This is a genomic window from Bacteroides sp. AM41-16, assembly GCF_003603495.1.
GTDB classification, from domain to species: Bacteria; Bacteroidota; Bacteroidia; order Bacteroidales; family Bacteroidaceae; genus Bacteroides; species Bacteroides uniformis.
Genome location: NZ_QTNE01000014.1, coordinates 1 through 57,671 on the forward strand (window position 1 = coordinate 1; position 57,671 = coordinate 57,671).

47 protein-coding genes are annotated in these 57,671 nt (G+C 45.6%); 32 read left to right on the plus strand and 15 right to left on the minus strand.

From position 1 onward, the window contains the following. Window positions 1–241 precede the first annotated feature (241 nt). From DW896_RS12870 to DW896_RS12920, 11 genes are all read left to right on the plus strand, one after another. A complete protein-coding gene (locus DW896_RS12870; protein WP_151877010.1) occupies window positions 242–643 on the plus strand; it encodes a DUF3244 domain-containing protein in 402 nt (133 codons plus the stop codon). An 18-nt stretch (window positions 644–661) separates the two neighbouring features. Continuing rightward, window positions 662–1,741 carry a glycosyltransferase family 2 protein gene (locus DW896_RS12875; RefSeq protein ID WP_005835286.1) on the plus strand — a complete coding sequence of 360 codons (1,080 nt, stop codon included), beginning with the start codon at window positions 662–664 and terminating at the stop codon, window positions 1,739–1,741. A gap of 1 nt (window position 1,742) precedes the next feature. Then, window positions 1,743–2,756, plus strand: coding sequence for a hypothetical protein (locus DW896_RS12880; protein WP_034528836.1), 1,014 nt, complete (start codon window positions 1,743–1,745; stop codon window positions 2,754–2,756). Window positions 2,757–2,812: 56 nt separating this feature from the next. Then, a complete protein-coding gene (locus tag DW896_RS12885; protein ID WP_005835287.1) occupies window positions 2,813–3,022 on the plus strand; it encodes a TIGR04149 family rSAM-modified RiPP in 210 nt (69 codons plus the stop codon). A 190-nt stretch (window positions 3,023–3,212) separates the two neighbouring features. After that, window positions 3,213–4,529, plus strand: a complete 1,317-nt coding sequence (locus DW896_RS12890; protein ID WP_009037127.1) for a 6-bladed beta-propeller — start codon at window positions 3,213–3,215, stop codon at window positions 4,527–4,529. Window positions 4,530–4,532: 3 nt separating this feature from the next. Then, complete coding sequence (locus DW896_RS12895; RefSeq protein ID WP_009037126.1) at window positions 4,533–5,984, plus strand: radical SAM peptide maturase; 1,452 nt, start codon at window positions 4,533–4,535, stop codon at window positions 5,982–5,984. 20 nt (window positions 5,985–6,004) lie between these two features. Then, on the plus strand, window positions 6,005–7,240 hold the full coding sequence (locus DW896_RS12900) for a TIGR04150 pseudo-rSAM protein (RefSeq protein WP_117713603.1): 1,236 nt from the start codon (window positions 6,005–6,007) through the stop codon (window positions 7,238–7,240). Beyond that, entirely contained in the window at window positions 7,241–9,445 is a 2,205-nt protein-coding gene (locus tag DW896_RS12905) for a peptidase domain-containing ABC transporter (RefSeq protein WP_119993336.1), read from the plus strand. 3 nt (window positions 9,446–9,448) lie between these two features. Continuing rightward, window positions 9,449–10,759 (plus strand): HlyD family secretion protein, encoded by a 1,311-nt coding sequence (locus tag DW896_RS12910; RefSeq protein ID WP_005835293.1) that lies wholly within the window; start codon window positions 9,449–9,451, stop codon window positions 10,757–10,759. A gap of 98 nt (window positions 10,760–10,857) precedes the next feature. Continuing rightward, window positions 10,858–11,706, plus strand: coding sequence for a formylglycine-generating enzyme family protein (locus DW896_RS12915; protein ID WP_117588954.1), 849 nt, complete (start codon window positions 10,858–10,860; stop codon window positions 11,704–11,706). Window positions 11,707–11,764: 58 nt separating this feature from the next. After that, a complete protein-coding gene (locus DW896_RS12920; protein WP_034525324.1) occupies window positions 11,765–12,970 on the plus strand; it encodes a 6-bladed beta-propeller in 1,206 nt (401 codons plus the stop codon). A 4-nt stretch (window positions 12,971–12,974) separates the two neighbouring features. Here the strand turns inward: DW896_RS12920 and DW896_RS12925 are convergent, their stop codons facing one another. From DW896_RS12925 to DW896_RS12940, 4 genes are all read right to left on the minus strand, one after another. Beyond that, window positions 12,975–13,997, minus strand: coding sequence for an AI-2E family transporter (locus DW896_RS12925; RefSeq protein ID WP_005823830.1), 1,023 nt, complete (start codon window positions 13,995–13,997; stop codon window positions 12,975–12,977). A 76-nt stretch (window positions 13,998–14,073) separates the two neighbouring features. Further along, window positions 14,074–14,688, minus strand: coding sequence for an L-threonylcarbamoyladenylate synthase (locus tag DW896_RS12930; protein WP_005835297.1), 615 nt, complete (start codon window positions 14,686–14,688; stop codon window positions 14,074–14,076). 68 nt (window positions 14,689–14,756) lie between these two features. After that, window positions 14,757–16,499, minus strand: a complete 1,743-nt coding sequence (locus DW896_RS12935) for an ATP-dependent RecD-like DNA helicase (RefSeq protein ID WP_005835299.1) — start codon at window positions 16,497–16,499, stop codon at window positions 14,757–14,759. Window positions 16,500–16,511: 12 nt separating this feature from the next. Further along, window positions 16,512–17,312 carry a Cof-type HAD-IIB family hydrolase gene (locus DW896_RS12940; RefSeq protein ID WP_016272569.1) on the minus strand — a complete coding sequence of 267 codons (801 nt, stop codon included), beginning with the start codon at window positions 17,310–17,312 and terminating at the stop codon, window positions 16,512–16,514. Between the two features lie 87 nt (window positions 17,313–17,399). Between DW896_RS12940 and DW896_RS12945 the strand changes: the two genes are divergently transcribed. From DW896_RS12945 to ccsA, 16 genes are all read left to right on the plus strand, one after another. Next, complete coding sequence (locus DW896_RS12945) at window positions 17,400–18,293, plus strand: prenyltransferase (RefSeq protein ID WP_035450026.1); 894 nt, start codon at window positions 17,400–17,402, stop codon at window positions 18,291–18,293. Beyond that, window positions 18,290–18,904, plus strand: a complete 615-nt coding sequence (locus DW896_RS12950) for a CPBP family intramembrane glutamic endopeptidase (protein ID WP_009037118.1) — start codon at window positions 18,290–18,292, stop codon at window positions 18,902–18,904. Before DW896_RS12945 ends, DW896_RS12950 begins: the two co-directional genes overlap by 4 nt. Window positions 18,905–19,133: 229 nt before the next feature. Then, a complete protein-coding gene (locus tag DW896_RS12955; RefSeq protein ID WP_005835307.1) occupies window positions 19,134–20,303 on the plus strand; it encodes a MalY/PatB family protein in 1,170 nt (389 codons plus the stop codon). 25 nt (window positions 20,304–20,328) lie between these two features. Beyond that, window positions 20,329–21,963 (plus strand): hypothetical protein, encoded by a 1,635-nt coding sequence (locus DW896_RS12960; protein WP_119993338.1) that lies wholly within the window; start codon window positions 20,329–20,331, stop codon window positions 21,961–21,963. Between the two features lie 172 nt (window positions 21,964–22,135). Further along, window positions 22,136–24,541 (plus strand): TonB-dependent receptor domain-containing protein, encoded by a 2,406-nt coding sequence (locus DW896_RS12965; RefSeq protein WP_119993346.1) that lies wholly within the window; start codon window positions 22,136–22,138, stop codon window positions 24,539–24,541. An 88-nt stretch (window positions 24,542–24,629) separates the two neighbouring features. Continuing rightward, the gene (xyl3A, locus tag DW896_RS12970; protein WP_119993348.1) at window positions 24,630–27,224 is read left to right on the plus strand and encodes a xylan 1,4-beta-xylosidase; all 2,595 of its coding nucleotides are present in this window, start codon (window positions 24,630–24,632) and stop codon (window positions 27,222–27,224) included. 198 nt (window positions 27,225–27,422) lie between these two features. Then, window positions 27,423–28,379, plus strand: coding sequence for an SPFH domain-containing protein (locus DW896_RS12975; protein ID WP_117588956.1), 957 nt, complete (start codon window positions 27,423–27,425; stop codon window positions 28,377–28,379). A 12-nt stretch (window positions 28,380–28,391) separates the two neighbouring features. Next, window positions 28,392–29,750, plus strand: coding sequence for an alpha/beta fold hydrolase (locus DW896_RS12980; RefSeq protein ID WP_117588957.1), 1,359 nt, complete (start codon window positions 28,392–28,394; stop codon window positions 29,748–29,750). A 66-nt stretch (window positions 29,751–29,816) separates the two neighbouring features. After that, window positions 29,817–30,023 carry a hypothetical protein gene (locus tag DW896_RS12985; protein WP_005823802.1) on the plus strand — a complete coding sequence of 69 codons (207 nt, stop codon included), beginning with the start codon at window positions 29,817–29,819 and terminating at the stop codon, window positions 30,021–30,023. 317 nt (window positions 30,024–30,340) lie between these two features. After that, window positions 30,341–31,723, plus strand: a complete 1,383-nt coding sequence (locus DW896_RS12990) for a hypothetical protein (protein WP_005823799.1) — start codon at window positions 30,341–30,343, stop codon at window positions 31,721–31,723. A 29-nt stretch (window positions 31,724–31,752) separates the two neighbouring features. Beyond that, window positions 31,753–32,904: an imelysin family protein gene (locus tag DW896_RS12995; RefSeq protein ID WP_117599408.1), complete on the plus strand. Its 1,152-nt coding sequence runs from the start codon at window positions 31,753–31,755 to the stop codon at window positions 32,902–32,904. Between the two features lie 109 nt (window positions 32,905–33,013). Beyond that, the gene (locus DW896_RS13000; RefSeq protein WP_085931069.1) at window positions 33,014–34,447 is read left to right on the plus strand and encodes a di-heme oxidoredictase family protein; all 1,434 of its coding nucleotides are present in this window, start codon (window positions 33,014–33,016) and stop codon (window positions 34,445–34,447) included. 29 nt (window positions 34,448–34,476) lie between these two features. Beyond that, complete coding sequence (locus tag DW896_RS13005) at window positions 34,477–35,688, plus strand: porin (protein ID WP_005823796.1); 1,212 nt, start codon at window positions 34,477–34,479, stop codon at window positions 35,686–35,688. Between the two features lie 24 nt (window positions 35,689–35,712). After that, window positions 35,713–36,429: a hypothetical protein gene (locus tag DW896_RS13010; protein ID WP_009037108.1), complete on the plus strand. Its 717-nt coding sequence runs from the start codon at window positions 35,713–35,715 to the stop codon at window positions 36,427–36,429. A 65-nt stretch (window positions 36,430–36,494) separates the two neighbouring features. Then, a complete protein-coding gene (locus DW896_RS13015) occupies window positions 36,495–37,649 on the plus strand; it encodes a Rid family hydrolase (protein WP_119993340.1) in 1,155 nt (384 codons plus the stop codon). A gap of 28 nt (window positions 37,650–37,677) precedes the next feature. Beyond that, window positions 37,678–39,729 carry a cytochrome c biogenesis protein CcsA gene (ccsA, locus tag DW896_RS13020; RefSeq protein WP_005823791.1) on the plus strand — a complete coding sequence of 684 codons (2,052 nt, stop codon included), beginning with the start codon at window positions 37,678–37,680 and terminating at the stop codon, window positions 39,727–39,729. A 431-nt stretch (window positions 39,730–40,160) separates the two neighbouring features. Here the strand turns inward: ccsA and DW896_RS13025 are convergent, their stop codons facing one another. Both DW896_RS13025 and DW896_RS13030 read right to left on the minus strand, forming a co-directional pair. Beyond that, window positions 40,161–40,775, minus strand: coding sequence for a response regulator transcription factor (locus DW896_RS13025; RefSeq protein ID WP_005823789.1), 615 nt, complete (start codon window positions 40,773–40,775; stop codon window positions 40,161–40,163). Further along, window positions 40,765–41,469, minus strand: a complete 705-nt coding sequence (locus DW896_RS13030) for a hemerythrin domain-containing protein (RefSeq protein WP_008665531.1) — start codon at window positions 41,467–41,469, stop codon at window positions 40,765–40,767. Before DW896_RS13030 ends, DW896_RS13025 begins: the two co-directional genes overlap by 11 nt. A 210-nt stretch (window positions 41,470–41,679) precedes the next feature. On the opposite strand from DW896_RS13030, the gene DW896_RS13035 reads away from it, so the two are divergent. From DW896_RS13035 to DW896_RS13055, 5 genes are all read left to right on the plus strand, one after another. Continuing rightward, entirely contained in the window at window positions 41,680–42,042 is a 363-nt protein-coding gene (locus DW896_RS13035; RefSeq protein ID WP_005823785.1) for a BlaI/MecI/CopY family transcriptional regulator, read from the plus strand. 29 nt (window positions 42,043–42,071) lie between these two features. Then, window positions 42,072–43,937 (plus strand): TlpA disulfide reductase family protein, encoded by a 1,866-nt coding sequence (locus tag DW896_RS13040; RefSeq protein ID WP_005823784.1) that lies wholly within the window; start codon window positions 42,072–42,074, stop codon window positions 43,935–43,937. A 50-nt stretch (window positions 43,938–43,987) separates the two neighbouring features. Further along, window positions 43,988–46,069 (plus strand): M56 family metallopeptidase, encoded by a 2,082-nt coding sequence (locus tag DW896_RS13045; protein ID WP_034528826.1) that lies wholly within the window; start codon window positions 43,988–43,990, stop codon window positions 46,067–46,069. Between the two features lie 12 nt (window positions 46,070–46,081). Beyond that, window positions 46,082–46,852, plus strand: a complete 771-nt coding sequence (locus DW896_RS13050) for a TlpA disulfide reductase family protein (protein ID WP_005823782.1) — start codon at window positions 46,082–46,084, stop codon at window positions 46,850–46,852. Window positions 46,853–46,953: 101 nt separating this feature from the next. Beyond that, window positions 46,954–48,192: a carcinine hydrolase/isopenicillin-N N-acyltransferase family protein gene (locus tag DW896_RS13055; protein WP_005835346.1), complete on the plus strand. Its 1,239-nt coding sequence runs from the start codon at window positions 46,954–46,956 to the stop codon at window positions 48,190–48,192. Here DW896_RS13055 and miaA read toward each other — a convergent pair. From miaA to DW896_RS13100, 9 genes are all read right to left on the minus strand, one after another. Then, window positions 48,168–49,073 carry a tRNA (adenosine(37)-N6)-dimethylallyltransferase MiaA gene (gene miaA, locus DW896_RS13060; protein WP_005823716.1) on the minus strand — a complete coding sequence of 302 codons (906 nt, stop codon included), beginning with the start codon at window positions 49,071–49,073 and terminating at the stop codon, window positions 48,168–48,170. The two genes, DW896_RS13055 and miaA, sit on opposite strands and share 25 nt — an antisense overlap. 108 nt (window positions 49,074–49,181) lie before the next feature. Further along, entirely contained in the window at window positions 49,182–49,736 is a 555-nt protein-coding gene (locus DW896_RS13065; RefSeq protein ID WP_005823714.1) for a hypothetical protein, read from the minus strand. Window positions 49,737–49,784: 48 nt separating this feature from the next. After that, window positions 49,785–50,561 (minus strand): acyl-ACP--UDP-N-acetylglucosamine O-acyltransferase, encoded by a 777-nt coding sequence (lpxA, locus tag DW896_RS13070; protein ID WP_005823711.1) that lies wholly within the window; start codon window positions 50,559–50,561, stop codon window positions 49,785–49,787. Window positions 50,562–50,698: 137 nt separating this feature from the next. Continuing rightward, entirely contained in the window at window positions 50,699–52,084 is a 1,386-nt protein-coding gene (locus DW896_RS13075; protein WP_005823709.1) for a bifunctional UDP-3-O-[3-hydroxymyristoyl] N-acetylglucosamine deacetylase/3-hydroxyacyl-ACP dehydratase, read from the minus strand. 3 nt (window positions 52,085–52,087) lie between these two features. Continuing rightward, the gene (gene lpxD, locus DW896_RS13080) at window positions 52,088–53,128 is read right to left on the minus strand and encodes a UDP-3-O-(3-hydroxymyristoyl)glucosamine N-acyltransferase (RefSeq protein ID WP_005823705.1); all 1,041 of its coding nucleotides are present in this window, start codon (window positions 53,126–53,128) and stop codon (window positions 52,088–52,090) included. An 84-nt stretch (window positions 53,129–53,212) separates the two neighbouring features. Next, window positions 53,213–54,439, minus strand: coding sequence for an HD domain-containing protein (locus DW896_RS13085; RefSeq protein ID WP_005835351.1), 1,227 nt, complete (start codon window positions 54,437–54,439; stop codon window positions 53,213–53,215). Window positions 54,440–54,445: 6 nt separating this feature from the next. Next, window positions 54,446–55,276 carry an orotidine-5'-phosphate decarboxylase gene (gene pyrF, locus DW896_RS13090; RefSeq protein WP_005823701.1) on the minus strand — a complete coding sequence of 277 codons (831 nt, stop codon included), beginning with the start codon at window positions 55,274–55,276 and terminating at the stop codon, window positions 54,446–54,448. A gap of 34 nt (window positions 55,277–55,310) precedes the next feature. Continuing rightward, the gene (gene prfA / locus DW896_RS13095) at window positions 55,311–56,423 is read right to left on the minus strand and encodes a peptide chain release factor 1 (protein ID WP_005823698.1); all 1,113 of its coding nucleotides are present in this window, start codon (window positions 56,421–56,423) and stop codon (window positions 55,311–55,313) included. 4 nt (window positions 56,424–56,427) lie between these two features. Next, window positions 56,428–57,597 (minus strand): AIR synthase-related protein, encoded by a 1,170-nt coding sequence (locus DW896_RS13100; RefSeq protein WP_005835357.1) that lies wholly within the window; start codon window positions 57,595–57,597, stop codon window positions 56,428–56,430. Window positions 57,598–57,671 lie beyond the last annotated feature (74 nt).

A 57,671-nucleotide genomic window follows, 5' to 3' on the forward strand; every position in this document is an offset into this window, starting at 1 on the left:
TTTCTAGAGATAAATAATGCGTGACACAGTTTATTTTACACTACCGATACTACTGATAAATTGGAAGAATTTATAACTCTTTATTAGAAGAACTTCTTGCTTTTCGTCCATTAACTTAGTAGCTTTTTTTTTAGTATTTTCTTGATATATAGTTTGTTATTCTCTTTTGTGTTGTCCACTTGTACTTTCCCTAAGAAGTGATTAAATGGCTATCTTTGTTACATTCAAAACTAAAGATACTATGAAATCATTTTTTATTTTGTTAAGTTTATACTGCTTCTTTGTGGTAAATGTAGTGAATGGAAAGTCAGTAACTTTTCCTTCAAGAGTAGAAATCATCATGGATGAGGATTTTGATTTACCGGATGGTCCGGGGAATGGTCACCGTTCTATTCCTCCAGTGACTCCTTTTTTAGCATTTTTGAATGATGACCACTCCATTGACTTGGAGTTCTATCAATCTATAGGTGAGATTGAAATTGTAATTTCTCAGAATGGGGATGTTGTTTACTCTTCTACTGAGAATATTGACTCTCCAATATTGAGAAAAGTACAATTACAGAAAGGCTTAGTTGGTGATTTTTTACTTGAGATAAAAGGTTTGGATGGAGCTTATGCATTCGGTAGATTTACTATTCATTAATAATGGCTATATAGCACTATGAAACAAATCTCATTTTGCATCACTTGTATGAATCGGCTTAAACATTTACAAGAAACTTTGGAGAAGAATATTCTTGATAATTTCTTAGTAGATGAGGTAGAGTTTGTTGTGCTGGATTATAATTCGCAAGATGGATTAGAAGAATGGATTGCTCAATCTATGATGAAATATATTGAGATGGGTATTCTTGTCTATTATAGGACTACTGAACCAGCTTATTATCGACGCAGCCATAGCAGGAATATGGTTTTCAGATTGGCAGAAGGAGAAGTAGTATGCAATTTGGATGCAGATAATTACTTAGGTAGAGGGTTTGCAGAGTTTATGTTAAAAGAATTTAACAATAAAGAGCGTCTATTTTATACGAGTAATCTTTGTTATCGTGATGTTTTCGGAAGGGTCTGCTTGGAAAGAAAGGAGTTCGTTGAGGCGAGAGGATACAATGAAGTGTTTGTAGGATATGGTTTGGAAGATGTTGAATTTTTCAATCGTTTGTTGTGTAGAGGGCTTGTGCAGGAAATTTTTAATCAGAAGGAATTTTATAATGTTTTGATGCATGCAGATGAAGAGCGGATAGCACAAGAGTTTTTGTTGAAGAAGTTGCAGAGTGTCTATCTGGATTATATAAATCCCTACTCTACGAGAGTATTGATGTTGTATAAAGGACAACGTTTTGGCATAGGAGTGATACAGAACAATATTGCAATGAATTATAATCATCCGGATGAATCAGACATGCTAAAACAATGTATAGGGGATAAATATCGACTTGTGATAAAAGGAGAATGGAAAGAAGGAATATGGGATGAGATGGAGAACGGAATTCGACTGAATTTTAAAGATGAGGAAATGATACTTAGAAACAAATCTAATTGTTTGTATGATTTTAATCATCAATATTATAAAGTTAAAGATGCGAATCTGATAGTGGTAATTGTCATGGGTGTAACAGAGGCTATAAACTATCTGAAGATGAAAAAAATGGATAATGATTGTAAAACGGTAAATCCGAATGGGTTCGGACAAGGGATTGTATATCGGAATTTTGATTATACTAATAAAATACTCTTGGCATAATATGAAACAGAATTATACGTTGATGGGAGGAAAAGCGTGGTGTTGTTTTTCTGTTTTTTATTCTCGAAAAGCGTGGGGAAGCCTCTTGACTGAGGTTGTCTCATTCTATCGTGAGTTCCAAAGTTTGTTTCATTATTTTGTGGCTTATTTCTCTGAACAACAAGGAGAACATATCAAAGTCACTTTTTCGTTTGATATTGAGAATATGGTTGAAATACAGGAAAGGGTCGATACTCATTTTTTACTTTTCTTGAATCAAAATCCGTCAGTCCATCCTAAACAGTTCCCTTTCGGAGAAGATTTGTGGTGCTTTTATCCTAACAATTCTTTGGTCTGGAATCAGTATAAGATACAATATCCGGATTTAGATTTATTGCTGGATAAACAATTTACACTTTGCCTTTCCGGATTTTTGAGTGATACTTATGTGGGAGGCAAAAAGCAAATGGAGGGAGAGAACTTTAATTTGCTGGAGCAAATACAACAAAAAGTGTTTACAGAACAAAATGGGATTAGGCTTGCCAAATGGGGATGTTTGATAGAATGTTTAGCTCAAAAGTCTTTGATAGAGATGGATGTGGATGAACAACTTACAGATGTGGATGAATTCTTGATAGCTTTGTGGCAAGAGATGAAAGTGCCTTATATGGGTACATTTCAGTTCTTATTGTGGGTAGGAGATTATTTTCTATTTCGTTTCTATGACGAGAATTCTTTGTTTCGCTCTCGGACTTCTTGGATGTTGGAGCAAATAGTATTAGGTGTTGAACGGTTTTTCTGTCAGTTTGAGTATAGAGTGAGGTATGTTGAACCATTGTTTTTATTTCCAGTTGATGTTTGGCGAGATTTAGGTGAATGGTTACTGTGTGTGGAGAAAGTTTGTATATGTGAGTCGGTAAAAAATGTATTAGCTAAGTTATATGCTTTACCTGAAATGGAGTTTTTGTTACATTGTAATTTCCCAAAGAATACTTTGCGTTGGAAATATCGTGAAATAATATTTGTGGATAAATAATAGAGATAGTTTTATGCTATACATAAATTGAATGTTTAATTAAAATTTTGATGACAATGAAAAAGTTAGGTAAGATTAAATTGGATCAGCTTAATAAAGCTGAACTCAGTGAAAAGGAGTTGAATCGCCTTTTGGGAGGAGAAAACTGTTGTTTGTGTGCTTGCGCTGGACCGTCTGGACCGGTTGACAACTTTAATGCAAATGTTGCAGGTAGTCTGTACTCTCCATCGTGGACTGGCGGTACTCATGGATCACATAGCATGTAGGAATAGTAGTAAATAATACAAGTTTGATGTTTTTTATTCTTGCCTTGTTTATAGGAGAATAAAAATTGTATTTTGCAACTGTTTGAATTGTGAAGTAAGTAATTTGTACCGTTATTTTGGAAGTAGTGGAAGTGCATGATATGTGTGTTTTCTACTACTTTCAGAATGAGGTATATTGATGATTGTATTTATGAAAAATTGTTTTTTACTGATAGCTATTGCTTCATTCTTATTAGGATGTAGTGGCAATAAAAAGGAGAATACTTTGCAAGATGAAGAGGGTACTCCAGTTATTAATCTATCATCAGACAATGTGTCTAAGGTTGCTTTACTACCATTGAGCGAAGCTGCTGCGAAAGTGGAGATTGTTTCGTTGGAGGTGACGGACGAATCTCTAATAGGAGAAATTACTAAAATGAAGGTGACTGATTCTGACATCTGGGTGAAACATTATAAAGACAATCATGTCCTCCGATTTTCACGTTCCGGAAAGTTCTTGAATAAGGTAGGCAAAGTTGGACAAGGACCGGAAGAATATATCAGAATGGCTGATTTCTTCGTGGACGAGAACACCAAAGAAGTATATATCCAGACGACAATAGTTGGAGTTAAAGTCTATGATTATGAAGGCAATTATAAGCGGACAGCTGCAAAAACATCTCCGGATGATGTATTTATGACAATGTATTTCCAATTTGCATTGTATGATAACAAGTTCTTTATAGCTCAAAATCTGGCATTTATCAATAAACCGACACCAAAAGATTCGGTATGGTCTTTTGCATGGGTTGATAGTACTTACCAGAAAAAAAAGATATTCAAAAATCCGGCACATATCGGGCGTGAAGAGGAAATTATGAAGAACGGAATTAATTTCCAGCAGTTTGTTAACTATTGGTTAGAACCTTTTACCAGTATAGATACCTATGGCAATCAGTTGACCTTGAAATATCCGGATACCGATACGATTTATCGTTATGACAGCCCTGCGAATGAGTTGGTACCTCAATATATCATTTCAACCCATGAAGAAAAAGGTGATTATGGGGCGACTCATGTTTGGTTTAGGGAAAGAAGCGCTTTCGATTATTTTTCCATATATTCTTATTATCCGAGTAAGGATAATATCTATCTGTTGTGCAGTAAGGGGGAAACCATTTATACTTATTGTTATGGCAAACAGACTGGAAAAGTGAAAGTAAAAGAGCGAAAATCCGAGATTACGGAACGAATGCTGGGTAATCACACCCTTCGTAGGCTGGAAGGTGCTAAGTACTTTATCTTGGATAATGATTTGTGTGGAGGGTCGTTCCATGTAGATTATCGTTCACAAGGAAAGTATTGGATAGATGTACTTATTCCGAACAGTGAAGACAACTGGATAGATATAGACGAGATGAGAACTTCTGACGTAAAGGATGAATCTCTAAAAGCAAAATTCATCCATACTTTGGAGAATGTAGAGGAAGAGAGTAATCCGATATTGGTAATTGCTACATTAAAATAGTAAATGATGGATAAGTCTTTTTTGATAACTACTGGGAATCAGCATCAATATGTATATTCGGATGCTTTGTGCTATTTTCTTTATGTGCCGGAAGAAATGGCAACTGTAATGGAACATATGGATGCATCACTTGTTGATAGAACAAATTATTACGAACGTAAACTGAAATTTCTGAAAGAACATTGTTTTTTTGAAAAGAGAGGGGTAACATTTCAAACAGATTATAGTGAAGAATTGGTAAAACGAAACCTTGCAGGGTTGCGGCAATTATTGATTGAAGTAACTGATAGGTGTAATTTGGAATGTAAGTATTGTGGTTATGGTGAATTTTATTCTAATTATGACCGGCGAGAAACAGGTGACCAGGCTTTTGAAAACGTAAAACTATTGGTAGATTATTTGACTAAACTATGGTGTTCTGATTATAATGTTTCTCATAAAAATGAGATTACAATTGGATTTTATGGCGGAGAACCTCTGCTGAATATGAAACTGGTGAAGGAAACAATTGCCTATATTGAGAGTTTGAATTTGCCTTCTTTGATTTTTAATTACAATACAACCACGAATGCTATGCTACTGGACCGGTATATGGACTATTTGGTGGAAAAGAATTTTAGTATTCTGATTAGTTTGGACGGGAATGAGGTGCAATCTGCTTATCGGGTAGATAAGCATGGAAATTCGTCTTTCTCACGTGTAGTCAGAAACGTAAAGAAACTGCAAGAAACCTATCCGGATTATTTTGAAAAGAAAGTAAATTTCAACTCTGTATTGCATAACTTGAATTCTGTTGCAGAATGTTATTATTCCATCAAAGAACTGTTTGGGAAGAATCCTCGTATGGCGCAGCTAAATACTACTGGGCTTATTCCGGAACGTGTTGAAGAGTTTTCTAAAATGTTTAATGATAGAGTGAGGAGCTTTGATGAAGCAGTGCAACACGAGGATTTGAAGTATACTTTCATTAAGGATGGCAGCCGTTCCGTGAGCTATCATTCGATGTTGATGCGATATGGTGGTAATCGTTATGCTACTTATTTGGATTTGTTTGATACGGGGTGGGAAGACCGATACATTCCCACAGGCACTTGTCGCCCTTTTGAACGCAAATTATTTTTGACAGTTCGTGGAAAAATTCTTCCATGCGAAAAGATTGGACAAGAACATGCTATTGGATATCTGAAGGATGGAAAACTGAATTTGGACTGTGCAGCTGTAGCTAAATATTATAGTTCGATGTACGAAAAGGTAGTAAAAAGCTGTCGACACTGTTATTTAAAAAGGAGCTGCGGTCAGTGCTTGTTTTTGTTGAAGGAAAAGAATGGGCAATTGATATGTCCCGGCATACAAACGGATGCTAAGTTGAAAGAGGAGTTTGGGATTTTTTTAACGTATGCTGAGAATTATCCGAATCATTATGAGGAGTTGTTATCTTCTATTGTAGTCGATTAATTGAAAAAGGAGTAAATGCAATGAATTATTTATTTTATTTGGAGCCTTATGCGTTTTTGTTGCGTAGTAATGACAAAACAGTAGTTTATAATACTCTGAATGCAACTTATTTGATTTGTCCTGATTATCCGATTGTACAGTTGATTATTGAACAGTGGCAAAATCCGACGAATGGGTATAGTGTTTTGTTGGATAAGGAAATGATGGAAAACGAAGTTGTAAGACATTTTGTTGAGGCTGTAAGAGAATTGTTTTCGGGTGATTGTATAGAATATGACGGGAAATTTCCTAAGCCTTATATCTTTCAGCCAACTTTGTTCTTGAATTCAGATATACGTGTCAAAGATGAGGAAAAAAAAGCCTCTTTGGGAAATCGTGTTATGGAAAACCTTAATGAAGTAAATCTGTATTTACCGGCAACGTGTGAGTTGGAGTGTCCGGCTTGTACTTCTTACTTCCATCAAATAAATCACTGTACTGTTCACTCCGGTGATGGACTGAAAACAGACGATTATCGTCGATTAATACGCCAATTCTTGATGAATGGCATTAAACGGATTAATATATTTGCAGGAGGAAATCCGAATAAAAATAGCTATGTTAGGCAATTGCTTCCTGACATGGAAAAATCAAAGGTAGATGTGCATTTGTATTTGGATAATACATTCTTGTGTAGTGAATATGAAGAATTGGTGCAACAGACCAAATGTGTTTTAGAAGTTTTAGTCCATGCTGAAGGTTTTGGTAATCAGCTGACTGAAGATATGCAGAAGTTCCCGTACGATAGAGTGAAGTGGAATTTGATAGTATCCAATGAATCTGATATGGAACGTATAGAAAAAATGGAGATACCTGCAGAAACGGTAGTTCAAATAAAACCTTTTTATACAGCGGAAAATAAAGATTTCTTTAGAGAGTATGTCTACTTGGAAATGCAAGATATATTGGCTGCCCCTATTGATAGAAAAACGATATTTAGGCATCGGACTTTGAATGATAATTTTTTCGGTAAGTTAACAATTTATCCTTCGGGAGAAGTCTATGCCAATGTGAATTGCAGTGTATTAGGAAATATACAAGATTCATCTTTAAAGGAACTTCTCTATAAAGAAATAACAGAAGGAAATGCTTGGCTTAGAATTAGAGGCAATGAAAAACCTTGTAACCAATGTGTTAATAGGGATTTATGTCCCTCTATCTCTAATTATGAGCTGGTGATAGGAAAAAACAATTTATGTAATATACCAATTGAATAAGTGGACGTATTCCCATATTATCGTCAGCTTGATGCCATGGATTGTGGTCCTACTTGCCTACGTATGATAGCTAAGTTTTATGGTAAGAGCTATTCTTTGCAGACTTTGCGTGCCCGTTCTTTTATTTCTCGCAATGGTGTTTCCATGTTAGGCATCAGCGATGCCGCTGAGTCTATTGGTTTCAGAACGTCCGGAGTTCGTGTCTCTTTTGAACAATTGGCGGAAGATGTTCCTCTGCCTTGCATTTTGCATTGGAATCAGAGTCATTTTGTGGTTTGCTATGATGTTAAGAAAAAGAAAGGGCAATACACGTTTAGGATAGCAGACCCTGCAACTCAGTTGGTTACGTATAATGAACTGGAATTGAAGCGATGCTGGTTAGCTACCAAATCGGACGGAGAAGAGAAGGGGACTGCGCTTGCACTGGAACCCACTCCTGACTTTTATAATGGTGAGGGAGAACCGGAACTGAAAGAAAGAGGGTTGCGTTTTTTCTTCCGTTATCTGACTCCCTATAGGAAAGAGTTGTTTCAGCTGATATTGGGCATGTTGGTGGTGAGCTTACTTCAGCTTATCCTACCTTTTCTTACGCAAGCCTTGGTGGATGTGGGTATCAGTGACGGAAATTTGAGCTTTATTACCTTAGTGCTGGTTGCGCAGATTATAATCTCGGTATCACAACTATCGGTAGAGTTTATCCGTAGCTGGATATTGTTGCATGTGAATACGCGTATATCCATCTCCCTTATTTCGGACTTTTTGGCAAAGTTGATGAAGTTGCCGCTTCATTTTTTTGATACGAAGATGGTGGGAGACATTATACAGCGCATTGGTGACCATGACCGTATAAAGAATTTTCTGACAGGTTCTTCTATTAGTACGCTCTTTTCCTTTGTCAGTTTTTTCATCTTTGCTATTGTACTTGCTTACTACAATTTGGTGGTATTGGGAATCTTTCTTTTAGGTAACAGCTTGTATATTGCCTGGATACTTGCTTTTATGAAATATCGCCGTGAATTGGATATCCGTCGGTTTGCACAAGCAGCCGGAGAGCAGAGTAACCTTGTGCAGATGGTGACCGCTATGCAGGAAATAAAGTTGAATAACTGCGAGACACAGAAGCGCTGGCAGTGGGAGCGTATTCAGGTGAAACTGTTTAAAATCAGCGTAAAAGGGTTGACGCTAGGGCAGGTACAGCAAGTAGGTTCTGTGTTTTTCAATCAGACCACGAATATTATAATCTCGTTTATTGCGGCAAAGGCGGTGGTGGAAGGGGAGATGACACTGGGTATGATGATGTCTCTGACTTATATCATCGGTCAGCTCAGTGCGCCGGTCTCTTCTTTTATAGGATTTGCGCAGCAGTTTCAGGACGCCAAGATAAGTCTGGAACGGCTGAATGAGGTACATGGGAAGCCGGACGAGGAGCAGGATATTGCTTCAAAATTGTCTGTTTTGCCTAAGAAGCGGGAGCTGAGAATGGAAAATGTGTGCTTCAGTTACGATGGAGCGGATAGAGACTATGTGCTGGATAATGTCTCTTTGGTGATTCCCGAACATAAAGTGACAGCTATTGTAGGTGCGAGCGGGAGTGGAAAGACTACTCTGGTGAAACTGATGCTTGGTTTCTATTCGCCCAATAAGGGGGCTGTGAAGGTGGGTGATGCTTCGTTGGAGAACATAAATCCTCATTTGTGGCGTGCCAAGACGGGAGCCGTGATGCAGGACGGCTTTATCTTTTCGGAAACCATTGCGCAGAATATTGCTGTGGGAGAGGAGCAGATTGATGTGGAGCGGCTGCGCCATGCCGTGGCGGTAGCCAATATCCGTGATTTCATAGACTCGCTTCCATTGGGGTATAACACCAAAATCGGTATGGAGGGAAACGGTATCAGTCAGGGGCAGAAACAACGTTTGCTGATAGCGCGTGCCGTGTATAAAAATCCGGAATTTCTTTTCTTCGACGAAGCCACCAATGCCTTGGATGCGAATAATGAAAAGGAGATTATGGAACATCTGCATGAATTCTATAAAGGGAAAACCGTAGTGGTAGTGGCGCATAGGCTCAGTACGGTGAAGGATGCCGACAAGATTGTGGTGCTGGATAGGGGATGCATTGCGGAGGAAGGTACCCATCGGGAACTGACGGAGCGGAAAGGAATGTATTATCGGCTGGTTAAGAATCAGCTGGAATTGGGTAGCTAATGAATGGAGGAAGAGAAGATATATAAGGATATAGAACTTCGCAGTGAAGAAGTGCAGGAGGTGATGAACCACATTTCTCCTTGGGTGGTGAGGTGTGGGATTACTGTCTTGGCAGTGATTCTGTTGATGGTACTGGTTGGTTGTTGGATATTCAGGTATCCGGACACCTTGGCGGCAGAGGTGACTCTGGCCACGGAGGAACCTCCCGCCTTTGTGCTGTCACATGCTACTGGGAAACTCGATACGCTTTATGTGAAGAACGGGAGTTCGGTGGAGGCAGATACGGATTTGGGTGTGATTGGTAATGCGGCATGTTCTGAAGATGTACGTCTCCTTAAGAAATGGATGAAGGCATGGGAAACGCAGGATTATGATTGGCAGAAAGGAGTGGAGCTTTTTATCGGTAGGCGCTGGCAGTTGGGGGAACTGCAATCGGCTTTTGCAGCTTTCATTACTTCACTTACAGAATATGCACGTTTTATGGAGTTGGACTATTACGCTCGGAAACTTCGTTTTCAGGAAAAACAACTGGGTGGACAACGCTCCTATCTTCGGTTGGCAGAGCGGGAGTATGAGTTGATTGATAAGGATATAAAGCTTGCCGAGAGTATGTATATCCGTGATTCTATTTTATATGTGCGCAAGGCGATGATTGCTGCGGAATTTGAGGAGTCTGGAAGCAGATATTTGCAAAGTTTGCGTTCTAAAGAAGAGGTACGTATGAGTTTGCTTCAGGCAGAAATGCAGTTGGTGCAACATGAGGAGAATATGTTGGATATACGTAAGCAAGCATACGATGAGGAACAGAGTCGTCGGACTGATTTAAAGAATGCCATAGGGCAGTTAGCCGCGCAATTGAGTGCATGGGAGCACTCTTATTTATTGAAAAGTCCGGTCAGGGGGAAGGTTACTTTTATGACGGTTTGGAGTCGTAACCAGAATGTGAAAGCCGGTGAGACGGTTTTCACGATTCAGCCATCCGACAGTTCAAGGGTGTTAGGTAAGGCTCTACTTCCTTTGCAGGGTTCGGGTAAGGTACATGTGGGACAGCGGGTGCATATACGTCTGAATAATTATCCCGACCAGGAGTTTGGCTATGTAAAAGGGCAGGTTGCAAGTATCTCTCCTGCTCCAACGGAAGAGGGAATGTATATAGTAGAAATAACTTTGCCTGACGGCATGCAGACCAACTACGGCAAACAGCTGCCTGTTTCGCGTGAGTTGAAAGGTACGGCAGACATTATCCTTGCTGACAAGAATGTATTGGAAAGGTTGTTGGCTCCGTTGAGGAAAGTGGTGGAATATGAAAAATAGTTCTATGTAAATTTCGTAATTCATTTGTTTTTAGTATGTTTGTGCTATTCGTATATATAGTATGAAATACTAAGGAAGAGAATGTTCTTAATGAAAGTATGAAAAGAAGAGTTAAAGCATTGACTGTTGTTTTGGCAATATGTCTTATAACTGTTTTTATTCGATGTCAGTCGAATGAAACTCCTATTCAGCAACTTATAGTTGTTGTGAATGGGGATTCTATTGAGATGGTTTTTGTGAAAGGAGGTACATTTATGATGGGATGTACAGATGAGCAGGGATGTGACTGTGAGGATAACGAGAAACCAGCACGTAAGGAGTCGGTATCTGATTTTTACATAGGAAAATATGAAGTTACTCAAAGGCTGTGGAGGGCGGTTATGGATACTGATTCCATTTTGCCGTTTAATGGGGGATGCGAAGATTGCCCGATGGAAAATGTAAGCTGGAAAAATGCGCAGGAGTTTATCGGTAGATTAAATGCTATGACCGGTAAAACATTTCGTCTTCCGACTGAGGCCGAATGGGAATACGCAGCGCGTGGTGGACACAAAAGTAAGCACTATAAATACAGTGGCAGCAATCAGGTAAGTGAGGTGGCTTGGTATGTTGGGAATTCCTCTGGCGGACAATATGGAGAAGCTGGAACTACCCGTCCGGTAGGTCTGAAAAAAAGCAATGAATTGGGATTGTATGATATGAGTGGCAATGTTTGGGAGTGGTGCGGTGATTTGTACACTAAAGAATACAAGCAAGGTGGTAAGTCTATCCATCCGGGATGGCCTTTTGAGGGTACTTATCTTTTTTTCCGCCGAATATTGCGAGGTGGAAGTTGGGGAGGAACAGCAGAGGGGTGTCGGGTGTCGTACATTGATTACGACATTGAGAATTATAGTGACGAGTATGGAGGTTTTCGCCTTGTGATGGAGCCGGAATCGATTAAATAATGTAATTAATGATGATAAGTGATATTTTACTACTTTCAGAGTAATGAATAGAAATGGTATGAGATATATGTGGAAATTCTTTTTATTATTGATGTTGGTTGTAACTTCGTGTTCCGAAAAGCAGATTGATGGCAATGTAATTAATGTTGCGGAAGCAATGAGTAGATTGTCAGAAGGACAATCTGTACAAAATTTGTTTTCCAGCATAAGTTATATTCCTTTGGAGACTAATGAGCAGGCTATTATAGGAAAATATCCGGAGTGCATAATTATGGATAGTGCGATATTGGTATCTTCTGTCCATCAGAATCTGAAGCTTTTTGACCGTACTAACGGGAAGTATATTCGGGATATTGGACACGTAGGTGCTGATCCGGAAGGATATGCAAAGGATTCATGGGGGAAAGTGAGCTTTTGGGCTGATGCGGTTCGGAGAACCGTTTATCTATTGGGATGGAATAATGATTTCCTACTATATGGATTTGATGGGAAATATAAGGATAGAATTCGATTGCAAGATACAGTCAATTGTATTCTGTCCCAAAATTACTATTTGATGGATGCGGACAGAATTTGGGGACATAATAAAATGAAACTCTCTCCGGAGACGCCATCAGTCTTTTATATGGATAGAAATACGATGTCATTGACCGGTATTGCTACATGGAATTCAGCCCTGCTTCCCATGGATGAGGTTTTGTCGGTTTCAAATTTGTTGGGGGGCAATGTTGCTTATGGAGGTGACTTGGCAATGGCAGAATTTGTTGGTGACCGGAAATATTATACGGCAATCAATAGCCCTTCGTTATGGAAATCTAAGGATGCCATCCGAGTGAAACAAGCTTTTAATGATACTATCTATACTATTTCAGAGCAGGGACTTACTCCATATCTGGTTTTTGAACTGGGTGAGTGGCACTGGAATGAGCAGCAGCAATTGGATGTAGAAGGATGTGATAAAAAAATAGCCATAGACTATATTCTGGAGAATGCAGAGTACATCTATTTCCATTTTCATACAAGCTTATATTTAGAAGAAAGTCAGTCATATTGTGGATTTTACCATAAGGAAAAGAAAACTGTTGTTTGCCAAAAGGGTGATAGCTTATTTGATAAAATGAATAATCAGCATATCCAAATCAGGGGAGTCACTTCGGATGGACATTTTTTTGCTTTGTTACAACCGGATGAACTCAGTGATGATAATCAACGGAGAATGGGAATAGAAGAGGAAGGTAACCCTATTATGGTCATGCTTTATTAAGTACTTATTCCGTCGTCTTCCCCCTTGCATCCAAATACCCTCTTTTAAACATATCCACGAACAGAAAGAATAGTGACAAGAGCAGTGGCCCGAAGATGACACCCATGAATCCGAAAAGGGACAAGCCGATTACAACTCCGAAGACAGTGATAAGCGGATGAATGTCTGCCATTTTCTTCTGGATGATGAAGCGTATCAGGTTGTCGAGCTGTGAAATGACTGCACCGCCATAGATGGCCAGGCCGATAGCTTGAACCCAGTTGCCTATCAATGCCATGTAGACAGCTATCGGAAACCATACCAGCGCTGTTCCTACCATTGGGATGATGCTGGCGAAGCAGGTCAGGAAACCGGCGAACAAGATGTTGGGAGCACCGAAAATCCAGTAGCCTATCATGGCTACTCCTCCTTGTATGACGGCGAGTAAGGGGATGCCGATGGCATTGGAGCGGACAATCATGTTGATTTCGTGGATGACGTTTTGTGTATTGTCATCGTTGAACGGCAGTAGGTCGTTGACGTACTGTTCCATCTTTTTGCCCCCTATCAGCATGAAGTAGAGTACAAAGACCAGTACGAAGATGTTGACGGCAAAACTGCTGATACCTCCCATGATGGCTTGCCCGATGCGGGGAAGAATTGAAATGACGTATGCCACCGTGTCTTTCCCCAAGATATAGTAGCCGGTTTTGGCTTTAATGATGTTGGCCGCTTCTTCGAAAGGAGCTATAATGGCTTGCGGGTCCAGATTGATGTTTTGAAGATTGACCACAGCCAGCCATACCACCAGCCCAAGTGGAACCAAAAAGCAGAGAATTGCCTCTGCCGTAATGAGGGTGGCAGCTATGCTGCGCTTCATTTTCCGCTTGTCGGAAAGGTACATCATCTGCTTTCTCACCAGGATATAGATAGTCAAGGCTCCCAGCAGACCGCCCATGAATGGGGCTATTTGTCTGAAAAGAATGATTCCCAGCCCGATAATGATGGCTATCAATGAATATTTCCAGTATTGTTCTTTTGTGCTCATAAAGTTCCTGTATTTCTTAGTAAAGAAACATAAAAGAAGTTGAAAAGGTTTGGAAATTGTGGCCGGAATTCAATATTTATCCTTCGTCCAGCCAGCCTAACCCCTGGCGTATGATTTCCGGCTCCCCATTGGTGCAATCCACTACGGTAGAGCCTTCCGTACCGCCGATACCGCCGTCTATTACCAAATCGACAATATCACCGAATTTCTCGTCAATCAGTTCCGGGTCTGTGCAGTATTCAATGTCCTCATTGTCCTCATGCGGCAATGTAGTTGTCATGATGGGAGCATCCAGCAGGCGGGCTATTTCTTGAATGATGGAATTGTCCGGCATACGGATGCCGACCTCCTTACGGTTACGGAATATCTTGGGCAGGCGGGTGGTGCCGTTCAGAATGAAGGTGAAAGCTCCGGGCAGATTACGCTTCATCAACTTGAAGGTGCTGTTGTCCACTTTGGCGTATTCGCTGACCTTGCTCAAGTCGTAGCAGATGATGGAAAGATTGTTCTTCTTGGGGTCGATATTTTTAAGACGGCAGATACGTTCGATGGCTCGTTCCTTCAGTCCGTGGCAGCCGATGGCATACATGGTGTCGGTAGGGTAGATAAGGATACCTCCGTCATTCAGTAGGTCGACCACCTGCTGCAGGTCGGCGGGATTGTTATTTTTTTCATAAAGTTTCAGAAGCATGGCAGAAATGGATTTGAGTTTTATATTACATGCAAAAATAGATAATAATCGGCTTATAAACAAGCAATTCACCTTTTTAGCATCTCTTTCTCCAGTTTCTTTATCTTCTTCCAGGCCTCTTTGAATTTGGGACAGAGGGTGACGGCTTTCTCATAGTTTTTCATGGCCGCCTCCTTCATGTCATGCTTCAGGCATTCGTCACCCATAAGGATGTATTCGCGGGCATACTTCACGAGGGCTTTCTCTTTCTCCAATGCTGCTTGCTTCAGTGCACGGTTTTCCTCTTTCAGACGGTTGATGATGTTCAGCTTCCGGCGGATGAGGCGCTGCACGTTGGGCTTCTCGATGTCGTAGCGGGAATGGATGGCTTTGAAAAACTCATCCAGGAAAGTGCCGAAGTCCCCTTTGTCGAAGGCTTTGGCGGCGGCAACGTATTGAACGTCTGCCTGTGCTTGCTTCAAGGCACGGTCGATGGCGGTGCGGTTGTTGAAGCGTTCGGAGAAGCTGACAATCTCCGGACGCACGAATACATCGGCACGGCTGATGGGCTTTTTCAGCTGGATGCCTTCCAGCGAGGTGCAGCGGCTGAGGGCTACGTATGCCTGCCCACCGGCAAACACGCCGCCGGTAAAGTCGATGACTACCCGGCTGAAGGTCAGCCCTTGGCTCTTGTGGACGGTGATGGCCCATGCCAGGCGCACGGGATATTGTGTAAAGGTTCCCAGTTCTTCCTCTTCAATCTGTTTCTTTTCTTCGTTGTATTTGTAGCGGATGTTTCGCCACGACTCTCGTTTGACGTCACATTCCTTGCCGTCGTCGGTGATGACGTAGAGGGTCTCTTCAATAGGGTCGAAGCCGCTGATGACGCCGATGGTGCCGTTCACCCAGCGGCGGTCGAAGTCATTCTTGATGAAGATGATTTGTGCGCCCGGTTTCAGTACCAGTTCCTGCGAGGTGGGGAGGCTGCTTTCGGGAAAGTCTCCCATGATTTCGCCGTAGAAGGTGACCGGGTCACCGGGAAGTTCCGCCAGTTTTTTGTCGTTGATGTAGTCCACATTGTCACGGCGGGTGGCGAGGGTGATGTACATGTCGGCTTCCGATTGCTCTATTTGGGTGCCATAGCGGGTGTTGAGCAGCTGAAGTTCGGCAGAGCCGACGGTATTGTTGCGGATGTGGTCCAGCACATGGATGAACTTGCTGTCTGTTTGCCGGTATACTTTCTGCAGTTCGATGGAGACAAGGTCTATCTGGCCGAATACCCTGGCAGAGAAGAAATAAGGGGTAGGGTAGAATCGGTTCAGTATCTCCCGTTCATCTCCTTTGACGACGGGTTCCAACTGGAACACATCGCCCACCAATAATATCTGTTTGCCGCCGAAGGGTTCGCGCAGGTTGCGGGAATAGACGCGCAGGATGCGGTCTACGGCGTCGATGATGTCGGCGCGTACCATGGAAATCTCGTCGATGATGACCAGTTCCAGTTCTTCCAGTAGTTTGCGGTGGGGTTTGGTGTATTTGAAAAATTCGTGGATGCGTCCCCGTTGCAGACTGAAGTTCGGGTCATCGGGCAGCAGGGGGTAGAAGGGCAGTTTGAAGAAGCTGTGCAGGGTACTGCCTCCGGCATTGATGGCGGCTATGCCGGTAGGGGCAAGCACTACATGCTTTTTCTTCGTATTCGCGCAGATATATTTCAGGAAGGTCGATTTGCCCGTACCTGCCTTGCCCGTCAGGAATACGGACTGACGGGTATACTGGATGAGGTTCAAGGCATCTTGAAACTCTTTGTTTTGTGTATCGGGAACGAAGCTCAAAAGATTTCAGATTTATGATGGATTCCCGACTATGCCGAAATATTTCAGGGCGTTGGCGATGCCGTCTTCATCAACAGAAGTGGTTGTGTAGTTACTGGCAGCTTTTACGTCGTCATTGGCATTGCCCATGGCTACACCGATACCGGCATGGCGCAACATGCTGATGTCATTTCCTCCGTCGCCGAAGGCCATGGTCTCTTCCAGCTTGATGCCGAAGTGGCGGATAATCTGGTCGATACCGTTCTGCTTGGTGTTTCCTTTGGCTGTCACGTCAACGAAGGCAGGATGCCAGCGGCCCATCTCGCAGTGGGGGACGGCGGGCAGGATGATTGCTTCTTCCTCGGCGTTGATAAAAGGAGTCAGCTGGAAGAAGGCTTTGTCGGCATGGCTGTCGGTATAGGGCTTTGCTTCGATGGGGTCCACTTTGAGTTGGCGGTGGAAGATTTCCTCCACTACTTCGCCGGGCTGGTTCACGCAGATGTCGTGCTCTCCCACCAGGATGCAGGGGATGTTGCGTTCGTGGCAGAAAGCTGTCAAGGCATCCACTTCCGCTGTCGGTATGGGGCTTTTGTAGATAACGGTGTCTTCTACAAAGCAATAGGCGCCGTTCATCGTGATGTAGCCGTCTATCAGATTCCGTTCCTGCAAGGCTGACAAGTTGTTGATGATGACGCGCGGACGTCCGGTAGAAATGAAGATATGTATGCCTTTGGCCTTGGCGGCAGTCAACGCTTCAATAGTGGAAACGGGAATTTCGTGGGTCTTGAAGCTGACCAAGGTTCCGTCGATGTCAAAAAACAGAGCTTTTATCATAAGGGGTTCTTTTATCTTGTGCGCGAAATTACTTAAAAAAGCGAAGATATTTCGTACTTTTGCGCACAAATAAATGATAAATAACAAATGAAGAAACATTCTTTGAAAGATTGGATGATAGCGGTGCGTCCGTGGTCATTCCCCGCCTCTTCGATGCCGGTGGTGGTGACGTTGGCATATCTGTATTGGATGCGGCAGGACATAAACTGGGTGAACGGCATCTGGGCATTGCTGAACATCGTCGTGTTTCACGCTGCCGGGAATACCTGGAGTGATTATTTTGACTACAAACATAAGGTCGATGCAAGGGATACCTTTGGCGCCAAGACCTTGACCGACGGGATGTTTGCTCCGCGCGAGATATATGGCTTGTCGATGGCATTGCTGGCAGTTGCCCTTGTTGCGGGTGTCGGCCTGCTGTGGCGTACGGGGTTGCCGTTGCTGTACATCGGTATAGGCGGCGCGGCTTGCTCGTTGCTTTATCCGCCGCTCAAGTATCGTGCGTTGGGCGATGTCGTCATCTTTTTGGCGTATGCCTTGCTGCCGACGTTGGGTACCTGCTATGTGGCTACGGGAGTAGTTGACTGGAATGTCTTGTGGATAGCTCTGCCGGTGGGACTGATTACGGTGGCCATTCTGCATGCCAATAATACACGGGATATGCGTACCGATGCCCGTGCAGAGATTCAGACACTGGCCATGAAGCTGGGAGGAAAGGCGTCGATGTACGTTTATTGTGCCGAAGTCCTTTTTCCTTTTGGCTGGATAGCCGGCTTGATAGCTGCGGGAACTCTTCCTTTATGGACCCTGCTGGTGATGCCGGCACTGGTTCCTGCCATAGGCAATGTACGGGTGGTGTCCCGTTTTCCCGGAAAGGGAGAAAGTGCCATAGCCGGTCTGGATGAGATGACTGCAAAACTCCAGTTGTTGTTCAGTCTGCTGTTCACGTTGTCGTTCGTTGTAGCCGGTCTGCTGTCATGAAGAAGCTGATTTTTACCATTCTGCTGGCTGCCGTGCTGTGGACGGTCATGTTTTCGCCTTGGACGGCTCCTTTCGTGAATTTCTGGTGGATGATGACCGGTTCTGCGCTCACACTGTCCGTGTTTGCCACCTTGTTCAATCCCGGCTGGTGGCGGGAGGTGAAGTGGAGCTTGCCGAATGTCTTGCTGGGACTTGGCATTGCTGTTGCTTTGTGGGGCGTTTTCTGGTTGGGAGACAAGGTGTCATCTTGGATGTTCGATTTTGCCCGTCCGCAGGTGGACTCCATTTATGGGATGAAAGAGGGAGAGTCTCCTTGGCTGCTGGCAGCATTGCTGCTGTTGCTGATAGGGCCGGCGGAAGAGATTTTCTGGCGCGGCTATGTGCAACGCACGCTTTCCAAACGCTGGAATCCGAATGCGGGTTTTGTGGTGGCTACTTTGATTTATGCACTGGTGCATGCCGGTTCCTGCAACTTCATGCTGGTCATGGCGGCTTTGGTGGTGGGGGCGGCATGGGGGGCGCTTTACCGTTTCTTTCCGAACCGCTTTGCCGCTATTATCTTGTCTCATGCAGTGTGGGATGTGGCGGTATTTATATTTTTCCCGATATGATTATTGTTTACAAAAATAAGGTGGCGGTAATGGATTGTATACTGAGCCCTATTCAGTCGTATACTGAACCTATTTCAGTATACGACTGAATAGGGCTCAGTATACGATAGAAATAGGATGTATTTATACATGTTGATAATCAGATAGTTGTAAATTCTCTTTCGGGCGGTATAAAAACAAGACAAATTGATGCGTTGAATTAGTGAAACTACAATAAAAAGACAAGCAAATGACTTACAATTTTGATGAAGTAATAGAGCGCCGTGGTACCGACTCCGTGAAATGGGACGGTGTGAAGAGTGTATGGGGACGCGATGACCTCCTCCCCATGTGGGTGGCGGATATGGATTTCCGCACGCCCCCGTTTGTGATGGAAGCCTTGCGGAAGCGTCTTGAACATGAAGTGCTGGGCTATACGTCTGCGTGTGAGGAATGGTATACTTCCATTTGTAGCTGGCTCAGTCGTCGCCACGGTTGGGACGTCACTCGCGAGATGCTGACTTTTGTACCCGGCATTGTCCGCGGTCAAGCCTTCGCATTGCAATGCTTCACCAATCCCGGCGACCGGGTAATGGTGATGACTCCCGTTTATCATCCCTTCTTCCTGGTGACGCAACGCATGAAGCGCGAAGTGGTTTACTCTCCGCTCGACCTGAAAGACGGACAGTATCAGATTGACTTTGAGCGTTTCCGTAAGGATATACAAGGATGCAAAGTATTGATTCTCTGCAATCCCCATAACCCGGGCGGGCGTGTATGGACGGTGGACGAATTACGCCGGATTGCTGATATTTGTACGGAAAGCCATACGTTTGTCATCTCCGATGAAATTCATGCCGACTTGACTCTGCCACCTTACAAACACCATCCTTTTGCTACTGTTTCGGGGGCTGCCGCGCAGAATTCCCTCACCTTCATGGCACCCAGCAAAACATTCAATATGCCGGGATTGGGAAGTTCGTACGCCATTATCCTCAATGAGGACATCCGCCACCGTTTTCAGGAGTTCATGGAAGCGGGCGAGTTCAGCGAAGGGCACATGTTGGCCTATATCGGTGCGGCTGCTGCCTATATGCATGGTGAGGAATGGTTGGAACAGCTGCTGGACTATATAAAGGGCAATATCGATTTCACGGAGAACTACCTGCGCGAGCATATTCCGGGCATCGGCATGATACGTCCGCAGGCTTCTTACCTGATTTATCTGGACTGCCGGGGATTGGGGCTGACTCAGGAGGAACTGGTGAGACTATTTGTGGACAAGGCACACCTGGCACTGAATGACGGCACCATGTTCGGTGAACCGGGTAAGGGATTTATGCGGCTGAATATCGGCTGCCCGCGTTCGGTGTTGGAGCAGGCGCTGAAGCAACTGGAAACTGCGGTTGCAGACAAATGATAGAAAAAACTATATCTCCTATATTATGAATAGATTACCTTTCCTTGGACTATTGTTTGCGTTGCTGTGCCTTGTTGCCTGCCGGCAGATGAATGAGGCACATCTGTTACATCTGGCAGAAAAACAGGTGAATATGAATGTGGACAGCGTGTATGCCTTGCTGGTACAGATAGAGAGGCCATCGCAACTTTCGGATGAGGAGAGGCTGTTGTATGGATGGCTGAATGCTTATGTGCACTATAAGCGGCACAACTCGATGGCGGAAGATTCCTTGATATTGCCTGCTTCCGATTATTACGTCTTCCGCAACGACACGGCGAAGAATCTGTTTTCCTATCAGTTGAAAGCCTGGTACTGGTATTGGCTGAAAGAGCACGAACGGTGTATAGCTGCCATTGACAGCGGCGTAGCTTTGGCCAAGGCGCTGCAGGACACGGGAAGAATGGCTGATATGCTGATTGATAAGGCATACTGGTATGTGTATGTCTGGAAAGATTATGAGAAAGCGATAGAAACTTTCCGTATCGCCATAGCTTTGGACGCAAGAGCCGGAAGCTTCTTCTCTATGGGAATTGCCATGGGGCTGAACAAGAATGATTCTGCATCCTATTACATGGAGCGCAGCATAGAACTGGCAGTGGAGGCAGAAGATACCAGTAAGATAGTGCATTATTTGCGTAACTATGCCCAGATGCAGGCTTACTCTTTTGATGAACCTTCCGGTGCAATAGCTACTATTCGTCGTATGGAGCAGTATGTCATCGACCCGGTGCAGTTGCGTATGGGAGATCTGGTGAAAGTGGAAGTGTTCTTGAAAGAAGGGCTGCTTGATTCGGCGGAATACTATTTGAATAAGGAGAGGAAACGTGGCGAGGGCCGGAACCGGTTTTTGACGGAAGAGAATATGGTGGCGGTATATAGGGCATTGATAGATTATACACGTCACCGTACGTTTGATGTGCTGGACGTGGCGCGCTATAATGATTCTGTAGCCAATGCTCTTACTGCGTTGCAGAGTACTGTCCGGCGTAAGGACGAGTCGAAGGAGACGCTTTCGCAAGCCAACTTGATTCTGACGGTGGAACGGAAGCAGGCACAACTGAATTTGTTGCTGGCACTGTTGGTACTGGTGCTTGCAGGTGGTGGTGTGTCCCTTTATATCCGTAACCGGCGCAACCGGCTGATTGAAGCGGAAGAACGGGCGGAAACACTGACCCGGTTGCTGGAAGATGCGACCAGGAACCAGTCGAAAGGGGAAGACGGGCAGTTTTTTCGGAAAATACTGTTGCAGCAATTAGGCATGATACGGCTGGTGGCTAAACAACCTACCTCACAGAATCAGGAGCTGCTTCGCCGCATTTCGGGTATTACCAGCCATGAACTGCCGGTAGAGAGTTTGCTGGTATGGGAGGACTTGTATCCTATCATAGACCGGATTTATGATAACTTCTACACAAAGATGGACAGCTGTTTTGGCGATGTGCTCATTGACAAAGAAAAGCAGCTTTGCTGCCTGCTCTGTGCGGACTTCTCGACGAAGGAGATTAGTGTGGTGACACAACAGAGCATTCCTACCATTTACCAGCGAAAGACGAATATCCGCAAGAAACTGGGGATGGGGGAGAAGGAAGGCATCGTAGAGTTTATAGGCAGCATATAGACCGGAAAAGGCATAATATAGACTTTTGTAAAATTAAAGTGTTGATATGTAGTGATTTGTAGTTTTGGGATATAGACTTTTTATTCCTCGATATAGACCGTTTGAGGCATGTTTTACCCCTACCTTTGTATCAGCGAAATACAAGGTGTGAAATATTGAAATCAAACGCATGATGAAAGAAAAACTACTGAACAACGTTAGAAAAAGAGTGATGGTATGGGTGGCCTTGGCAAGTATGGCAACTCTGCTTCCTGCTCAGACTTACCGGCTTTCCGGTTGTGTGCAGGACGAGAACCGCCAACCGGTAGAGGTGGCGAATGTGCTGCTGAAGCAGGCAAAAGACAGTACCTATATTACCGGTATGCTGACCGACACACAAGGTTGTTTTTCCTTTGACCAGCCACTGGGAGAATACTTGTTGCATATTACCCTTATCGGCAGCGAAGACCTCTACGTTCCCGTTGTGCTGCAAGGAAACAAAAACGTTGGCGAATTGACATTGAAATCTTCTTCCGCCTTGCTGGACGAAGTGACCGTTACGGCCGCGCGTCCCGTTATCAAGCGTCTGGTGGATAGGGTAGTGTTCGATGCACATAATACCATAGCCTCTGCCGGAGGCAGTGCACTCGACCTTCTGCGTGAAGTGCCCGGTCTGCAGGTTGGACAAAACAGTATTGGTATTATAGGTAAAGGGGGTATCAAGGTTTATATCAACGACCGTGAGACGAAGCTGTCGGGAGATGAACTGATAGATTACCTCCGTTCCTATGACGCCTCCCAGATACTGAAGGTGGAGGTGATTACCACGCCTCCGTCCAAATATGATGCCGCCGGAAATGCAGGCATCATCAATATTCGCTTGAAGTCACGTCCCAAAGATTACGTGGGTGGTACGGCTTCCGCTTCCTACAGCGCTGGTGAAAAGGACAATTACGGATATGGCGGGGTAAGCCTGAACCTCAGCAAGGGGCGCGTGTCATCCTTCCTCAACGGGGGTACTACGCAGGGCAACTATGAGACGCGTGAGAAGAATTACCGCTATTTTCCGCAGAACACCTGGAACAGCCGTGCCGACTACACCAATTACATGAATAGCTTCTACCTTCAGGGAGGTGTGGACGTATCGTTGGAACGGGACTGGACTGTAGGTATGCAGGCCATCTATAATCACAGTGCTCCCAAACCGGGCAACGCCCTTTCATGGACGGAAGTTTACGATGCCTCTACCGCCGTATTGGATTCTTTGCTGTACTCCAACAGTGACAAGGATACCAGTTCCGACCGCCTCAATCTGAATTTTCATACCGATAAGGTCTGGGATGACAAAGGCAAGAAAATGACTTGGGATGTGGATTACCTGCGTGACAACCGGGACGAAAATATGGGCTTTCTCTCGAAAACCCTCCTGCCTGACGGTACGGAGATTCCGGGCACAAACTTCGATTACAACTATCTGCAACATCGCAAGGTAGATGTAGTCTCCTCCGCTCTTGATTTCATCCTTCCTTTTGAAAAGTACAAGATAACGGCAGGTGCCAAGGTCTCCTTTACCAACACTCGCAACGGTATCAATTACGATACATCGGACCCTACGCTGGTGCAGGATGATTATTTCCGTTACAAGGAGCAAATCTATGCCTTATATGCTGATTATAGCCGTGAATATTCCGAACGTTTTTCCATGCAGTTGGGCTTGCGTATGGAGCACACCCGCACTACCGGTATTTCCGAAGCGAAGGATACGGAGGACAAGCACGACTATACGCGCTTGTTCCCTACTGTCTATCTGCTTTATTCGCCTACAGACGGGCATGCGCTGAACTTCAGTTTCTCCAACCGCATCTCCCGTCCGTCGCAGAATATGGTCAATCCTTTTCCGTTCTATCAGAACAAATATACGTATGCCTGCGGACGTGAGGACTTGAAACCCAGCTACACTTACAATGCAGAACTGGGATATACGTTGAAGAACAACTTCAATGTTTCCGCTTATTATTCTTATTCGGACGATGTATTCTTCCAGGTTGTGGACTTGGATGCCGAAACGAATGTGACTTCTTTCCTTTGGGAGAATTTCATGAAGACGCATGCTTTCGGGCTTAACAATTCGTACACTTTCCGTACCAAATGGCTGCAAGCTTACGCCCAGCATGGAGTGAGCTATCGCCGGACTACCTCCAGCGCTGTCACCACCTCTTCCGAGGAGAAAGGATGGGCTTATGACGCCAGTCTGCGCAACACTTTCTTCTTCAATGAAAAGAAGACTCTTCTGGCCACGTTGTCCGGTTCCTATTCTTCCCGTCAGTATCAGGGCATCTATCTGATGAGTCCCACTTACAGCGTCAGTGCAGGTATGCTTTACCGGTTGTTGGACAATAAGCTCAACCTCAGCCTGAATGTCAACAATCTGTTTGTCAGCCATTCCAAATTGGAAACCATGTCCAACGGGCTGAAGATAATTGCAGATAACCAGTTCTCCTTTACCAGTTTCCGTATCGGTGTATCCTATACTTTCGGTGGAGATATACGTAGCAAGGGGCAGCGGAACAGTAACGAGGATATTCAGAGAAGATTATAATAAGAAGTTTATTGCGTGTTGGCAATTGGGAGAAAATATTTATCTTTGTGATACAAGCGATTGTAACAACGATTAATATAAAACCATGATGACACAGAAACTTCTTTACCTATTGCCACTCTTCCTATTGTCGGGATGCGGGCAGGCTACTTACAAGAATGCATCTCTGCCGGCAGAAGAGCGTGCCGGACTTTTGCTGAAGGAACTGACGCTCGAAGAGAAGGTGTCCTTGATGATGGACAGCTCCAAACCAGTGGAACGCCTGGGCATCAAGCCCTATAACTGGTGGAATGAAGCGTTGCATGGAGTGGCGCGTGCCGGGCTGGCCACAGTGTTTCCCCAACCGATTGGTATGGCGGCATCTTTCTCGCCGGAGACTGTATACGAGGTATTTACTGCTGTTTCTGATGAGGCCCGTGCCAAGAATGCCTACTATACATCCCAGGAAAGCCATGAACGCTATCAAGGATTGACGATGTGGACGCCTACAGTGAATATCTATCGCGACCCCCGCTGGGGAAGGGGTATAGAGACTTATGGGGAAGACCCTTATCTGACCAGCCGTATGGGTGTGATGGTTGTAAAAGGTTTGCAGGGTACGAACGATGGAAAATATGACAAGCTGCATGCTTGTGCCAAGCACTTTGCCGTACACTCCGGTCCGGAATGGAACCGCCATGAGTTTAATGCGGAAAATATCAAGCCCCGTGATTTGTATGAAACTTATCTTCCTCCTTTCGAGGCTTTGGTGAAAGAAGGAAAAGTGAAGGAGGTGATGTGTGCCTACAACCGTTTTGAGGGCGATCCTTGCTGCGGTAGCGACCGCCTACTGATGCAGATTTTGCGCGATGAGTGGGGATTTGACGGTATTGTCCTTTCGGACTGTGGAGCTATTGCCGATTTTTACAGAGACTATGGTCATAAGACGCATCCTGATGCAGAGTCCGCTTCGGCGGCTGCGGTGCTGAGTGGAACTGACTTGGAGTGCGGTTCGAGTTACGAGGCCCTGGTAGAAGCGGTGAAGCAGGGAAAGATTGATGAAAAAGCAGTGGATGTAGCAGTCAAGCGTCTTTTGACGGCTCGCTTTGCCTTGGGTGAAATGGACGAGCCGGAGAAGGTGTCCTGGACCGGCATTCCTTTTTCTGTGGTGGCTTCTGCCGGACACGACTCTCTGGCGCTCGACATGGCTCGCAAGTCAATGACACTGCTTATGAACAAGGATAATACCTTGCCGTTGAAGCGTGGAGGGCTGACTATAGCCGTGATGGGTCCGAACGCCAATGATTCTGTGATGCAGTGGGGAAATTATAACGGTATGCCTCCGCACACAGTTACCATTCTGGACGGAATTAGAAAAGCTTTGGGGAGTGATGATCGGCTTATTTATGAACAAGGCTGCGGATGGGTGGAGAGAGCTCAGATACAGAGCGTCTTCAACCGTTGCAAGACTGCCGACGGGAAACCCGGATTTACTGCACGCTACTGGAATAACGTGACTCGTGACGGTGAGCCAGTCACTACTGCCCAAGTGACCACTCCTTTCCATTTCTGTACATCCGGTGCCACGGTTTTTGCTCCGGGTGTGAACCTTACCGACTTCTCGGCTACCTACAACAGCGTATTCACTCCCGACCAGTCGGGAGAGGTGGTCTTTGACATCTATGCTTATGGCTCAGGGAGATTGCGGATAAATGGGGAGGAAGTGAGAGGATTCTCCAATCAGCACGGTGGGCAGAAGAGTGCTTATACTTTGCAGGTACAAGCAGGAAAAACGTATGACGTTGAATTGGATTTTGAATATTTCCGTAGCGATGCACAGCTGAACTTTGACCTTGGATTTAAGAATGAAGTGGATGTGAGGAAATCTGTGGAGCGTGTAAAGGATGCTGATGTCGTGGTCTTTGTGGGAGGAGTCTCTCCGAACCTCGAAGGCGAGGAGATGGGTGTTGAGCTTCCCGGATTCAGAGGAGGCGACCGTACCGATATAGAGTTGCCTGCTGTCCAGCGGGAACTGATTGCCGCTTTGCACCGTGCCGGTAAAAAGGTGGTGTTGGTGAACTGTTCAGGTTCTCCTATCGGCTTGGAGCCGGAAACCGGGAGGTGTGGAGCTATCCTGCAGGCATGGTATCCCGGTCAGGCAGGTGGTACGGCTGTAGCCGAAGTCTTGTTCGGTGATTACAATCCGGCAGGACGCTTGCCGGTCACCTTCTACCGTAATGTGTCACAGCTTCCTGATTTTGAGGATTATAATATGACCGGCCGGACTTACCGTTACATGACCCAGGAACCGCTTTTCCCCTTCGGTCATGGATTGAGCTATACCTCTTTCTGCTATGGCGCTGTGGTGCTTGGTTCGGATAATATAAAGTCCGGTGAGAAATTGAGATTGAATGTCCCCGTAACCAATACCGGCAAATGTGACGGTGAAGAGGTTGTGCAGGTCTATTTGAAGAAAAACGATGATGTCGAAGGACCGAGCAAGGCATTGCGTGCTTTCAAACGGGTACATATCCCGGCAGGAAAGACGGTCGATGTAGAGTTTGATTTGGGCGATAAAGAGTTGGTGTGGTGGAATCCGCAAAGCAATACCATGTGCGTTTCCGAAGGCAGTTATGAACTTATGGTGGGCGGTAGCTCGCAGACTGCTGGTTTGCTGCGCCGGTCTTTTGTCATTCAGCCTTGATACATTGCTGACAAAGTCGAAAAAGAAAATTCCGCTTGAAGGTAAGTCATGACCCTCAAGCGGAATTTTTGTGTACTGGGGATACATGTTCTTAATAATCCTTAATACAATATGTTAACTTCCTTGCTTCTCTGTTCTTATCTAATTTTAATTGATATATTTGTGATATCATTATGATATCAATTAAATCTATAGAATATGGAAACAAAAGAGTGTGGTTTCAGTGGTTTCAAGATGAATGGCTTTTTGGCCTTGTTCCTTCATTTGGTAGTGCTTACGGCAGTGATAATCTTTGGGTTTATCATTTCTGTGCCTACCTTGATCCTTTCGGTGTGTCTGTGTCTGATATGGTTTATTATGTTTGCCGGCTATATGGAGCTGGAGCCGAACGAGGCGCGTGCTATGGTGTTCTTTGGTAAATATAAAGGGACGTTCAAGGAGACCGGCTTTTTCTGGGTAAACCCTTTCCTTAATAAGAAGAAGCTTTCGCTTCGTGCACGCAACCTGGATGTGGAGCCGATAAAGGTGAACGATAAGATTGGTAATCCTATTCTTATAGGACTGGTATTGGTGTGGAAGCTGAAGGACACCTATAAAGCCATGTTTGAGATTGATTCACAAACAATGGCTGCATCCGCTCCGACAGCGGGTAATGCGAACCAGGTCAGTCTTGGCAATGCGGTGGCCAACCGTATGAATGCGTTCGAGAATTTCGTCATGATACAGAGTGATGCCGCTCTTCGCCAGGTTGCCGGTCAGTATGCCTATGATGATAATGAGGCTGATACGGAAGAGTTGACACTTCGTTCGGGCGGTGAGGAAATCAATGAACAGCTGGAGCAGAAATTGAATGAACGCCTGGCCATGGCAGGTATGGAAGTGGTGGAAGCGCGTATCAACTATCTGGCATATGCGCCCGAAATTGCCGCTGTGATGCTGCGTCGCCAGCAAGCATCTGCCATTATTACGGCACGCGAGAAGATTGTGGAAGGGGCAGTCTCTATGGTAAAAATGGCGCTCCATAAACTTTCTGAAGAAGAAATTGTTGAACTGGACGAAGACAAGAAAGCAGCAATGGTCAGCAATCTGTTGGTAGTGCTTTGTGCGGACGAGGCTGCCCAACCGGTAGTCAATACGGGAACGTTGAACCATTGATAAAGGATACGGATGAAAGAGATGGGAGGCATAGGACGGTGGGCTCTTATACTGCTCTTGCTGGGCAATGTATATGGGGGCTTTGCACAAGATGCGAATACTGCGCGCGCGCAGCACATTTATGAATTGTTTGTGGCAGGGCAAGGTGACAGCATCCATGCGGCATTGAACCGGGAGTTGCAGGAGAAACTGGCTCCGGCACTCTTCAATGATTCTTTCCGGCAAGCAGAGAAAATGTTTGGTAAATCCATATCAAAAGGAGAATGGAAGACCGATTCTGCCCAGGGAATTACTATCTATTATTCCGATGTGGAATTTGAACGTTATAATCTCCGCTTTCTAGTGGCTTTTGATGCTGACGGGGCACTGAATACAATCCGGCTAGTCCCTGCACCTGCTGTTAGCACTGCCCAACCGGTAGCCTATGATAAGACAAAAATGGATGAAAGGGATATTACGCTGGGAGCCGACGGCTACAAGCTTCCCGGAACGTTGACTTTGCCCAAGAGGGCAGTCGGTTCGGATGTATGCAGGGTTCCTTGTGTTATTCTGGTACATGGTTCCGGTCCTCACGACCGTGACGAGACGATAGGTCCCAACAAGCCTTTCCGTGACCTGGCCTGGGGATTGGCGGAACGCGGCATTGCCGTCGTCCGCTATGAAAAACGGACAAAAGCATATGGTGCGGCTTGCGTTCCTGCCGGTCGCGAACTCGATTATGATACTGAGGCCGTGGACGATGCCGTTGCCATAGTGGAGCAGGTAAGGGCTTTGCCCGAGCTGGCTTCTGACAGTGTGTATGTGTTGGGGCACAGCCTGGGAGGTACATTGGCTCCCCGTATTGCCGGGCGTTCGAAAGGTTTGGCAGGTATCATTATCCTTGCCGGACTGGCAAGACCGCTTGAAGATGCTCTTGAGGAACAGTTTTATTATACCTCTTCTTTGACGGATTCTTCAGTCAATGTAAAGGCTCAACTTGATGAACTGAAACAACAGTTGGTGAATGTCAAAAAGCTTGGTACCGAAGAGTTCGATGAGGCAATTCCCTTACCGTTGGGGCAGCCTCGCTCATATTGGCTGTTTGCCAACGCTTACAAACCGGTGGAGGTTGCCGCTAAACTAAAGCTGCCCATATTTGTTCTTCAAGGGGAGAGAGATTATCAAGTGACTATGGAAGACTTCGGTTTATGGCGTTCCGGTCTGTTGCGTTGTAAGAATGCGTACTTCAAATCTTATCCGAAATTGAATCACTTGTTGCAGGAAGGCAGCGGCAAGGCGACTCCGTTTGAGTATAGCCATGCTTCGCCCGTCCCGGCATATGTTATGGATGACATTGCCTCCTTCGTGCGGGGCAAGCAGAATACTCTTTGATTGGTACTTGGTTATATCAAAGTAACTTCAATCATAAATCGTAAATTGTTAAATAGTAAATAAATAGTGGCTAAAAAAGAAACTTCAACCAAAAGCTTTGTCCTCCGTGTGGATGCTGCAACGATGGATGCCATTGAAAAATGGGCAGCCGACGAGTTCCGTAGTACCAATGGACAGCTTCAGTGGATTATCGCTGAAGCATTGCGGAAGAGTGGGCGGATGAAGAAGTCCAAGAATCCTCCTCCGTCTGAAGAGAAAGCAAAGGAGGATTAGTGATAACAGATTCTAAATCGTAGATAATATGATTAATCTTGGTCCTTATTCCGGCAAGAAATGCCCTAATGTCCGTTTCCAACCCACTGTGCTTGACCGTATTCTGGAAGGTACGGCCCTGCTTATCGTGCTCGTTACGTGGATTAGCATTTTAATAGTTCTTTTACCATTTATCCTCCTTTTTCATCTTTATTTGTTGTTATAAATCTGCCATTACCTACTAATGGTTACTCTTTCTCTTCTTTTCGCAATTTTTAGGTATTGTTCTCCTTTTTAACTACCTCTACCTTTGCTCCCAACAAAATTTAAGATAAAAGATGAGAAAATTAACTGGCTTATTCGTTTTATGTTTTTTGCTTTCTGCCAATGCTTTGCAGGCTGCTGAACCTGAAAAAGTTACTTCTGCAGCAGAGAGTACGGAGATTTCAACAGACAAAGAGAAAAAGGAAAAAGTAGCGAATGATGGCGACAACTACAAGAAATTCCGTTTCGGTGGATACGGAGAAATGGTTGCAAGTTTTAAGGATTATGGTATTAACCGTTTCTATGGTGCACCTGAAGGCAATCCAGACAAACATAGGAATACAATTTCTATACCCCGTTTCGTGTTGGCTCTGGATTACAAGTTCAATTCCAAATGGATACTCGGTGCTGAAATCGAGTTTGAATCCGGTGGTACGGGTACTGCTTATGAACTTGAGAATACGGAAAACGGTGAGTATGAAACGGAGGTGGAAAAGGGTGGCGAAGTGGCTATCGAGCAATTCCACATTACCCGTTTAATTGTTCCACAATTCAACATACGTGCCGGTCACATCATTGTCCCGGTAGGATTGACCAACGCCCATCATGAACCAATCAATTTCTTTGGAACTTATCGGCCGGAAGGAGAGACAACCATCCTTCCTTCTACGTGGCATGAAAACGGACTCGAGTTTTTTGGTTCTTTTGGAAAAGGATATGCCAGCTTTGATTATCAGGCCATGATAGTGGCCGGTCTGAATGCCAATGGCTTTGACCGTAACACCTGGATAGCAAGTGGCAAACAAGGCATCTTTGAAGAAGACAACTTTACTTCACCGGGCTATGTGGCTCGTCTGGACTATAAGGGGGTTCCGGGGTTGCGTATAGGTGCTTCGTTCTATTACTGCGCTGATGCCGGTTCCAATTCTGACAAAGCGGATACTTATTCGTCTACCGGTAAGATTCCGGTAAGAATTTATACGGCAGATGCCCAATACCGTAATAAATATGTGGTTGCCCGTGCCAATATGGTATACGGAAATTTGGGTAATTCAGCGAAGCTTAGTGAGGCAAATACCAAATTGTCGAATAAATCTCCTTACAGCCGTATAACCCCCATTGCAAAGAATGTAGTCAGTTATGCAGCCGAGGCCGGTTTGAATATCAGCGCTTTCTTCAAAGGAAACAGGAAAGTTCCGGTTATCTACCCCTTTGCACGTTATGAATATTATAATCCGCAAGAAAAGGGAGAGGCCAGCCAGATAATGGAGAAACGTTGTCAGGTAAGCATGTGGACTGCTGGATTGAATTGGTATGCCTTGCCTAATCTGGTGGTAAAGGCTGACTACACTACCCGCCAAATCGGAACAAACAAGGTTTTTGGAACTGGCAAGTATAATAGTGAAAATGAGTTTTCGATTGGTATTGCCTATATCGGTTGGTTTGTCAAGAAGTAGATGAATAGTAATCAATTAATTTTATACAGATGAAGAAAAATTTCTTTTATGCGACAGCTTTGGTATTAGGGCTGGCATTTACGGCTACTGCTTGTAGCGATGATGATGACAACAGTACAGTTAATCCTGCTGACATTGAGTATAATTCGGAGAATGCGGCAAGTTGGCACAACTACATGAGAAATGTGGCGGCTTTGTTGAAGACAGATGCCACCAATCTTTATGATTCTTGGAATACGAGTTATAAGGGTGGGGCAAGTTTTGCAACTTCCTTCAAAGCTCATAATGGTGCCTATAACTTTTCAAGTGCCTGGAACTGTATAGAGCAGGTTATCGACGGTTGTGTTGAAATCTCCAATGAGGTAGGTGAGACGAAGATTGGTGATCCATATAATAAATATATGGCAAACAATGTTACAGAGGCCCTCTATGCTGTTGAGTCATGGTATAGCTGGCATTCCCGTGATGATTATACCAATAATATTTACTCAATCCGCAATGCCTATTACGGCTCTTTGGACGGTAAGGTGAGCGACAAGTCAATTTCAAAATTGGTGGCTGGAGTCAATGCGGAGTTGGATACGAAAGTGTCGGCAGCTATCACTACGGCAGCATCGGCTATTCAGGCTATTCCCCAACCTTTCCGTAATAATATCAACAGTCAGGAAACGGTAGCGGCTATCAAGGCTTGTGAAGAACTGGAAAGTGTATTGGATAAGGAGTTGAAACCTTATATCAGGGACAATAGCACCATTAACAGCAATGAAGCACTTGACCCGATTGTTGAAAATTATGTCAATGTTGTGGTTTTGCCTACCTATAAGGATTTGAAGGAGAAGAATAGTACGCTGTATGACGCTGTGGTGGCTCTTGCCAACAATCCCTCTAACAGTGCTTTTGAGACGGCATGCAATGCTTGGATAACAGCCCGTGAACCTTGGGAGGAAAGTGAGGCGTTCCTATTTGGGCCGGTGGATGAGCTGGGACTTGACCCGAATATGGATAGTTGGCCTTTGGACCAGAACGCCATTGTCCAGATTCTGAATTCCCAGAAATGGGGCGATTTGGAATGGAGCGAGGGTGATGATGATGCAAAAGTTGAATCTGCTCAAAATGTACGCGGATTCCATACTTTGGAATTCCTGCTTTTCAAGGATGGCAAGCCTCGTACAGTTAAATAAGAATTATTTATAAACAATACTCAAGAAGTAAAGGGGAGGATTTGGAGAATCCTGCCTTTACTTCTTTGGCATGTTTGGATATGCCATTATTAAAAAGTAGATAAAGATGATGAATCGTTTAATGAGATATTCATGTCTTCTCCTTTGTTTGTCGGCAGGTTTGACTGCTTGTGATGATGATGGGATTGACGTGTTGGATATAGAGATTCCTGAAGGATACGCTCTGTCTGCCGGAACGTCCACAATCTTCATGAATTCATCCAAGGCCTATGATTCACCGGCAGACTGGGTGTCGGGTGTTTACAACAGTCGCTTTAATGATGGTGACGGGCTTTACGATGATGTGCGTACGAGTAGCAATGGCATGGGAGGTGGTCTTGGCCCGGTCTATGCGGGGTATTCTTGTGGCAGTTGTCATCGTAATGCCGGCCGTACCAAACCGACGCTGTGGAGTGAAGGTGGATCGGGTAGTTACGGGTTTTCCTCGATGCTGGTTTATATAAGCCGCAAGAATGGTGCGTTTTTTCAGGATTATGGTCGTGTCCTCCATGACCAGGCCATTTATGGAGTGAAACCGGAGGGGAAGCTTTCTGTGGAGTATACTTATGAGACTTTTACCTTTCCCGACGGAGAGAAGTATGAACTTTGCAGACCGGCTTATTCCATATCCGAATGGTATGCTGACAGTATAAAGCCTGAAGATATGTTCTGTACGGTGCGTATCCCGTTGAGACATGTCGGTATGGGGCAAATGATGGCTTTGGAACCTACGGAGATTGAAGCGCTTGCTGCAAAAAGTAATTATCCGGAGTATGGTATAAGTGGCCGTTGCAATTACATTACCGAACGTGGTGTGAGAAGCTTGGGGCTGTCGGGAAATAAGGCTCAACATGCGGATTTGACTGTTGAACTTGGTTTTTCAAGTGATATGGGTGTTACCAATAGCCGCTATCCGGAAGAGATATGCGAGGGGCAGTCCCAGGTGAATCAAGGCAGCATGATGGGGCTTTCTTATGCCCAGTTGGATGTTTCTACAGAAGATATGGAAGATGTTGACTTGTATATGCAGAGTCTTGGTGTTCCTGCACGGCGTAATGTGAATGACCCGCAGGTGATAAGGGGAGAACAGAATTTCTATAAAGCCAAGTGCCATCTTTGCCATGTCACCACGTTGCATACCAAGCCTCGGGGCTCCGTGCTGTTGAACGGTACCCGTTTGCCATGGTTGGGAAGTCAGACAATTCACCCCTATTCGGATTTTTTGCTGCATGATATGGGCTCCGAAATTATGGGAGTCGGTCTGAATGATAACTATGTAAGTGGGTTGGCGCGTGGCAATGAATGGCGCACTACTCCGCTTTGGGGTATCGGGCTTCAGGAAAAGGTAAACGGACATACCTACTTCTTGCACGATGGTCGTGCCCGCAATCTTGTTGAAGCCATAATGTGGCATGGGGGAGAGGGAGAAGCATCGAAAAATCTCTTTAAGAACATGAGTAAGGATGACCGTGATGCCCTGATTGTATTTTTAAATTCACTTTAGAACTAATAAGCTTTATATAAAAAGTAATTATGAAGAAATTTTTATATGTCGCCATGCTGGCTGTTTTGCCTTTGACCGCTATGGCGCAACATGAGGAAGATACGGAGAATGGTGTAGTGTCATTGGCCGGAAGAGAAGGTTTTACCATTGAAACAAAGAAAGGTGATTTTGTTTTCAAGCCTTATCTGTTGGTACAAACGAGTGCTAATTTCAATTGGTATGATGATGAAGGCTTGGATAAGGCTTATAACCAAGATAATATTGCCAATTCGGGTTTTTCCATTCCTTATGCCGTACTTGGCTTTACTGGCAAGGCTTTTGGAAAAGTAGCTTTCAATCTGTCCATCAATGCTGCTGCAAGTGGAGGAGCGCTGTTACAGCAGGCGTGGTTTGATGTACAGCTGAAAAAACAATTTGCGATTCGTGTCGGAAAGTTCAAGACTCCATTCTCGCATGCCTATCTGACAACTCTTGGCGAAACACTGCTTCCCCAGTTGCCGGTTTCTCTGACGTCTTCTGTAATTTTGCCTTATTCGTTGAATGCCGTGACGCCTAATATCGGTACGGGATTTGACCTGGGTGTTGAAATTCACGGTCTGGTGGCAGATAAGTTCGGTTATGAAGTCGGCTTGTTCAATGGAACCGGAGCTTCCGTGAATACAGCTTCAAAGACGATGAGTGATGACTGGCATATCCCTTCATTGCTGTATGCCGGACGTCTGACTTATATGCCCAAGGGGGTGATGCCTTCCACACAAGGTAATCCTAACCGTTTGAACGAGGATAAGATATTATTCGGTCTTTCGGGTTCTATCAATGTGGAGAGTGAAAATGAGAGTACCAATGATACCCGTGTGGGGTTGGAATTTGCCATGTTGAAGAACAAGCTCTATCTGGCGGCTGAAGCTTATTATATGAATGTAGGTTTCACCAAACGGCAAAAGATAAATGAATCGTATAGCTTTTTAGGCGGTTATGTGCAAGGTGGTTACTTTGTCGCTCCCCGCCTACAGCTTGCCGCACGCTACGATATCTTCAATCGTAACGGTACGGATGACGACGGTTTCCTGAATATGCCTGCTGTAGGTATGAATTACTTTTTCAGAGGATGCAACCTGAAATTGCAGGCAATGTATCAGTATGTAGCCCGTTGGGGACACGACACGCAGCTCGACCGTGATAATGATAATTTAGGTCTGGCCACTCACTCTGCCACGGTGATGCTTCAATATACATTCTAAATGAAGTCAGGAAAGGATTCGTCTATGAAAAAATACATTCTTTTCTTTTTTCTGCCCGTGCTTCTTATAGGTCTGCATGCATGCGATGAGGGGAGAATTTATGAGAATGCCGTAGTGGCCACGGGTGAAGGACGCACAGTGAAGATGACAGGCCGGATTAGTGGTGTGGATAAGTGGTCGGGCGACTATAGTGTGGTAGTGGCAGGATTTGATGATGAAAGCGATTATGCCATTGTTTCAAAGGTTGTTCCGGTATCCGAATCGGATAATGATGAAATCCAGTTGACAATGTCCGGCATAACGGATGAGGTGACAACAGTCGAGCTATGTGTAATCAATAAGTTGAGAAAGCGCATTGTCAGTTTGGTGGCAATGGAATGTACTGAAATCGCTGATACTATACTTATGGATGCAGGAACAGTTGATGCAAGTATGTACAATGCCATTCAACAAAAAATATTCAATGCCACTTGTACGGCTTGCCATGGTCTTAGCACCACTCCGGGTGGTGGCTTGAATCTGCTGGAAGGACATAGCCATGCTGATCTGGTCAACCGGGCTTCAACGACGGTGGACGGTAAAATGAGGGTTATGCCCGGCAATGCGTCAGAAAGTGTCTTGCATCTCATATTGGGTACGGACATCAGCTCGGATTGGCGTATAGACCATTCTCAGATGATAACCTCATCTGATATGCAGTCTTTGATTGGCAACTGGATTGACGATGGTGCACAGCCGTAATAATGATGGGCCTTACTGGTAATACCGGTACTTTTTTGAACAACAACGACTAATTGATATTTAATATGAAAGATAAACAACAACAAACTAATCAATCGGAGAATACCTTAACCGAAATCTTTAAATATGAGGTAGAAGCGGGTGTTTCGGAATATCATGTAATGATTCATGCTACCAGACCGGAAGCGACTTATGAAGAACAGCTGAATGCGGTGGTCGACACTTACTGCCAACTACGTGAAAGTGAGCTACAAGGTGCTGTTGCCATCTTTAAACGCTACTTTCTAAGTGACGCCGCCAATCAGGCAGATATGCTACTGGCGCTTTCGGCAGAATGTTCGGATTGTGCACTCTCCGTGGTAGAGCAGCCGCCGTTGAACGGTACAAAGATTGCACTGTGGGTCTATCTGCAGAAAGGTGTGGAAACACAGGTACTTCATAACGGATTGTTCGAAGTGAGACATGGCGCCTACCGTCACCTTTGGGGAGGCGGCTCTTTCAATCGTGCCGCCAATTCGGAATACCAGACCCGTCTGCTGTTGAATGACTATGTGATGCAGCTGATGGAACAGGGCTGCAAGCTGGCTGATAATTGCATACGTACCTGGTTCTTTGTACAGAACGTGGATGTGAATTATACCGGAGTGGTGAAGGCGCGTAATGAGGTGTTTGTTACCCAGGACTTGACGGAGAAGACTCATTATATTTCCAGTACCGGTATCGGTGGCCGTCATGCCGACCCAAAAGTGACGGTTCAGATGGATACTTATGCTGTAGATGGTTTGAAATCTGAACAAATTCACTACCTTTACGCACCGACACATCTGAATCCCACATACGAATACGGTGTGAGTTTCGAGCGAGGTACGTATGTGGATTATGGCGACCGTCGCCAGGTGTTTATTTCGGGTACTGCGAGCATCAATAATAAAGGTGAGGTGGTATATCCCGGGGACATTCGCAAGCAGACGGAACGTATGTGGGAGAATGTGGAGGCTTTGTTGAAAGAGGCTGGCTGTACGTTTGATGATTTAGGACAGATGATTGTTTATCTGCGGGATGTTGCTGACTATACCGTGGTCAAAGGAATGTATGACGAGCGTTTTCCGGATACTCCGAGAGTGTTTGTATATGCTCCCGTATGTCGTCCGGGTTGGCTGATAGAGATGGAATGTATGGGAGTCAAGTCTTTAGAAAACAAGGAGTTTGCTCCATATTGATTTTTTACTTTTAATTGATAGCTCTTAATTGAAAAAGTTTCTCATAGCTGTTTATGGTTGTTTGCTGCTCTTACTTGCTGCAACTACGTTTGTAGAGCAGACATACAGTACGGATTTTGTAGAAAAGCATGTTTATCATACGATTTGGTTCTGTTGTTTGTGGGGAGCCCTTGCTGCGATGACTGTTGTTGTGCTTGTAAGACAGCGGTTGTGGCGGCGTCTCCCGACGTTGTTGTTGCATGGCTCCTTCCTCGTGATTTTGGCGGGAGCCATGACTACGTTTCTTTGTGGCCGAAAAGGATATGTGCATCTTACTGTCGGCAGTGAGGTGAACTGCTTTTTGGAACAAGACGGCAGGCAGGTTGTAGAGTTACCGTTCACCTTACGTCTGGACAGTTTCCGGATTGAGTACTATCCGGGTACGGATGCTCCTGCAGATTATATCAGCTATATTCACGGTGAGACGCCCGTCTCCATGAACCGTATTCTTTCACGGCAGGGGTTTCGCTTTTATCAGTCTTCCTTTGATGAGGATATGCAGGGGAGCTGGCTGACAGTGAATTATGACCCGTGGGGGATAGGGATTACCTATAGTGGATACCTCTTGTTAGGTGTCTCCATGCTCTGGATGCTGGTCAGCCGGGGCGGAGAGTTCCGCAGGCTGCTGAGGCATCCGTTGTTGAAGAAGGGAGGAATGTTTGTTCTATTGTTGCTGTGTCTGGGAAGTGGGGTACATGCGCAGAAGAGAAGCCTTCCGGCACTGGCACGCAAGCAGGCGGATAGTCTTGCCCGTAAGCAGGTGATTTATAATGACCGTGTGGTTCCTTTCAATACCCTTGCGCGCGATTTTGTACTGAAACTGACGGGAAAATCGTCTTATGGAGGCATGACGCCGGAGCAGGTGATTGGCGGATGGCTTCTGCGTCCGGAGGTTTGGCAGAATGAGCCGATGATTTATATCAAAAACGAGGCACTCCGTCGCCTGCTTCATTTGGAGACACCCTATGCATGTCTGGCTGATTTGTTCGACGGTGAGAAGTATCGCTTGCAGAAGTTCTGGAAGGGGAAGCAAGACCATCATCAGAAAATGACTTCTCTGGAAAAGGCCATTGTAGAGGCGGATGAAAAGGTGGGACTGATTTTGATGCTCCAAAATGGTACATTGATTCGTCCTTTGCCGGAAGACGGGAGTGTGGAGCCTGTTTCCGATACTAAAATACAAGCCGAATTGCTGTATAACCGTATTCCTTTCAGCAAATTGCTGTTCATGTTCAACCTTACGGTGGGGATGCTGGCTTTCTTCCGTCTGCTGTATCGCGGCCTGCGCCGTTCGTCGGCATTGTCAGACTCTTCCGGTAGGATTGTAGCGCTCTCTTTCTCTTCGCGTTTGGCAGATACTTTTTTCCCGTTTTCTCTTTATGCGGCGTTTCTCTTTCAGCTCTTCGGGTATGGTCTGAGGTGGTACATCGGCGGGCGTATCCCGTTGGGTAATGGATACGAAACGATGCAGTTCATGGCATTGTGTGCGCTGTTCCTGGCTTGTCTGTTTCGGCGGCGCTTCCCGTTTATGGTGCCTTTCGGTTTTTTGCTGTCCGGTTTTGCCTTACTGGTGTCCTATTTGGGACAGATGAATCCCCAAATCACTCCCTTGATGCCCGTGCTCGTTTCTCCGTGGCTCAGTACGCATGTGTCGTTGATAATGATGTCTTATGCTTTGTTTGCCTTTATGATGCTGAACGGCATACTGGCATTGTGTCTTCGCCGTTCAGCCCGGATGTTGATGCTGCTCAGCCGATTGCTGCTTTATCCCGCCGTTTTCTTTTTGGGAGCCGGCATTTTTCTGGGTGCGGTTTGGGCCAATGCTTCTTGGGGGCGTTATTGGGCTTGGGACCCGAAGGAAGTATGGGCGCTGATTACCTTTATGGTTTATGGAGCGGCGTTCCATGCGCGCAGCCTGCGCATTTTCCGCAGTCCGTTATTCTTCCATATCTATATGATTGTTGCCTTTCTGACAGTCCTGATGACCTATTTCGGGGTGAACTACATCCTTGGAGGAATGCACAGCTATGCCAATGCCTGATTTGTGGGTGGTTCTACCTATTTATGATGACAGACTTGTTTTATTATACCTAATTTAAGTGATTGCGTACTGTCTGCCGATGCCTTATCTTTGCAACATCAGATTTGAATGAATTAGTTAGTCATAATTACGTAACCACTTTTATGAAGATAAAAGGATCCCCGCTTCCCGATGTGATATCGTGAAGCGGGGATTTGTGTATGGCGTGACGGATACTGTGGGTAAGGTTGGATAAGGATACTTGTGGGGCATAAAGAGTCATAGGATGGGGAGGGATGACATAGGGGATGAGCTTTGTCTTCAAGCACAAGATAAACCTTAATCAATAGGCAGAGGGCTTTTCCCGTATGGAGGAGCATACTTTTGCAAGGGATTCATCCGGTTTTTCCCTATAGGCCGCAGCGGGTAGGGAAACGGTTGCCGGAAGAATCTTATAGAGAGTCCTTGATGTCGCTCAATTCTACCAGCTTGTTGACAATAGCGTAGATGGTGAGCCCTGCCGGAGAATGTATCTGCAGTTTGCGTGCAATGTTACGGCGATGGGTAATGACGGTATGGATGGAGAGGTAGAGTTTGTCGGCGATGGCTTTGTTGGTCATGCCCTTCACAACGCAGGTGATGATTTCCTTTTCGCGCTGGCTCAGGGTTTCTTGTTCGCTGTCTTTTTCCTCTTCCTCCTCGGTGTGTAGCAAGTGGTTGATTTTGGAGGCGATGACATCTACGTCATCGCACATGGCGAAGTTCTCGTCATATTCCTTCAATATGTTGTTGTCGATGACGGAGCATACCATAGCAATGTACTTGATACCGGATTTTCCGTGTTCTGCCTTGAAGGCGGGCAGGTCGAACCAGCCACCGAAAGTGGGGTTGATGATGATAATGTCTGCCGGATGCATGTGAATGTAGTTCTGCAGCGATTCCGGAGAAGAAACCTCAATAGGGTGTGCATTCAAGTTGGGAATACGCTTCAAAACAGCCGTCAGACCACTCCGGATGATGACCGAAGTTTCTGCAATGACAATCTTCAAAGAAGTATTATTGTTCATTTTTCAGTTTCCTTTCTATTTGCGCTACGGCGGGAACAAACATATAATCTTCTACCTGGCAGTGGGTGGCAAGGTCTTGTTCGCAGTTGAATATATCGAACAAGACCGCATTCAGGAGATTGTTGTTCTCCTTTTCCGGGTAGTATTTGATGATGATGTTCTTCAGCTCTTTCAGTTTGGTATCTATCTGATTATGTTTGCTGGCAAAAGTGGCAATGTTGTATTCATCCGATAGGTTGCCTTGGAGTAATTGCTCTACATAGGTGAATACGGCCTGGTTTTCATATTCCATGTGGCGGCGTACCTCCTTGGCATATTCATCGAAGAACTTCAGGATGAGGTAGGCTACATCGTTTGTACTGGAACAATCGATGGCTTCGATGAGTTTGCGGCGGATGGCCGGCAGGTTGAAGTCGAGGAAATATGTGTGGGCACGCTTCAGATAATCCATAAGGGCGGGAATGGAAAAATCACTTTCATTGCCGCTGTAAGAGTATTGTTCTTCGCTGATAAAGTTGGCTACGGCGAGGAATGTAGGGCAATCGACGCCTTGTGCTTCGCAGACGTCCTTCACGCTCTTGTCTCCGAATCCTAATGACAGTCCGAAGCGGCTCATCACCATTAATAAGGAGTAATTGTCACAGATGAGGTCGCTCATCTTGTCCGTGGAGCGGTACTTATGTTGCTCATTCATTGTATGTTATTGTTTTTAATTCTCTGATTCGTGCGCAAAGTAACGGCTTTTATCCGAGAACTGCAATCACTATTAGTAGGTATTTTGCTTGTCGGGAGACGGTTGGAGACTGGTGTTTGCCGAATAAACTAAAAGCTTTAGTTTTATTTAACGAGAGAAATTAGTTTTTGAACTAAATAATTTAGTTATTTGCGGAAAACAAAGAATGTTATGAAAGGATTGACTGCAAAAGAAGAAGAAATCATGGGCTTTTTCTGGGAAAAGGGACCCTTGTTTGTGAAGGAAATGCTGGCATTCTATGAAGAGCCGAAACCACATTTCAATACTTTGTCCACCATTGTGAGAGGATTGGAGGATAAGGGATTCCTGAGCCATCATACGTACGGCAACACGTATCAGTATTATGCGGTGGTCAGCGAGGAGGATTTCCGCAAGCGGACACTGAAGAACGTTATCAGCAAATATTTCAATAATTCCTATCTCAGCGCAGTGTCGTCTCTGGTGAAGGAAGAGGATATATCCCTGGAAGAACTGAAGCAGTTGATACAAGACGTGGAAAAGGGAAGGGACTGAGATTGTTGAGGCTCTAATAACTCTGGCTTATGAAAAACATCGGATTGGTTTGTTTGCTGCTGGTAAGTATTTGCTGCGGATTGCAGGCAAAGAAAATCGTAAAGGTACCCTATTTCATGGCATGCAATACGCGTAGCATTGAAGTGGAGCAAGTGACGCTTGGAAAAGATACGACCTGGCTGGCGGTGAGGCTTTATGGCATGCAGGGCGATAGGGTCAGGATTGATTCGACAGCTGTGTTGCGGGCATCCGGAAAGGATTACGGATATTTGGGAAATACCGGTTTTGCCAGGGATGAATGGACGCATATTCCCGCTTCCGGTGAAATGACTGCTGTTTTGAAGTTTAGTCCGCTTCCGATGGATACTGAGAGCTTTGATTTTGTAGAGACACCGGACAGTGATGAAGGATGGGTAATTTATGGTATACAGCTCAACGGAGAGAAACCTCGGGTGGATATTCCCGAACGTTTGCGGAATAAGAAACCGGATGAGGTTTTGCCATTGCCCGGACCGGAATTGAATATGGGAAAGACTGTCATAAAGGGGCAGATATTGGGGTATAAACCGGAGTATGGAGTGACGTTACGCTACTATGACTCGCCTTGGTTCTTCATGTATTTCACCGGTAAGGACTTGAAGATAGCGGAGGATGGCACGTTCCGTTATGAGACAGAGGTGCTGTTGCCGAGCGGTGCTACGCTGTGGATATCCCGTTCGAAAATAGAATTGTTTCTCGTTCCGGGTGGAGAACTGGATGTCACAATCAATCTGCCTGAAATATTCTATTCGCAAAGCCGTCTTTTAAGCCGGAAAAGGGATGGTGTAACGGACAACTGTGTTTGGTTTGAAGGAGACTATGCCGGTCTGAATACCGAGTTGCTGCGGTTCGGTGAAATGAAAAGCTTATCGGGAGCTGATGATTTTTATGCAGATATTTGTGGGATGACTCCGCAGGCATATAAAAAGTATCTGTTCAGGCATTATGAAGATATGCAAAAGAAACTTGTAAAAAACAAGGATATGAGCCAGGCTTGCCGTACTTATATCCGGGCAAATCTGGATATGAATCTGTTCAGCCTTATCTATAATTACAAGAGTAACCTTAGTTATGCCCCGATGCTTTCGGGCAGGAAGGGGGTGAAAAGGGCGGACATGACGGTGGACAGTACCTCATACTTCAAGGAAATACTGCAACTGGATATTCTGCATACCCCCGAACAGAAATATTACAATTATTATACGGACTTTGTGAAGACCGCTACCGGAAATTTCCGGGATAAGTTTGTGCAAGACCCTCTTTGGCCGGACATGCTTCTTGCCGGGCGTGCTTCCCGTAATCTGAGCAAGTACATGCCTTTGACTGAGGAAGAGCGTCGGACGGTGGACAGCATCGCTTCTCCCGACCTCAGGCAATTGTTCCTGATGAGAAACGGGAGGATTGAAGCCGAACTGAAATCAGAGTTGGAAGCTACTAAGGGAAAGACCGGATATAAGATTGTTGAGGTGGAAAAGGAGGTAGCGGCAGACAGTTTGTTGCAGGTCATTACTCGTCCTTATCGTGGCAAGATGGTACTGGTGGATATGTGGAACACCTGGTGTGGTCCTTGTATGCGGGCCATGAAAAGCCTGAAACCGTTGAAAGAGGAGCTGAAAGAGGTGGTTTATCTATATATTGTCGACGAAACATCTCCTGAAGGAAAATGGAAAGTAATGATACCGGATATACCCGGTATTCACTGTCGCATTAGCAATGAGCAAAGTACGGCATTGGCAAAGCTGTACGAATATCCGGGTATCCCGACCTATTTCGTCGTGAACCGTGAAGGAGATATTTCCTACAAAGCAACCGGATTTCCCGGAGTGGAGATGCTACGGAATGAACTGACCAAGTAACTGTAAATAGTAAATAGTAAATCGTAAATCCCTAAATAGTAAATAATTCCATGGGTCTGTTTTTTGTTTATATACTCAAATCTTCTGTTTGCCTGGCGATATTCTATTTGTTTTATCGCTTGTTGCTGGCACGCGAGACGTTTCATCGTTTCAACCGTTTTTCATTGTTGGGCATTTTGCTGTTGTCCTGCCTATTGCCTTTGGTAGAGGTAAGTGTGAAGCAGGAGACGGAAGTGCACCAGACGATGCTGACATTGGAGCAGTTGCTGATGATGGCAGATGCAGTGAATGCCACTGAGGCCGGAGCAAGGGCTGAAACGGCAACAGTCATCTGGATACAAGTGGCGCTGCTTGTCTATCTGGCAGGAATCGTTTTCTTTGCCTTCCGCAACGTATATTCGTTGGTACGGTTACTGATGTTGCTGAAATCGGGTAAAAAAGAGGATATTGGCAGCTACTTACCGGGCAGGAAAGAGCGCGTTACTTTGATTGTACACAACTGTGACATCGCTCCGTTCAGTTGGATGGGATATATTGTCATTTCACGGAAAGACTTGGAGGAGAACGGACGGGAAATCCTTATCCACGAGCTTGCCCATATCCATAACCGCCATTCCTGGGACTTGCTGGTGGCTGATGTCTGCATTTTCTTTCAGTGGTTCAATCCGGCATCATGGCTCCTGAAGCAGGAATTGCAGAATATCCATGAGTTTGAAGCGGATGAAACGGTGATAAAGGAGGGTGTGGATGCAAAACAGTATCAACTATTATTAATAAAAAAAGCTGTCGGCACAAGGCTCTACTCTATGGCCAACAGCTTTAATCACAGTAAACTTAAAAAACGTATCACTATGATGTTAAAAGAAAAATCAAGTCCGTGGGCACGTTTGAAGTATCTTTATGTACTTCCGGTAGCTGCCATTGCAGTGACAGCTTTTGCCCGTCCCGAAGTCTCCGATAAGGTTGAGGAGATTTCAAGCGTCAAAGTTAACGATTTGGCTGCAATTGTAGAAACAAAAGTGGCAGAAAGTGCAGGTGACACTACGAAGCCTACCGATGTGAAGTATGTACCGACGGAAGTCCGCAAGCAGTTGAAGGGAACTCCGGTCTTCGAGGTGGTAGAGGAGATGCCGGAATTTCCCGGCGGCGGAATGAGCGCTTTCATGGATTATATCAAGACGAATATGCGTTATCCGGCATCTGCCAAAGAGAAAGGTACGCAGGGACGCGTGACTGTCCAATTTGTGGTGGATAAAGATGGTAGTATCAAGGAGCCGAAGCTTCTCCGTTCTGTAGATAAGGATATGAATGCTGAAGCGTTGCGTTTGATAAGTAGTATGCCGAAGTGGAAACCAGGGAGACAGAAGGGGCAGCCGGTGGCAGTGAAATATACGGCTCCGGTGATGTTCAGGCTGGATAACGACAAACTTGAAAAAACTTCTTCTGCCAATGGTATTACAGTTGAAGGATATGCAGGTAATGGGAAAGAACCATTGTATATTGTGGATGGAAAAGAGGTGACGCCATCTGTCATGAGTGCATTGAATCCTGATAAGATAGAACGTGTAACGGTTTTGAAAGATAAATCTGCCACGGAATTATATGGAGAAAAGGGAAAGAATGGTGTTCTTTTGATAACCCTGAAACAAGGAACTCCAGGTATAGTTATCCGTCGGGATAATGAGGTGACAGAGAACGCTAAAGTACAGCATAACGGTAGTCTTGATTTAATAAAGACTATCTATATTGATGGAGAAAAAGTTGATTTGAGTACTAAAACTATCGATGATTTAATACCTGCCGAGAATATTGAGGGTATTGAGGTGAAGAAAGAGGCAGGTGGAAAAGGTGAGATTTACATTACTACTAAAAAAACTAAAGCTGTAGAAAAGACTTCCGTTCAAGGTAATATGAAAGTGGAAGGTAAAGTGGTGGATGAGCAGGGTGAGCCTATTATCGGTGCGGCTGTTCTGATAGAAGGTACCACTACGGGAAGCGTTACCGATGTCAATGGCAATTTTGTCCTTTCTGTACCTTCTAAGGATGCTGTATTGGTTGTTTCGTATATAGGTATGGCTACCGGCAAAGTGAAGGTGCAGCCCAAGCTTACGATTACGCTGAAAAGTGAATAGTCTCTAACAATTATGATAAGGAAAATTCTCTCTTTGTTTCTGATTCTGGTAGCTGTGGGGGCAGGGCTTTGCTCTGCCCAGACAGCCGGTAAGAAATATTATTTGGTGGGCGGGCTTTTCTTCGAAGGCATGCCGCCTGGTGTGGGTTCGGACAACGTGGCGGCTTTCATAATACATGAGGACGGCGCGAGACACGAGGTTACGGAACTCCGCTTGCGCAAGGGCATTGTGCTGTCTGAGGAGGTGAGAGAATATGCTACTCCTGCCGACGAGGTGCCTGGTGCGGAAGCTTTCTTGATGAGTTACCGTGGAGGAACGGGGAAGAAGTTGCCGATAGGCGGTGCCGTACAGACTTTGAAGAAGGAAGAATGGATAGGAAAGGCTTTTCCGGAATTCAAAGTGAAAGACATAGAAGGACAGGAGTGGAGCAAGGCCGATGTGACGGGACGTCCTATGGTCTTGAACTTCTGGTATACCGGCTGTGGTCCTTGTATCCGTGAAATGCCGGAGCTGAACAAATGGATAGAAGTCTATCCTGATGTAACCTATCTTGCTACGACTTTTGACAGTGCTGCACAAATAAAGAAAATTGTAGAGAGCCGTCCTTTCCTCTTTACCCAGATAGCCGATGACTTGTTTTTCTTCGAGACCTTTCATGTGAGTGGTATGCCGGTCACTATACTGGTGGATAAGAAAGGCATTATCCGTCATATAGAACAAGGTACTGGAACTGCGAAACTTCGGTATATGCAGGATAAGTTGCAGAAACTTGTCAGCGAATAATTCTTTCCTGATGAATAGGGGATAAGGATTTCAGAGGATTTCTTTTGCCCTTTCACAGATTATCATACCTTTGCGAATATAAATCTAAGGAAGGCAAGGTTATGATAAAACATCTTTTTTTAATATGGGGACTGCTTGCGGCACTCACTGCTGAGCCGGTTCTGGCTTGTACATCTGCCGTCGTTTCTGGAAAGGTTACTCCTGACGGCCGTCCGTTGCTATGGAAAAACCGTGATACGGACTATCTGCGAAATCATGTTGCTTATATAAAAGGGGAGAAGTATAACTTCATTGCCGATGTGAATAGTGCTAACTTTCCTGCCTTGAAAGAGGCATGGATGGGTACAAACTCCGTTGGTTTTGCCTTGATGAACACCCAATCCTACAATCTGGTGGAAGTGAAAGATGGGGAAGAACGGGGGGCAGCCAACGGGAGGATTATCTACCGTGCCTTGGAGGTTTGTGCCACGGTGGAGGATTTCTGCCATTTCCTCGATACCATTTCCAAGCCCAGCTTGATAGAGGCCAATTTTGGCGTAATCGACGCTCAAGGCGCTGCCGCCATGTTTGAGGTGGATTATTATAAATATACGATGTATGATGCCAATAATCCCAAAGATGCTCCTTACGGCTACATTGCCCGTACCAACTTCTCTTTTGCCGGTGAAGCAAATCGGGGGGCAGGTTATGTACGCTATATGGAGGCAGACAGGGTACTGATGAGGGCTTCTGCAACGGGAGGGATCACACCGCAGGGTATATTCAATGATCTTTCACGTTCGTTTCGCAATGGCATGCTTGATATTGATTTGAAGAACGGGAAATTTAATCGCCCGCAAGGTTCCGGTTGGTTTGTCGACCAGGATTTTATTCCCCGTAACAGTACTTCTTGTTCCATTGTGGTGCAGGGCGTAAAACCGGGTGAGAAGGTGGAACTTACTACGATGTGGACAATGCTGGGATATCCTCCTACGGGTATTGCCGTGCCGCTTTGGGTGAAGGATGCGGATAGACTTCTGCCTCCGATGGTATGTTGGGACAAGGCGTGTGCCGCCGCTCCGCTCAGTGATTGGTCACTCCGGCTTTCCAACAATGTCTTTTGTTATAATCAGGGGATGGGAACCAATCGTTATCTGAATTGGGAAAAACTGTACAATATGGAGAATAATGGCTATATGCAGCAGCTTGTTACGGTAGAGGCAGAGGTGTTTCGCCGTACATGCCTATTGTTGGACAGCTGGAGACAGCAAGGAAGCATTGATTCTCAAGAAATGCAGAAGCTTTATCAAGATGTGGAAGCACTTGTCCGAAAGGCTTATACGCCTTTGATGGAACAATGACAGTATTCCAGTATTTCCCCTTCCTGCTCCGGGTGGAACCAGTGGATTTCCTCGTCTCGTTTGAACCAGGTCATTTGCTTACGGGAATAGATGCGTGAGTTCTGCTTTATCTTTTCGATGGCAAAGGGTAATGTCCATTCACCATCCAGGTACTTGAATATTTCTTTGTAGCCTACTGTATTTAGGGAATTTAGACTTTTATGCGGGTAGACCATGCGCGCTTCTTCCACTAAACCCTCTTCCACCATTTGGTCCACCCGGCAGTTGATGCGTTCATAAAGCTCTTCCCGGTTACGTGTTAATCCTATTTTGATGATACGGAAGGGGCGTTCTTTCTTTTGTTGAGTGCGGAAGGAAGTGTAGGCCTTTCCCGTCATGTAGCAGATTTCCAAAGCATGGACTACGCGTTTGGGATTCTTCAAATCTACTATTTTGTAATATTCCGGATCCAACAGCTTAAGTTCCGCACAAAGTCTTTCCAGACCTTCTGTTTCGTATTTGTGCAGCATGAGCTGGCGTGTATCGGCATCTACGGTCGGAATGTCGTCAATTCCTTTACAGACTGCATCTACATACATCATTGAGCCTCCGGTCAGCAGTACGGTGTTATGCTTTGTAAACAGGTCTTCCAGCAGCTTCATCACTTCCGCTTCGTATTGGGCGGCACTGTAATAGTCTGTCAGCTTCAGGGTACCGACGAAGTGATGCTGTACCCGTTGCAGTTGCTCCGGTGTAGGGGCAGCCGTGCCTATCTTTAAATCTGCATAGAGTTGTCTCGAATCGGCCGAGACGATACAAGTATGGAAATGTTCTGCCAATCGGAGGCTGAGCTCTGTTTTGCCTACTCCGGTGGGACCGATAAGTACGATTAGGGTGTGCATGCGGGTAAAAAAATAGGCACGGATTACGCGGATTACACGGAATATTCAATAACAACCGTGTGTTTCCGTGTAATCCGTGCCTAAAAGAAATCTGTATGGTATGTCTGTTTAATATTTCTCTTCTTCAAAGGAGTTTCCGGCTTCGTCCAAACCGCCGAAACCCTCTTTGTCGAAATCTTCCATATCGAAGTCCTGGTCGCCGTAAAAGTTTTCGTCCAAATCAAGGGAACCGCCAGCAGCTGCCATCTCTTCAAAATCAATGGTCTGCTTGGGAGCTTCACCTGCTTTCTTGGTGCATTTGGCTCCTTTCATTTCCTTTCCGGTAATGATTTCAGAAAGCTCGATGAAGAAGCAGCGCTCAGTCATATAATCGAATACATAGAGAAGTTTCTGCTTCTCGTCTTCAACCAGTTCGCTCAGCTGGGTCTCTTTCATCACCCAACTGTCCATTTCCGGATTGTCATCCATTTCTTCCAGCGTAATTTCTTTCTCTTTCTCCCAGTCATCATCGCAAATGAAGAAAGACGTCATTTGGTCGTTAGTGTAGCCTGCCGACTTTAGAATCGCTTCATGGAAGTCATAAAAGGTAGCTTCCGGGTCTATCTGTATTTCTCTGACAAAATCGTCCACCTCATCAGAGATGATTGTAAATCTGTAGATCATGATGATTTATAATTTATGATTTCTGACTTTGTGTAAATCATACGTTTTTCATTTTCCTGCGGGGATAATGCCGCGGGCTGATTCACGTATAAAGTTTACGATATAGCTTATTTCCGGTGTCATTTCCATTTCATCCTCGATTTTCTTCAAGGCATCCGTATTGTTCAGACCGCCTTGATAGATAATACGATAGGCATCATGGATTTTCTCAATGGTCTCGTTGGAGAAGCCACGGCGGCGTAACCCTACCACATTGATTCCCGCATAGCAGATAGGCTCGCGTCCGGCAATGATGTACGGTGGGATGTCCTTGCTGAAACGGCAGCCGCCTTGTATCATTCCATAACCGCCCACATGGCAGAATTGGTGCATCAGTACATTGGCGCTGATGATGGAATAATCGTCGATGACAATTTCACCCGCCATTTTTGTAGAGTTGCCAATGATACAGCTGTTGCCTATCAGAGCATCGTGGGCCACGTGTACACTTTCCATCAGGAGATTGTTGTTACCGACGATGGTTCTGCCTTTGGCAGCTGTACCGCGGTTGACAGTTACGTTTTCACGTATGATATTGTTGTCTCCGATTTCAGCAGTGCTTTCCTCCCCTCTGAACTTTAAATCCTGGGGAATAGCACCGATAACGGCTCCCGGGAAAATGGTGTTTCCATTGCCGATGCGTGCACCGTACAGAATGTTGACATTTGCCATAATCTTGTTGTTATCACCGATTACCACATTCTTGTCAATGAAAACAAAAGGAGCAATCTCTACGTTTTCCCCGATTTTGGCTTCGGGATGAATATACGCTAAGGGACTTATCATATTATTTACGATTTAGCTATTTACGATTTACGATTGAGAATACTTGCGATTTACTGTATATACGATTTTATCCGAATGTGATAATTCTCACGAATAATTTGAATCGTAAATCGTAAATAGTCTAATCGTAAATTTTATTATTTGTTCTTAACTATTTGCGCCATAAACTCTGCTTCGCAGACAACTTTTTCGCCTACAAACACATAGCCTTTCATGGTAGAGATGCCGCGGCGTATGGGGGCCATCAGCTCTACACGGAAGATGAGGGTATCTCCAGGTACCACTTTCTGGCGGAATTTCACACCGTCAATCTTCATGAAGTAGGTGGAGTAACGTTCCGGTTCATCCACTGAATTCAGAACAAGCAAACCTCCCGTCTGTGCCATTGCCTCTATCTGCAACACACCGGGCATTACGGGTTCCTGCGGGAAGTGTCCCTGAAAGAAAGGTTCGTTGGAAGTTACGTTCTTGACACCTACAATGTAGTTGGCACCTATTTCTATGACTTTGTCCACCAATTGCATCGGGTAACGGTGAGGCAGAAGTTCGCGGATGCGGTTTACATCCATAATCGGTTCGCGGTTGCAGTCGTAGGTAGGGGCTTGTATTTCGTGCAAACGGATTTCCTTGCGCATCTGGCGGGCGAACTTATTGTTGATAGTGTGTCCCGGGCGGGTAGCGATGATACGGCCCTTGATGGGCTTGCCTATCAAGGCCAGGTCACCGATGACATCAAGTAACTTGTGGCGGGCGCATTCATTGGGCCACACCAAAGGTTTGTGGTTGATATATCCCAATTGTTTGGCGTCCATATGAGGAACACCCATCACGTCGGCCAGCTTGTCATAGTTCTCCTGGGACATTTCGCGTTCGTAAATAACAATCGCATTGTCAAGGTCGCCGCCCTTGATAAGACCGGCTTGCAGCAACGGCTCAATTTCGCGTACAAACACGAAAGTACGGCTTGCGGCGATTTCATCCTTGAACTTCGTCATGTCCTCCAGCGTTGCAAACTGGTTGGGGAGGATGTTGGAATCGTATGATACCAATACATTCAAGCTGAAGTTCTCGTCCGGCAACACGATGATGGAAGAGCCGGTTGTTTCGTCACGGAATTCAATTTTGGACTTGATGATATAGAAATCTTTTACGGCATTTTGTTCTACAGTGCCTACGCGCTCTATTTCGTTGACATAATATTGGGCGCTTCCGTCCAGAATGGGAAATTCCGGTCCGTTTACCTGTATCAAGCAGTTATCGATACCCAATGCATAGAGGGCTGCCATACCATGCTCCACTGTGCTCACCTTTACTCCGTTTTTGGAGATTACAGTTCCACGGGTAGTTTCGGATACGTTGTCTGCAACGGCATCGAAGGTAGGCTGTCCTTCCAAGTCGATACGTTGGATTTTGTATCCATGGTTATCCGGAGCAGGATTGAAAGTAACGGTTAGGTCAAGTCCCGTATGAAGACCTTTTCCACTAAGCGAAAAGCTATCTTTTAGAGTCTTTTGTTTTAACATTGGTTACTTATTTAATAGTTGTTTAAGTTCATTCAATTCTTTGCGGAGCTGGCGCAGTTCCACTTGCATTTCCGGCAAACTTCTTTGTGCGATGGATGCCTTGAAATATTGTTTCAGCTCCATAGGAGGGGTACCGATAAGTTGGCTACCGTCCTTTATGCTACTGGGAACACCAGACTGTGCGCCAAGGTTCACTTTGTTGCCAATATGAATATGACCTGCAATGCCTACCTGCCCGCCGAACATGCACCATTCTCCTATCTTGGTAGAACCTGCTACACCTACTTGCGCCGCCATTACGGTGTGGGAGCCTATTTCATCATTGTGTGCCACCTGAATCAAATTATCCAGTTTCACACCGCTATGTACGATGGTGGCTCCCATAGTAGCACGGTCCACACACGTGTTGGCACCGATTTCCACATGGTCTTCCAGGATAGTGATACCTATTTGCGGTATTTTTTCATAGCCCTCGGAAGTGGGGGCGAAGCCAAAACCGTCTGCACCGATAACGCAACCGGAGTGCAGGATGCAGTGGTTTCCTACCCGGCAATCGTGGTAGATGGTGGAGTTAGCGTAAATAATACAGTCATTGCCCACTTTGGCACCGCTGCCAATCGTGACGTGCGGATGAATGACCGTATTGTCTCCCACCTCTGCGTATTCGCCAATGCAGGCAAAAGGCGCAATGTAAACATCCTTGCCAATTTTAGCTGTCTCGGCAACAAAGGCCAGAGAGTCAATTCCCACCCGCTTTGGCTTGCTTTGCTCATAAAGATTTAGCAATTTAGCAAGACTTTCATACGCATTGTCCACTTTAATCAGGGTGGCTTTCACTTCTTGTTCCGGAACAAAGTCCTTGTTTACCAGAACAATGCTTGATTGGGTTTCGTATATGTAGGGGGTATATTTGGGGTTGGATAGAAAGGAGATGGCTCCCGGTATTCCCTCTTCGATTTTCGCAAAGGTGTGAACGGTAGCATTCTCGTCTCCAACAATTTCTCCTTGGATAAATGTTGCAATTTGTTTAGCAGAGAACTCCATGTCTTATTCTTGTTAGATGGTTTCAAAACGCAAATAACGGACTTTTTTTTTATATTTCCTTGTCCTGAGGTGAATATTTTATACTTATCTATGCAAACGTTGGTAGCATAAGTAGTACTTTTTTACTTTCTTGGACAGAAGAGAGATATTGAGCATATCCGATGCTTCGGCAATATTCTTGATGCTGCCGTCGTTGTAGAGGATGTCAATACTGTCATCTGCCTCGTCGTACATATTCTTCTCGATGCTGGGGGTAGAGATGAAATATCTCGCTTCGGAGAGAGGGATGTTCAGTTGTTCACTGATTTGCAAAGTTAGTTCTTTTTTCCGTTCCTCACTAATAGGTTCGGTAGAAATCTCGACTTTGAAGATGTTTCGGTTAATCATGCCGGCGCTCAGGGTGGACAAAACCTTGTCCGAATGGCGGCTCCATACCTTGAGGGCAGTCCAGATGTCATTATCGTCCAACTGAATGAAATTCTCCAAACATTCGGGATTGTTGTAGAATGCCTCCCGGCTGATGTCGTTGTATAGAAAGAATTTCAAGGCGGGTGAGGCAAAGAGGTCTATGCCGCGGCTTGCCAGTTCCTTGGCGCGGAGCAGGGTGCTAATCAGCATTTTCTCGTAGGCAACGGAGGTTTTGTGCAGATAGACTTGCCAGTACATCAGGCGGCGGGCGGTGAGGAAGTTCTCAATAGAATAGATGCCTTTGGACTCTACTACCAGGTGGTCATCCTTTACATCCAGCATCTTGATAATGCGGGCGGAGCCAATGTTGCCTTCGGTCACTCCGGTATAGAAGCTGTCGCGGCGCAGGTAGTCCAGGCGGTCCATATCCAGTTGCCCGCTTACCAGTTGGTGCAGGAAGCGCTTGGGGTATTCATCCTTGAAAATTTGAATGGCGAGTGTCAACTGTCCGTTCATTTCCTTGTTGATACGTTCCATCAGCATCAAGGAGATGTCTTCGTGGGAGACGCCCTGCACGATGGTATTTTCCAGTACGTGGGAGAAGGGGCCGTGGCCGATGTCGTGCATCAGGATAGCGGCTTCCACAGCTTCGGCTTCGCTGTCGAAGATAAAGTTTCCTTTGGTGGCAAGTTGCTGGATGGCCTCACTCATCAGGTAGAAGGCTCCCAAAGAGTGTTGGAACCGTGTATGCTGCGCACCGGGATATACGACAGAGGACAACCCCAGTTGCTTGATACGGTTTAGACGTTGCAAAAGAGGATGTCGTACAACATCGTACAACAACCCCTTTGGTATGTTGATGAACCCGAAGACAGGGTCGTTGATAATCTTTCTTTCGAACATTAAGCGTTAGTCGTTAATCACTTTTTTCAACTCTTCCGCCATCTGTGCCTGCACTTTTTGGGCTGCTTTTCGGCTGGCGGCGGCGAAGTTCTCTGTCTTGTCCACGTAGATGATGCCACGGCTGGAGTTGACAATCAGGCCGCAAGTCTTGTTCATGCCATACTTGCAGACTTCTTCCAGGGAGCCGCCTTGTGCGCCTACGCCGGGAACCAATAGGAAGTGTTCGGGAACAATCTTGCGGATATCTTCGAAGGCGCGGCCTTGTGTGGCGCCTACTACGTACATCATCTGTTCGTCACTGGCCCACTCCTGGGATTTGCGGAGCACTTTTTCGAAGAGGCGTTCGCCGTTGGTGTCTTCCGTCAGCTGGAAGTCGTGCGAGCCTTTGTTGCTGGTCAACGCAAGCAGGATTACCCATTTGCCTTCGTACGTAAGGAACGGGGTCACACTGTCTTCGCCCATGTAGGGAGCTACGGTTACGGAATCTATATCCAGCTCTTCGAAGAAGGTACGGGCATACATGGCAGAGGTGTTCCCGATGTCACCGCGTTTGGCGTCGGCGATGATGAATTGGTCGGGATAGTTCTGCTTGATGTAGTTTACGGTTTTCTCGAAAGCTATCCAGCCTTTCACGCCCATGCTCTCATAAAATGCCAGATTGGGCTTGTAGGCGATGCAGAGGTCGGCAGTAGCGTCGATGATGGCTTTGTTGAAAGCGAATATAGGGTCTTCCTCTTTCAGAAGATGTTCGGGTATTTTCTTGATGTCGGTGTCAAGACCTACGCAAAGGAATGACTTCTTGCGCTTGATGTTCTCGAATAATTGCTGTTTGTTCATATTATTTTTTAGTTACGGGTTACTTATCACTGCCTTACAGTTCGCTCTCTTTCAGTCTTTCTGCATTTTCCGCCACAATCAGGTGGTCGATGCAGTCTTGGATGTCTCCGTCCATGAAGGCGGCGAGATTGTAGATGGTGTAGTTGATGCGGTGGTCCGTGATGCGTCCTTGCGGATAGTTGTAGGTGCGTATCTTGGCGGAGCGGTCGCCAGTGCTGACCATCGTCTTACGCTTGGAGGCGATGTCGTCGATGTACTTCTGGTGTTCCTTGTCGTAGATGAAGGTACGCAAGCGCGAGAGGGCGCGTTCCTTGTTCTTGGGCTGGTCGCGCGTCTCGGTACATTCGATGAGGATTTCTTCGACTATGCCTGTGTTGGGATTCTTCCAGTTGTAGCGCAGGCGCACGCCGGATTCCACCTTGTTCACGTTCTGACCGCCGGCACCACCGCTTCGGAAGGTGTCCCACTTGATTTCACCTTCGTTGATAACTACGTCGAACTCTTCGGCTTCGGGAAGCACGGCTACGCTGGCAGCTGAGGTGTGTACCCGTCCTTGCGTTTCTGTGGCCGGTACGCGCTGCACGCGGTGCACGCCCGATTCATATTTCAGTGTGCCGTATACATTGTCGCCCGTCACGGAGCAGACAATTTCCTTGAAACCGCCGGCTGCACCTTCGTTGGCGCTGGATATCTCCATTCTCCATCCCTTGGATTCGCAGTACTTGGTGTACATGCGGAAGAGGTCGCCGGCAAAGATTGCCGCTTCGTCACCACCCGTGCCGCCACGAATTTCGAGGATGGCATTACGGCCATCCTGCGGGTCGGCGGGGACGAGCAGCAGCTTTATCTGCTCTTCCAGTTCCGGTTGGCGGGTTTGGCAGGCATCCAGCTCTTCGCGTGCCATTTCCCGCATTTCCTGGTCTGTTTCGTTGGCGATAATTTCTTTGGCTTCTTCTATGCCGCCCAGTACTTGCATGTACTCTTTGCGGGCATTCATCAGGTCGCCCAGTTCTTTATATTCTTTGGTGAGCTTGACGTAACGCTTCTGGTCCGCAATCACTGCCGGGTCTGTAATCAAGGTCGACACTTCTTCGAAGCGGGCGACAAGCCCTTCCAGCTTTTCGAGTATGGTATTGTTGTCTGCCATATATTTAATACTTGAACTCTCCGAATTCGCTCTTGATAATCAGTTCTTTCTTGTCGCTTTCTTCCACGCGGCCTACAATCTGTGCATCGATGTTGAAACTCTTCGAAATAGCAATCACCTCTTCTGCATGTTCGGGAGAGAGGTACACTTCCAGGCGATGCCCCATATTGAACACCTTGTACATTTCGCTCCAGTCCGTATCGCTCTGCTCCTTGATGGTCTTGAACAACGGTGGAACGGGGAAGAGATTGTCTTTGATGACACGGCAGTTGTCTCCCACAAAGTGCAGTACCTTGGTTTGTGCGCCGCCCGAGCAGTGTACCATACCGTGGATTTGGGGACGGAGCGCATCGAGCAGTTTCTTAACTACCGGTGCGTAGGTGCGGGTGGGGGAAAGTACCAGCTTTCCTGCATCCAGCGGACTGTCTTCGACACTGTCTGTCAGTTTTAGCTTGCCACTGTATACCAGTTCTTCGGGTACAGCCTTGTCATAGCTTTCAGGGTATTTCTCTGCCAGGTATTTGGAGAATACATCGTGGCGTGCGCTGGTCAGTCCGTTACTGCCCATACCGCCATTGTATTCTTTCTCATAAGTAGCCTTTCCGTAAGATGCCAGACCTACAATCACATCGCCCGGACGGATATTGGCATTGTCTATAACATCTGAGCGCTTCATGCGGCAGGTCACTGTCGAGTCTACGATAATGGTACGTACAAGGTCGCCCACATCGGCTGTTTCGCCACCGGTGGCATAAACGCCTACTCCCATTTCGCGGAGTTCGGCAAGCAGTTCATCCGTACCGTTGATGATGGCTGAGATTACTTCGCCGGGGATGAGCAGTTTATTACGTCCGATGGTAGAGGATACCAGAATGTTGTCTACCGCACCCACACAAAGCAGGTCGTCGATGTTCATAATCAGTGCATCTTGTGCAATGCCTTTCCACACACCCAGGTCGCCGGTTTCCTTCCAGTACATATAGGCAAGACTGGACTTGGTGCCTGCTCCATCGGCATGCATAATGTTGCAATACTCCGGGTCACCGCCCAAAATGTCGGGGATAATTTTGCAGAAAGCCTGCGGGAAAATACCTTTGTCGATATTCTTGATGGCGTTGTGCACATCTTCCTTTGATGCGCTGACGCCTCGCATCATGTATCGTTGATTACTCATGAGATAATAGGTTTGTTCAATTGAATGTGCAAAGATACATCTAATCTTCTACAACACAAAGCGAGGCACAAAGT

Coding starts and splice junctions, on each gene's coding strand:
- DW896_RS12960 (WP_119993338.1), top strand. CDS start 20,329: ATGAATAGATTACCTTTCCTTGGACTATTGTTTGCGTTGCTGTGCCTT.
- DW896_RS13035 (WP_005823785.1), top strand. CDS start 41,680: ATGAAAGGATTGACTGCAAAAGAAGAAGAAATCATGGGCTTTTTCTGG.
- DW896_RS12995 (WP_117599408.1), top strand. CDS start 31,753: ATGAAGAAAAATTTCTTTTATGCGACAGCTTTGGTATTAGGGCTGGCA.
- DW896_RS12900 (WP_117713603.1), top strand. CDS start 6,005: ATGAATTATTTATTTTATTTGGAGCCTTATGCGTTTTTGTTGCGTAGT.
- DW896_RS12980 (WP_117588957.1), top strand. CDS start 28,392: ATGAAAGAGATGGGAGGCATAGGACGGTGGGCTCTTATACTGCTCTTG.
- DW896_RS13055 (WP_005835346.1), top strand. CDS start 46,954: ATGATAAAACATCTTTTTTTAATATGGGGACTGCTTGCGGCACTCACT.
- DW896_RS13040 (WP_005823784.1), top strand. CDS start 42,072: ATGAAAAACATCGGATTGGTTTGTTTGCTGCTGGTAAGTATTTGCTGC.
- DW896_RS12975 (WP_117588956.1), top strand. CDS start 27,423: ATGGAAACAAAAGAGTGTGGTTTCAGTGGTTTCAAGATGAATGGCTTT.
- DW896_RS13015 (WP_119993340.1), top strand. CDS start 36,495: ATGAAAGATAAACAACAACAAACTAATCAATCGGAGAATACCTTAACC.
- DW896_RS12885 (WP_005835287.1), top strand. CDS start 2,813: ATGAAAAAGTTAGGTAAGATTAAATTGGATCAGCTTAATAAAGCTGAA.
- prfA (WP_005823698.1), bottom strand. CDS start 56,423: ATGGCAGACAACAATACCATACTCGAAAAGCTGGAAGGGCTTGTCGCC.
- DW896_RS12945 (WP_035450026.1), top strand. CDS start 17,400: ATGAAGAAACATTCTTTGAAAGATTGGATGATAGCGGTGCGTCCGTGG.
- DW896_RS12910 (WP_005835293.1), top strand. CDS start 9,449: ATGGAGGAAGAGAAGATATATAAGGATATAGAACTTCGCAGTGAAGAA.
- DW896_RS12930 (WP_005835297.1), bottom strand. CDS start 14,688: ATGCTTCTGAAACTTTATGAAAAAAATAACAATCCCGCCGACCTGCAG.
- miaA (WP_005823716.1), bottom strand. CDS start 49,073: ATGCACACCCTAATCGTACTTATCGGTCCCACCGGAGTAGGCAAAACA.
- DW896_RS12895 (WP_009037126.1), top strand. CDS start 4,533: ATGATGGATAAGTCTTTTTTGATAACTACTGGGAATCAGCATCAATAT.
- DW896_RS13100 (WP_005835357.1), bottom strand. CDS start 57,597: ATGAGTAATCAACGATACATGATGCGAGGCGTCAGCGCATCAAAGGAA.
- DW896_RS13050 (WP_005823782.1), top strand. CDS start 46,082: ATGATAAGGAAAATTCTCTCTTTGTTTCTGATTCTGGTAGCTGTGGGG.
- DW896_RS13010 (WP_009037108.1), top strand. CDS start 35,713: ATGAAAAAATACATTCTTTTCTTTTTTCTGCCCGTGCTTCTTATAGGT.
- DW896_RS13025 (WP_005823789.1), bottom strand. CDS start 40,775: ATGAACAATAATACTTCTTTGAAGATTGTCATTGCAGAAACTTCGGTC.
- DW896_RS12880 (WP_034528836.1), top strand. CDS start 1,743: ATGAAACAGAATTATACGTTGATGGGAGGAAAAGCGTGGTGTTGTTTT.
- DW896_RS12965 (WP_119993346.1), top strand. CDS start 22,136: ATGAAAGAAAAACTACTGAACAACGTTAGAAAAAGAGTGATGGTATGG.
- DW896_RS12870 (WP_151877010.1), top strand. CDS start 242: ATGAAATCATTTTTTATTTTGTTAAGTTTATACTGCTTCTTTGTGGTA.
- lpxD (WP_005823705.1), bottom strand. CDS start 53,128: ATGGAGTTCTCTGCTAAACAAATTGCAACATTTATCCAAGGAGAAATT.
- DW896_RS12940 (WP_016272569.1), bottom strand. CDS start 17,312: ATGATAAAAGCTCTGTTTTTTGACATCGACGGAACCTTGGTCAGCTTC.
- pyrF (WP_005823701.1), bottom strand. CDS start 55,276: ATGAACAAACAGCAATTATTCGAGAACATCAAGCGCAAGAAGTCATTC.
- DW896_RS13075 (WP_005823709.1), bottom strand. CDS start 52,084: ATGTTAAAACAAAAGACTCTAAAAGATAGCTTTTCGCTTAGTGGAAAA.
- lpxA (WP_005823711.1), bottom strand. CDS start 50,561: ATGATAAGTCCCTTAGCGTATATTCATCCCGAAGCCAAAATCGGGGAA.
- DW896_RS12990 (WP_005823799.1), top strand. CDS start 30,341: ATGAGAAAATTAACTGGCTTATTCGTTTTATGTTTTTTGCTTTCTGCC.
- DW896_RS12890 (WP_009037127.1), top strand. CDS start 3,213: ATGAAAAATTGTTTTTTACTGATAGCTATTGCTTCATTCTTATTAGGA.
- DW896_RS12875 (WP_005835286.1), top strand. CDS start 662: ATGAAACAAATCTCATTTTGCATCACTTGTATGAATCGGCTTAAACAT.
- DW896_RS12925 (WP_005823830.1), bottom strand. CDS start 13,997: ATGAGCACAAAAGAACAATACTGGAAATATTCATTGATAGCCATCATT.
- DW896_RS13085 (WP_005835351.1), bottom strand. CDS start 54,439: ATGTTCGAAAGAAAGATTATCAACGACCCTGTCTTCGGGTTCATCAAC.
- DW896_RS13065 (WP_005823714.1), bottom strand. CDS start 49,736: ATGATCTACAGATTTACAATCATCTCTGATGAGGTGGACGATTTTGTC.
- DW896_RS13000 (WP_085931069.1), top strand. CDS start 33,014: ATGAATCGTTTAATGAGATATTCATGTCTTCTCCTTTGTTTGTCGGCA.
- DW896_RS13045 (WP_034528826.1), top strand. CDS start 43,988: ATGGGTCTGTTTTTTGTTTATATACTCAAATCTTCTGTTTGCCTGGCG.
- DW896_RS12915 (WP_117588954.1), top strand. CDS start 10,858: ATGAAAAGAAGAGTTAAAGCATTGACTGTTGTTTTGGCAATATGTCTT.
- DW896_RS12955 (WP_005835307.1), top strand. CDS start 19,134: ATGACTTACAATTTTGATGAAGTAATAGAGCGCCGTGGTACCGACTCC.
- DW896_RS12920 (WP_034525324.1), top strand. CDS start 11,765: ATGAGATATATGTGGAAATTCTTTTTATTATTGATGTTGGTTGTAACT.
- xyl3A (WP_119993348.1), top strand. CDS start 24,630: ATGACACAGAAACTTCTTTACCTATTGCCACTCTTCCTATTGTCGGGA.
- DW896_RS12950 (WP_009037118.1), top strand. CDS start 18,290: ATGAAGAAGCTGATTTTTACCATTCTGCTGGCTGCCGTGCTGTGGACG.
- DW896_RS13005 (WP_005823796.1), top strand. CDS start 34,477: ATGAAGAAATTTTTATATGTCGCCATGCTGGCTGTTTTGCCTTTGACC.
- DW896_RS13030 (WP_008665531.1), bottom strand. CDS start 41,469: ATGAATGAGCAACATAAGTACCGCTCCACGGACAAGATGAGCGACCTC.